The organism is Streptomyces sp. NPDC002490, from assembly GCF_040296045.1.
Lineage (GTDB): Bacteria > Actinomycetota > Actinomycetes > Streptomycetales > Streptomycetaceae > Streptomyces.
In genome coordinates this window covers 56,382-111,193 of record NZ_JBEOWM010000023.1, presented here as the reverse complement: position 1 = coordinate 111,193, position 54,812 = coordinate 56,382, and the positions used below count along the sequence as shown (strand labels likewise).

Sequence of the window (54,812 nt, the reverse complement as noted above, 5' to 3'; positions counted from 1 at the left end):
GGCCCGGAACACCGCCGCCCGCCCGGGGCGGTCGTGACCAGCGGGGACGTCGGTGGGGCCGGGCCGGCCGGGCCGGGCGGGCACCCGGCGCACCGGGTGGCGGAGGGGCCGACGCACGACGGGGGAAACGGCCGTGCGGGCCCTTGCGCGCCACCGGTGAACGGATTTGGGGGAACGGCGGGCGAGCGTGTAATGTCTTCCTCGCTCGCCCCAATAGCTCAGTCGGCAGAGCGTCTCCATGGTAAGGAGAAGGTCAACGGTTCGATTCCGTTTTGGGGCTCTGGTGTGTGAGGTCTCCCGCTCTCGGGCGGGGGGCTGCAACGCATCACAGCGGTGTAGCTCAGTCGGTAGAGCAAGCGGCTCATAATCGCTGTGTCACCGGTTCAAGTCCGGTCACCGCTACTGATAGTAGCCGATTGCGGGGTCGGTCCTTCGATCGGCTACTCTTTCTTGCGTTAATACCATTCCATCCGTTCGTCAAGGAGCACTCACGTGGCTGCCACCGACGTCCGCCCGAAGATCACGCTGGCCTGCGTGGAGTGCAAGGAGCGGAACTACATCACCAAGAAGAACCGGCGTAACAACCCGGACCGACTGGAGATGAAGAAGCACTGCCCGCGTTGCAACGCGCACACCGCGCACCGCGAAACGCGATAATTCAGGCTCGTACGCGAGGCCGTCCCCACGTTCCGGGGGCGGCCTCGCGTCGTTGTTCCGCAGTACTCCAGCACGTACGTCCGCGCGTGGCCGTGTGACGGAAGACCAGGAGGTGCCGCGCCCATGGCGCTCGATCAGTCCTTCGTGGGGCGGAGCTACCCGCCCACCGAGCCGTACGAGGTGGCCCGCGAGAAGATCCGGGAGTTCGCCGAGGCCGTCGGCGACGCCAACCCGGTGTACACCGACCCCGAGGCCGCGAAGGCGCTGGGGCACCCGGACGTGATCGCCCCGCCGACCTTCGTCTTCGCGATCACCTTCAAGGCCGCGGGCGAGGTCATCGCCGATCCGCAGCTGGGCCTCGACTACAGCCGGGTCGTCCACGGGGACCAGCGGTTCGCCTACCGCCGTCCGGTCCGGGCGGGCGACCGGTTGACGGTCACCAGCACCATCGAGGGCGTCAAGTCCATGGCCGGCAACGACATCCTGGACGTCCGGGGCGAGGTCCACGACGAGAGCGGCGAGCACGTGGTGACCGCCTGGACCAAGCTGGTGGCCCGCGCGGCCGAGGAGGCGTGACGATGACGACGCAGAACACGAGGGTGCCCTCCTACGACGAGGTCGAGGTGGGCACCGAGCTCCCCGCGGCCACCTTCCCGGTGACCCGCGCCGCACTGGTGCGGTACGCGGGCGCCTCCGGCGACTTCAACCCGATCCACTGGAACGAGCGCTTCGCCAAGGAGGTCGGGCTGCCGGACGTGATCGCGCACGGCATGTTCACCATGGCCGAGGCGATCCGGGTGGTCACCGACTGGACCGGCGACCCCGGCACCGTGGTCGAGTACGGCGTCCGCTTCACCAAGCCGGTCGTCGTCCCCGACGACGACGAGGGCGCCACCATCGAGGTCAGCGCGAAGATCGGCGCCAAGCTGGACGAGCGCCGGGTCCGGGTGGACCTCACGGCCACCGCCGCTGGGCAGAAGGTGCTCGGCATGTCCCGTGCGGTCGTGCAACTGGGCTGAGCCCCCGAGGGCACCCGTGGGCCGCCGTCCCGAGCCGGGCCGGCGGCCCACTGCCGTCCGTCGGCCCGGGCCGACGTCCGGGGAAGCCCCTCCCCGCTCACCGCCGCGCGGGACCGGGCGGAGAACGCGGCCCGAGCACCGGACCACGGGGCCGGTCGGGCTCCCGGCCCGCCCCGTAGTCTTGTCGGGTGCGCCAGACCCACGATGCCCCGCTCGCCCCGCTGACCACCTTCCGGCTCGGCGGGCCCGCCGCCACGCTGATCACCGCGACCACGGACGCCGAGGTCGTCGACGCGGTCCGGGCCGCGGACGACTCGGGCACCCCGCTGCTGCTCGTCGGCGGCGGCAGCAACCTGGTGATCGGGGACGCGGGCTTCGCGGGCACCGTCCTGCGGGTGGGGACCCGGGGGTTCCACCTCGACGGCACCCGGCTGGAGCTCGCCGCGGGCGAGGTCTGGACGGACGCGGTGGCCCGGGTGGTGGACGCCGGGCTCGCCGGGATCGAGTGCCTCGCCGGCATCCCCGGCTCCGCGGGCGCCACCCCGATCCAGAACGTCGGCGCGTACGGCCAGGAGGTGGCCTCCGTCATCGAGGAGGTCGTCGCCTACGACCGCCGGGCCCGGGAGACCGTCACCCTCAGCGGTGCGGAGTGCGCCTTCTCCTACCGGCACAGCCGCTTCAAGGACGACCCCGACCGGTACGTGGTCCTGCGGGTCCGGTTCGCCCTGGAGGACGCGGGCGGGCTGTCGGCGCCGATCCGGTACGCCGAGACTGCCCGGGTGCTGGGCGTCGGGGCGGGCGACCGGGTGCCGCTGGAGCGGGCCCGCGAGACCGTCCTCAAGCTGCGTGCGGGCAAGGGCATGGTGCTGGATCCCGAGGACCACGACACCTGGTCCGCCGGGTCCTTCTTCACCAACCCGATCCTCACCGACGCCGCCTTCGCCGCCTTCCGGGAGCGGGTCGCCGCCCGCCTCGGCCCGGACGCCGCCCCGCCCGCCTACCCGGCGGGGGAGGGGCGGACCAAGACCTCGGCCGCCTGGCTGATCGACCGCGCCGGCTTCGCCAAGGGGTACGGCACCGGGCCCGCCCGGATCTCCGGCAAGCACACCCTGGCCCTCACCAACCGGGGCGCGGCCACCACGGAGGACCTGCTGGCGCTGGCCCGCGAGGTGGTGGCCGGGGTGCGGGAGGCGTTCGGCGTCACCCTGGTCAACGAGCCCGTGATGGTGGGCGTCCGCCTCTGACCGGCGCCCGGACTCAGACCCTCGGGCGGTCCGTCCGGTAGAGGTGGTGCAGCGGGTCGTCCTGCGGGTGGTCCGGCTCCAGCGGGCCGCTGCCCACCCGGCGCAGGCCCGCGCGCTCCAGGGCCCGCCAGGAGCGGCGGTTGGCAGCGACCACCGGGACGATCACGCAGGAGGCGTCCCGGTCGGCGGCCCACAGCTCGGCGAGGGCCGCGGCGATCATCCGGGGGCCGAGCCCCTGCCCGGTGCGTTCGGCCGGGCCGATCAGGTAGTCGACGGTGTGGGCGCCCGCGGGCACCTCGACCAGGGCGGCGAGGGCGTCCCGGTAGTCGGGGTAGTCGGCGAGGCGCACCCGCTGCACCAGACCCACCGGTTCGCCGTCCAGGAGGGCGAGCAGGTCGCGCGAGGGCTCCTCGCCGCGGGCCGCCGGACCGAAGTCCCGGGCCACCGCCGCGGGCGAGGGGTCGTGGTGCCACCAGCGCGCCACGTGCGGTCGGGCGAGCCGGTCGCCCAGCAACGGGAAGTCGGCTTCGGCCAGCCGACGGAACGCGATCATCCGGCCCCTCCGCCGTGGTTCAGTCCGCCACGCCCACCGCCTGCCGGACCGTCCCGCGGTCGTCGATCATGGCCAGCATGGCATGCGCCACGTCCGCCCGGTTGAGGGTCCGGCCGGACTTCGGCCTCCCGCCGACCACGGTGCGGTACCGGCCGGTGCCCGGGCCGTCCAGCAGCCGGGGCGGGCGGACGGCGGTCCAGTCGGCCCTGCTCCCGGCCAGGGCCGCCTCCATCGCCCGCATGTCGGCGTAGGCCGCCCGGAAGACCACGTTCACCACGGCTTCCATGAGCCGGTCGACCAGCGGTTCGCCCGGCGGGGTGGGGGCCAGCGGGGAGGCGCTGACCACCAGCAGCCGCCGGACGTCCTCGGCGGCCATCGCCGCCAGCACCGCCCGGGTGAGCCGGGCGGTCACCCCGGGGTCCTTGCGGTCGCGCGGGCCGAGCGCGGAGAGCACCGCGTCCCGCCCGGCGACCGCGGCCCGCACCTGCTCGGGGGCGGTGAGGTCGGTGCCGAGCACCTCCAGGGTGCCGGGGTCCCCGGGCGCCGCCGTCACCGTGAGCCGGGCCGGGTCCCGCACCACCGCGGTCACCTCGTGGCCGGCGGCCAGGCCCTGTCGGACGATCTCCCGGCCGACCCCGCCGGTCGCGCCGAACACCGTGATCCTCATCAGCCCCTCCAAGGTGGGTAAGTATTCACTCACCCCTAGAGTGGGTACTCCCGCACCCACCCGTCAAGCGGAGCCCCCCCGTGCCCAACGACCGAACGGTCCCCGACCGACCGCCCGCCCGCACCCGCATCCTGGACGCCGCGCACGAACTGATGCGGACCGTCGGCATCGGCCGCGCCACCACCAAGGAGATCGCCCGCACCGCCGACTGCTCCGAGGCGGCCCTCTACAAGTACTTCACCAACAAGGAGGAGGTGTTCGTCACCGTCCTCGAAGAGCGGCTGCCACCGCTCGGCCCGCTGATGGAACGACTGGTCGGCGACCCGGGGACCGGTGAGGTCGAGGACAACCTCACCGAGATCGCCCGACTCGCCGCCCTCTTCTACGAGCAGAGCTTCCCGATCGGCGTCTCCCTCTTCGCCGAGATGCGGCTCAAACGGCGCCACGACGACGCCCTGCGGCAGATCGGTGCCGGACCCCACCTGCTCATCGACGGACTCGCCGAGTACCTCCGCGCCGAACAGCGGGCCGGCCGCGTCCACCCGGACGCCGACCCCCACTCCGCCGCGGCCCTCCTCATGGGCGCCTGCTGCCAGCGCGCCTTCGTCTACGACGCCACGGAGTCCGGCACGCCCCCGCAGTCCCTGGACGAATTCGCCCGGTCCGCCGCCCGCACCCTGCTCGCCGGACTCCGCTGAGCCCGACCGGGGCCCGGGTCAGGACACCGGAGCGGCCGGCGGCGCGGTCAGCCAGGCGTCGACGCCGCCCAGCAGGCGCTCCCGCTCCTCGCGGGGCGCCGCCGAGGCCCTGATCGACTGCCGGGCCAGCTCCGCCAGCTCCGGATCGGAGAACCCGTGCACGGTCCGGGCGACCTCGTACTGCTCGGTGAGCCGCGCCCCGAACAACAGCGGGTCGTCGGCGCCCAGCGCCAGCGGCACCCCCGCGTCGAACATGGTCCGCAACGGTACGTCCGCCGCCTTGTCGTACACCCCGAGCGCCACGTTCGAGGTCGGGCAGACCTCGCAGGTCACCCCCCGGTCGGCGAGCCGCTTCAACAGCCGGGGGTCCTCCGCCGCCCGCACCCCGTGGCCCACCCGGTCCGCGTGCAGGTCGTCCAGGCAGTCCCGGACCGAGGCCGGACCGGTCAGCTCCCCGCCGTGCGGCGCGGACAGCAGGCCGCCCTCGCGGGCGATGGCGAACGCCCGGTCGAAGTCCCTGGCCATGCCCCGCCGCTCGTCGTTGGAGAGCCCGAAGCCGACGACGCCCCGGTCCGCGTAGCGCACCGCGAGCCGGGCCAGGGTGCGGGCGTCCAGGGGGTGCTTCATCCGGTTGGCGGCGACCAGCACCCGCATCCCGAGCCCGGTGTCCCGCGCGGCGGTGTCCACCGCGTCCAGGATGATCTCCAGCGCGGGGATCAGCCCGCCCAGCCGGGGCGCGTACGAGGTCGGGTCGACCTGGATCTCCAGCCAGCCGGAGCCCGCGCGCAGGTCCTCCTCGGCGGCCTCCCGCACCAGCCGCTGGATGTCCTCCGGATCGCGCAGGCAGGACCGGGCCATGTCGTACAGCCGCTGGAAGCGGAACCAGCCGCGCTCGTCCGTGGCGCGCAGCACCGGGGGTTCGGCCCCGGTCAGCGCGGGGGGCAGGTGCACCCCGTGCTTGTCCGCCAGTTCCAACAGGGTGGCGGGCCGCATCGAGCCCGTGAAGTGCAGATGCAGATGCGCCTTCGGCAGGGTGCCGAGGTCTCGAACGTGCTCCATCCCAGGATCCTGCCGCACCGGACGCCCCGCCGGTACCGGCTTTCCCCGTTCGGGTCCTTGCCCGAACGAAGGAGCGGGCTCCCACCAGGGGGAGCCCGCTCCGATGTGACGCACGTGACGTGTGCGCAGCAGAGTGGCCAGCGTGACCGGGAGCACCCCGTAACGTTACGGGGTGCCCCAGTTTCAGTCGGTGGCCTCCGCCAGCAGCTTCTGGATGCGGGACACGCCCTCGGCCAGGTCCTCGTCGCCGAGCGCGTACGACAGCCGCAGGTAGCCCGGGGTGCCGAAGGCCTCGCCGGGCACCACCGCCACCTCGACCTCGTCCAGGATCAGCGCGGCCAGCTCCACGCTGCTGGTCGGCCGCTGGCCCCGGATCTCCTTGCCGAGCAGCGCCTTCACCGACGGGTACACGTAGAAGGCGCCCTCCGGCTCCGGGCAGACCACGCCGTCGATCTCGTTCAGCATCCGCACGATCGTCCGCCGGCGCCGGTCGAACGCCTCCCGCATCTCGGCCACCGCCGTCAGGTCGCCGGAGACCGCGGCGAGCGCGGCGGCCTGGGCGACGTTGGAGACGTTGGAGGTGGCGTGCGACTGGAGGTTGGTCGCGGCCTTGACCACGTCCTTCGGACCGATCAGCCAGCCCACCCGCCAGCCGGTCATGGCGTACGTCTTGGCGACGCCGTTGACCACGATGCACTTGTCGCGCAGCTCCGGCACCACGGTGGGCAGCGAGGTGAACACGGCGTCGCCGTAGACTAGGTGCTCGTAGATCTCGTCGGTGAGCACCCACAGCCCGTGCTCGACGGCCCAGCGGCCGATCGCCTCGGTGTCCTCGGCGCTGTAGACGGCGCCGGTCGGGTTGGAGGGCGAGACGAACAGCAGGACCTTGGTCCGCTCGGTGCGCGCGGCCTCCAGCTGCTCGACGGTCACCCGGTAGCCGCTGGTCTCGTCGGTGACCACGTCGACCGGGACGCCGCCGGCGAGCCGGATCGACTCCGGGTAGGTGGTCCAGTACGGCGCCGGGACGATGACCTCGTCGCCCGGGTCGAGGATCGCGGCGAACGCCTCGTAGATCGCCTGCTTGCCGCCGTTGGTCACCAGGACCTGCGCGGCCTCGACCTCGTAGCCGGAGTCGCGGAGCGTCTTCGCGGCGATGGCGGCCTTCAGCTCCGGGAGCCCACCGGCGGGGGTGTAGCGGTGGAACTTCGGGTTCTTGCACGCCTCGACGGCGGCTTCGACGATGTAGTCGGGCGTCGGGAAGTCGGGCTCGCCGGCGCCGAAGCCGATCACCGGACGCCCGGCGGCCTTGAGGGCCTTGGCCTTGGCGTCGACGGCGAGGGTCGCGGACTCGGAGATCGCACCGATCCGGGCGGAGACCCGGCGTTCGGTCGGGGAGGTTGCAGCGCTCATGCGCCCCATGGTTCCAGACCCGGAGCCGGCCCGGTACGCGGGTTTCACCCACTGGGCAGCGGGCCCGGGAACGCCGCTGCGGGCGCCCTCGACGGCCCCCGCGGCGGCCGCTGTTCGACGTCGGCGCGCAGAACACGTACACTCTCTCCTCGTTGGCCGACACCGGCCGCACCCGTCGATCGCACACCCCGCGGTCGCCCGGATGCGGTACGTTGGGGCGAACCAAAGGGTCGTAGCTCAATTGGTAGAGCACTGGTCTCCAAAACCAGCGGTTGGGGGTTCAAGTCCCTCCGGCCCTGCAAGTCCCACCTCCCCTTCCGGATGTGTGGATGTGTGGCACGTACGTACGCAATGCACCGCCGTGCGGCTCAACCGGGCGCGGCACGGCCGACCCGGGAATCAGGTGAGGAAGAGTGACGGACGCCGTGGGCTCCATCGACATGCCTGATGCTCAGGACGACGACGCTCCGGATTCGGAGAAGAAGGCGCGCAAGGGCGGGAAGCGCGGCAAGAAGGGTCCCTTCGGCCGCCTCGCCCTGTTCTACCGCCAGATCGTCGCGGAACTGCGCAAGGTCGTCTGGCCGACGCGCTCGCAGCTCACCACCTACACGATCGTCGTGATCATCTTCGTGGTCATCATGATCGGTATCGTGAGCGTGCTGGACCTCGGCCTCGACCGAGTCGCGAAGTACGTCTTCGGCTGATGCCGGAAGCACAGCCCTCAGCGAAGGACGCCGACCTCGGCGTCCCTTTCGCGTTGTTCCACCCCTCTGTAACCAGGAAGAAGCAGCCACCGTGTCTGACCCGAACCTGAACGACGCCGTCGAGTCCGATGAGGTCGCTGCGGAGTCCGTGAAGTCCGCCGAGGCCGGCGGGTCCACCGAGGACGAGCGTGACGTCGTCGAGGGCGTCGACGTCGACGAGGCCCGGGCCGAGGACGACACCGAGGTCGACGGAACGGTCGAGGCCGAGGACGAGGCGGACGGGACCGACCAGGACGCCGAGGCCGAGGCCGCGGATGACGCCGAGGCCGACGCCGTGGAGGAGCCCGAGCCGGTGGACCCGGTCGCCGCCCTCCGCGAGGAGCTGCGCACCCTGCCCGGCGAGTGGTACGTGATCCACACCTACGCGGGCTACGAGAAGCGCGTGAAGGCCAACCTGGAGCAGCGCGCCGTCTCGCTGAACGTCGAGGAGTTCATCTACCAGGCCGAAGTGCCCGAGGAAGAGATCGTCCAGATCAAGAACGGCGAGCGCAAGAACGTCCGCCAGAACAAGCTCCCCGGTTACGTCCTGGTCCGCATGGACCTCACCAACGAGTCCTGGGGCGTCGTCCGCAACACCCCGGGCGTCACCGGCTTCGTCGGCAACGCCTACGACCCGTACCCGCTGACCCTGGACGAGATCGTCAAGATGCTCGCCCCGGAGGCCGAGGCCAAGGCCGCCCGCGAGGCCGCCGACGCCGAGGGCCGCCCGGTGCCGCAGCGCAAGGTCGAGGTCCAGGTGCTGGACTTCGAGGTCGGCGACTCGGTCACCGTCACGGACGGCCCGTTCGCCACCCTCCAGGCCACGATCAACGAGATCAACGCCGACTCGAAGAAGGTCAAGGGCCTGGTCGAGATCTTCGGTCGCGAGACCCCGGTCGAGCTGAGCTTCGACCAGATCCAGAAGAACTGACGCCGCCGGGCCGGTCGACCTCCGGGCCGCCCGGCCCCGCAGACGACTTCCGACCAGGTCAGAACGGTCCCCGCGACCGTTCTGACCTGTCGGTTTTTCTCCGCACCGCGCTACCCGTTATCGTTGTGCGGTATGCCTCCATCCGGATGATCGGCTGGAGCGCTCACACCTCTCACTAGGACCCGGAGAGAGCAATGCCTCCCAAGAAGAAGAAGGTCACGGGGCTGATCAAGCTCCAGATCCAGGCCGGTGCCGCCAACCCGGCTCCGCCGGTCGGCCCCGCGCTGGGTCAGCACGGCGTCAACATCATGGAGTTCTGCAAGGCCTACAACGCCGCGACCGAGTCGCAGCGCGGTTGGGTCATCCCGGTGGAGATCACGGTCTACGAGGACCGTTCCTTCACCTTCATCACCAAGACCCCGCCGGCCGCGAAGATGATCCTCAAGGCCGCGGGCGTGGAGAAGGGCTCCGGCGAGCCGCACAAGACCAAGGTCGCCAAGATCACCCAGGCGCAGGTCCGCGAGATCGCCACCACCAAGATGCCCGACCTCAACGCCAACGACCTGGACGCCGCCGCGAAGATCATCGCGGGCACCGCCCGGTCCATGGGTGTCACGGTCGAGGACTGACCTCCCGTAGCCGCTCGGGCCCCGCGCCCGGACGGATGCGAACCCGTACGACCTTCCAGAAAGTGGCAGGGCCCGCGCCGGCCCGCACCACGACTCCGTTCCCGTCCGGCGGTTCGACCGCCCGACGACACTCTGTACAGGAGCAGAAGTGAAGCGCAGCAAGTCCCTCCGCGCCGCTGACGCCAAGATCGACCGGGACCGGCTCTACGCCCCGCTCGAAGCCGTGCGTCTCGCCAAGGAGACCTCGACGTCCAAGTTCGACGGCACCGTCGAGGTCGCCTTCCGGCTCGGTGTCGACCCCCGCAAGGCGGACCAGATGGTCCGTGGCACCGTGAACCTCCCGCACGGCACCGGCAAGACCGCCCGGGTCCTGGTCTTCGCGACCGGTGAGCGTGCCGAGGCCGCGCGTGCCGCGGGCGCCGACATCGTCGGCTCCGACGAACTGATCGACGAGATCTCCAAGGGCCAGCGGCTCAACGAGTTCGACGCCGTCGTCGCCACCCCGGACCTCATGGGCAAGGTCGGTCGTCTCGGCCGCGTCCTCGGCCCGCGTGGTCTGATGCCGAACCCGAAGACCGGCACCGTGACCCCGGACGTGGCCAAGGCCGTGACCGAGATCAAGGGCGGCAAGATCGAGTTCCGCGTCGACAAGCACTCGAACCTCCACTTCATCATCGGCAAGGTGTCCTTCGACGACACCAAGCTGGTGGAGAACTACGGCGCCGCGCTGGAGGAGATCCTCCGTCTGAAGCCGTCCGCCGCCAAGGGTCGCTACATCAAGAAGGCCGCCATCACCACCACGGTCGGCCCCAGCGTTCCCGTGGACGCCAACCGCACCCGCAACCTCCTCGTCGAGGAGGACCCGGCCGCCGTCTGAGCGACCGGGCACGCGACCGCGTGACCGCAGGGCCCCGTACCGTCCGGTTCTCCGGCGGCACGGGGCCCTGCGCCGTTCCTCGGGCGTTCGGCCCCGCCTGCGCTAGCGTGCCCACCAGCGGCACCCACACGGGGGAACGGGGGCGGGGACCATGCGGCGCAACACGCGACGGACCGGCTACGGGCGGACGCGCGCCACCGGGACGTTCCGCGCCCCGGCGCGCCGGGTCGGCCGGCGCCACACCTGGCTCTCGTGGGGGGCGCTCTCGCTGGCCCCGCTGCTGCTGGGCGTCGGCGGCGGCTTCCTCGCCCTGTCCGCCTGCACCGACGGGGGCGCCCCGGCGACCCGCCCCGCGGCCACCGCCTCCCCGGCGCCCCGGGAAGTGCTCCGGGCACTGCGCACCGCCGCGGAACGCACCCGGGCCGCGGGGTCCGCACGGGTCAGTGCGGTCATGGCGCTGGACGGCACGGTGTCCACCGAGACCACCGGGGTGCTCGGCTGGTCGGACGGACTGCACGGCACCCTCGCCATCCGCTACACGGGCGGCACCCTCACCGAGACCCTGCAGGAGTGGGGCGCGGACGCCACCGAGGCGCGGTACGTGGACGGCGCCTACTACGCGCGGATGGGCGACGCCTTCGCCGCCCGCACCGGCGGTCGGCACTGGATACGGCACGACGCCGCCCGCGGGGCCTCCGCCGCCGACGTGAGTCCGGGCGGCTCGATGGAACTCCTGCTGCTCGCCCCGGACGTCCGGGAAGCCGGGCGTGCGGTGGTCCGCGGGGTCGCGACCACCCGCTATGCGGGGACCGTCCGCCCGGCGGAGCTGCCCACCCGGGGGCCGGCCGCCGAGCGGGCGGAGGCGGTGCGCGAACGCCTGCGGGCCGCGGGGATCACGGAGGAGCGGATCGAGGTGTGGGTGGACTCCGCGGGCCGACTGGTGAAGCGCACGGAGCGCAGCCGCACCGCGGCCGGCGTGCTGCGCAGCACCGCGCACTACCGCGACTTCGGGGCGCGGGTGACGGCCCGCCCCGCCCCCGACCCCGCGGACACCGTGGAGTACGAGGCGCTGGTGCACGGCGCCCGCTGACGGCGGACGCACCCCCGCCGGGGACGATTTGCCTGGCGCGCACCCGGTCCCGTACGCTTCCCGAGAAGCCAAAGACCGCTGGTTGTTTGCCGCGTGCCCGTCCGGGTCGCGGTGGCCGAAGGTTCGCTGAACTGCGAACGACCCGCGCAGGTGACGTGGAACTGCTCCTGGACGGGTATCCCGTATCCGTTCGGTAGAGCTACGCCCCGTGCCCTGCGCCGGGGCGTTTTGTTTTCCTCAGTCCTCCTTCGGGTCCGCGCGGTCCGAATCACCCGGAAGGAGGCCGAGGCTCATGGCGAGGCCCGACAAGGCTGACGCGGTTGCCGAGCTGACGGACAAGTTCCGCAGCTCGAACGCCGCCGTGCTGACCGAGTACCGCGGTCTCACCGTGGCACAGCTCAAGCAGCTGCGCCGTTCGCTCGGTGAGAACGCCCAGTACGCCGTGGTGAAGAACACGCTGACCAAGATCGCTGCCAATGAGGCCGGGATCTCGACGCTCGACGACCTGTTCAACGGTCCGACGGCGGTCGCCTTCGTCACCGGTGACCCGGTGGAGTCGGCGAAGGGTCTTCGTGACTTCGCCAAGGACAACCCGAATCTCATCATCAAGGGCGGTGTCCTTGACGGCAAGGCGCTGTCCGCCGATGAGATCAAGAAGCTTGCGGACCTTGAGTCCCGCGAGGTTCTGCTCGCCAAGCTGGCGGGTGCCATGAAGGGCAAGCAGTCCCAGGCTGCCGCGCTCTTCCAGGCGCTTCCCTCGAAGTTCGTCCGCACCGCGGAGGCGCTTCGTGCCAAGAAGGCCGAGGGCGAGCAGGGCGGTGCCGAGTAACTCGGCTCGCACTTTGACCGCCGCCGCCTGACGCATCCGCGTCGGTGCGGGGACGGTCGCCGCGGGCCCGACGTACGCCCGCCTGACATGTACATCCGGCACCTGCCGAATTAGTGGAAGGATCGCCCATCATGGCGAAGCTCAGCCAGGAAGACCTGCTCGCGCAGTTCGACGAGATGACCCTCATCGAGCTCTCCGAGTTCGTGAAGGCGTTCGAGGAGCGTTTCGACGTCACCGCCGCCGCCCCGGTCGCCGTTGCCGCTGGTGCCCCCGGCGCCCCGGCCGCCGAGGCCGCCGAGGAGCAGGACGAGTTCGACGTCATCCTCACCGGCGCCGGCGAGAAGAAGATCCAGGTCATCAAGGTCGTGCGCGAGCTGACCTCCCTGGGTCTGAAGGAGGCCAAGGACCTCGTCGACGGCACCCCGAAGCCCGTCCTGGAGAAGGTCGCCAAGGACGCCGCCGAGAAGGCCGCCGAGTCCCTCAAGGCCGCCGGCGCCTCCGTCGAGGTCAAGTGACCCCACGGGAGTCCAGCGGACTCCCGCACGAGTGCGGCGCCCCCGCGGCGCCCCTCGTCCGCCTCTCGCTGTAACGCGGAGGCCCCCAACGGCGATCACCCAAGTGGGTGGTCGCCGTTCGGCGTTCCGTCCCTCGTCCGAAGGGCTGCTTGCGCAGTGCGTGACGACGAGTATGGTGATCTTCGTTGTGCGCGCGGTAGCCCTGGTGACGGTCCGCCCGGCAACGGCGGTCAGTGACGTTCGCGGCACCCGGTTCGCACGAGGGGGCCTTGACGAACCGCACGCAGCGCGCAATTCTCAGGACGCGTCGTCACTACGATCCGAACTCCGAGGCATGGATCGGCGGCGAAGAGGGCAGTATCGATGTGCGTCGAGGACGTGACGGACGGCAGGCGTGGGAGAGCACAGAGGGTGTCAGTAAACCCGCACTGGACATCAGTGGGCCTTGTGGCTACACTGACCCTTTGCGCTGCCTGTTAGCTGCCTCCTGCCCGTCACCAGGGGCATGCCCATGCTTGAGCACCGAGTCGAAAACCGTCCCTGACCTGGGATTTCGTGTGGACGTCTCGTCGTGTCCAGGCGGGGGACCGGTACGCGCGTAGTGAGTCCGAGCCCTCGGAAGGACCCCTCTTGGCCGCCTCGCGCACTGCCTCGACCGCGAATACGAACAACGGCGCCAGCACCGCCCCGCTGCGCATCTCCTTTGCAAAGATCAAGGAGCCCCTTGAGGTTCCGAACCTTCTTGCGCTGCAAACCGAGAGCTTTGACTGGCTGCTCGGCAACGACGCGTGGAAGGCTCGTGTCGAGGCGGCTCTGGACAGCGGACAGGACGTCCCCACCAAGTCCGGTCTGGAGGAGATCTTCGAGGAGATCTCCCCGATCGAGGACTTCTCCGGGTCGATGTCCCTGACCTTCCGCGACCACCGCTTCGAGCCGCCGAAGAACTCCATCGACGAGTGCAAGGAGCGCGACTTCACCTTCGCCGCGCCGCTCTTCGTCACCGCCGAGTTCACCAACAACGAGACCGGCGAGATCAAGTCCCAGACGGTCTTCATGGGCGACTTCCCGCTCATGACCAACAAGGGCACCTTCGTCATCAACGGCACCGAGCGCGTCGTGGTGTCGCAGCTCGTCCGTTCGCCCGGCGTCTACTTCGACTCCTCCATCGACAAGACGTCCGACAAGGACATCTTCTCCGCCAAGATCATCCCTTCCCGGGGCGCCTGGCTGGAGATGGAGATCGACAAGCGCGACATGGTCGGCGTCCGCATCGACCGCAAGCGCAAGCAGTCCGTCACCGTCCTCCTGAAGGCGCTCGGCTGGACCACCGAGCAGATCCTGGAGGAGTTCGGCGAGTACGAGTCCATGCGCGCCACCCTGGAGAAGGACCACACCCAGGGCCAGGACGACGCGCTGCTGGACATCTACCGCAAGCTGCGTCCGGGCGAGCCCCCCACGCGCGAGGCCGCCCAGACCCTGCTGGAGAACCTCTACTTCAACCCGAAGCGCTACGACCTCGCGAAGGTCGGCCGCTACAAGGTCAACAAGAAGCTCGGCGCCGACGAGCCGCTCGACGCCGGCGTGCTCACCACCGACGACGTCATCGCGACCATCAAGTACCTGGTCAAGTTGCACGCCGGGGAGACCGAGACGGTCGGCGAGTCCGGCCGCACGATCGTCGTCGAGACCGACGACATCGACCACTTCGGCAACCGTCGCCTGCGCAACGTCGGCGAGCTGATCCAGAACCAGGTCCGTACGGGTCTCGCCCGCATGGAGCGCGTCGTGCGCGAGCGCATGACCACCCAGGACGTCGAGGCGATCACGCCGCAGACCCTGATCAACATCCGGCCGGTCGTCGCCTCCATCAAGGAGTTCTTCGGCACCAGCCAGCTGTCCCAGTTCATGGACCAGAACAACCCGCTGTCGGGGCTCACCCACAAGCGCCGCCTCTCGGCGCTCGGCCCGGGTGGCCTCTCCCGCGAGCGGGCCGGCTTCGAGGTCCGTGACGTGCACCCCTCGCACTACGGCCGCATGTGCCCGATCGAGACCCCCGAAGGCCCGAACATCGGTCTGATCGGCTCGCTCGCCTCCTACGGCCGCGTCAACGCCTTCGGCTTCGTGGAGACCCCGTACCGCAAGGTCGTCGACGGCCAGGTCACCGACGAGGTCGACTACCTGACCGCCGACGAGGAGGACCGCTTCGTCATCGCGCAGGCCAACGCCCGGCTCACCGACGAACTCCGGTTCGCCGAGAACCGCGTGCTGGTCCGCCGCCGCGGCGGCGAGGTCGACTACGTGCCCGGCACCGACGTCGACTACATGGACGTCTCCCCGCGCCAGATGGTGTCCGTCGCCACCGCGATGATCCCCTTCCTGGAGCACGACGACGCCAACCGCGCGCTCATGGGCGCCAACATGATGCGCCAGGCCGTGCCGCTCATCAAGGCGGAGGCCCCGCTCGTCGGCACCGGCATGGAGTACCGCTGCGCCACCGACGCCGGCGACGTCATCAAGGCCGCGAAGGACGGTGTCGTCCAGGAGGTCTCCGCCGACTACGTCACCGTCACCAACGACGACGGCACGTACACCACGTACCGGGTCGCGAAGTTCTCGCGCTCCAACCAGGGCACCTCGGTCAACCAGAAGGTCATCGTGGCCGAGGGCGACCGGGTCATCGAGGGCCAGGTCCTCGCCGACGGTCCCGCCACCGAGAACGGCGAGATGGCGCTCGGCAAGAACCTGCTCGTCGCGTTCATGCCGTGGGAGGGCCACAACTACGAGGACGCGATCATCCTGTCGCAGCGCCTCGTCCAGGACGACGTCCTCTCCTCGATCCACATCGAGGAGCACGAGGTCGACGCCCGTGACACCAAGCTCGGCCCCGAGGAGATCACCCGGGACATCCCGAACGTCTCCGAAGAGGTCCTCGCCGACCTCGACGAGCGCGGCATCATCCGCATCGGCGCCGAGGTCATCGGCGGCGACATCCTCGTCGGCAAGGTCACGCCCAAGGGCGAGACCGAGCTGACCCCCGAGGAGCGCCTGCTCCGCGCGATCTTCGGCGAGAAGGCCCGTGAGGTCCGCGACACCTCGCTGAAGGTGCCGCACGGCGAGACCGGCAAGGTCATCGGCGTCCGCGTCTTCGACCGCGAGGAGGGCGACGAGCTGCCGCCCGGCGTCAACCAGCTGGTCCGGGTGTACGTCGCCCAGAAGCGGAAGATCACGGACGGCGACAAGCTCGCCGGACGCCACGGCAACAAGGGCGTCATCTCCAAGATCCTCCCGATCGAGGACATGCCGTTCATGGAGGACGGCACCCCCGTCGACATCATCCTCAACCCGCTCGGCGTCCCGTCCCGGATGAACCCGGGACAGGTCCTGGAGATCCACCTCGGCTGGCTCGCCAGCCAGGGCTGGGACGTCTCCGGCCTCGCCGACGACTGGGCGCAGCGCCTCCAGGCCATCGAGGCCGACCAGGTCGCCCCGCGCACCAACGTCGCCACCCCCGTCTTCGACGGCGCCCGCGAGGACGAGCTCGCCGGCCTGCTGAAGCACACCATCCCCAACCGCGACGGCGACCGCATGGTCCTCCCGTCCGGCAAGGCGCAGCTGTACGACGGTCGCTCCGGCGAGCCGTTCCCGGACCCGATCTCCGTCGGGTACATGTACATCCTCAAGCTGCACCACCTGGTCGACGACAAGCTGCACGCCCGGTCGACCGGTCCGTACTCGATGATCACCCAGCAGCCGCTGGGTGGTAAGGCCCAGTTCGGTGGCCAGCGCTTCGGTGAGATGGAGGTGTGGGCGCTGGAGGCTTACGGCGCCGCCTACGCCCTCCAGGAGCTGCTGACCATCAAGTCCGACGACGTCACCGGCCGCGTGAAGGTCTACGAGGCCATCGTCAAGGGCGAGAACATCCCCGAGCCCGGCATCCCCGAGTCCTTCAAGGTGCTCATCAAGGAGATGCAGTCCCTGTGCCTCAACGTGGAGGTGCTGTCCTCGGACGGCATGTCCATCGAGATGCGCGACACCGACGAGGACGTCTTCCGCGCGGCGGAGGAACTCGGCATCGACCTGTCCCGGCGCGAGCCGAGCAGCGTCGAAGAGGTCTGACGGGTCCGGCCGGGACCGCCCCAGGGCGGTCCCGGCCGCAGCCCCGGACCCCGTACAGACCACAAGACACAACCCTGAGAGGGATTGACGCATAGTGCTCGACGTCAACTTCTTCGACGAGCTTCGGATCGGCCTGGCCACCGCGGACGACATCCGCCAGTGGAGCCACGGCGAGGTCAAGAAGCCCGAAACGATCAACTACCGCACCCTGAAGCCCGAGAAGGACGGACTCTTCTGCGAGAAGATCTTCGGTCCGACCCGGGACTGGGAGTGCTACTGCGGCAAGTACAAGCGCGTCCGCTTCAAGGGCATCATCTGTGAGCGCTGTGGCGTCGAGGTCACCCGCGCCAAGGTGCGCCGCGAGCGGATGGGCCACATCGAGCTGGCCGCCCCCGTCACCCACATCTGGTACTTCAAGGGCGTTCCCTCGCGCCTGGGCTACCTGCTGGACCTCGCGCCGAAGGACCTGGAGAAGGTCATCTACTTCGCCGCGTACATGATCACGTACGTGGACGACGAGCGCCGCACCCGCGACCTCCCGTCGCTGGAGGCCCACGTCTCCGTCGAGCGCCAGCAGATCGAGAACCGGCGCGACGCCGACCTCGAAGCCCGCGCCAAGAAGCTGGAGACCGACCTCGCCGAGCTGGAGGCCGAGGGCGCCAAGGCCGACGTGCGCCGCAAGGTCCGCGAGGGCGCCGAGCGCGAGATGAAGCAGCTCCGCGACCGCGCCCAGCGCGAGATCGACCGCCTCGACGAGGTGTGGACCCGCTTCAAGAACCTCAAGGTCCAGGACCTGGAGGGCGACGAGCTCCTCTACCGCGAGCTGCGCGACCGCTTCGGCACCTACTTCGACGGCTCGATGGGCGCCGCCGCGCTCCAGAAGCGCCTGGAGTCCTTCGACCTGGAGGAGGAGGCCGAGCGCCTCCGCGAGATCATCCGCACCGGCAAGGGCCAGAAGAAGACCCGTGCCCTCAAGCGGCTCAAGGTCGTCTCCGCCTTCCTCCAGACCAGCAACAGCCCCAAGGGCATGGTGCTGGACTGCGTCCCGGTCATCCCGCCGGACCTGCGTCCGATGGTGCAGCTGGACGGTGGCCGCTTCGCGACCTCCGACCTGAACGACCTGTACCGCCGGGTCATCAACCGGAACAACCGCCTGAAGCGCCTGCTCGACCTCGGTGCCCCCGAGATCATCGTGAACAACGAGAAGCGGATGCTCCAGGAGGCCGTCGACGCGCTGTTCGACAACGGCCGCCGCGGCCGTCCGGTCACCGGCCCGGGCAACCGCCCGCTGAAGTCGCTCTCCGACATGCTCAAGGGCAAGCAGGGCCGCTTCCGTCAGAACCTGCTCGGCAAGCGCGTCGACTACTCGGCCCGTTCCGTGATCGTCGTCGGCCCCCAGCTGAAGCTGCACCAGTGCGGCCTGCCCAAGGCCATGGCGCTGGAGCTCTTCAAGCCGTTCGTGATGAAGCGCCTGGTGGACCTGAACCACGCGCAGAACATCAAGTCGGCCAAGCGCATGGTCGAGCGCGGTCGCACCGTGGTGTACGACGTCCTCGAAGAGGTCATCGCCGAGCACCCGGTGCTGCTGAACCGCGCCCCGACCCTGCACCGTCTGGGCATCCAGGCGTTCGAGCCGCAGCTCGTCGAGGGCAAGGCCATCCAGATCCACCCGCTCGTCTGCACCGCGTTCAACGCGGACTTCGACGGTGACCAGATGGCCGTCCACCTGCCGCTCTCCGCGGAGGCGCAGGCCGAGGCCCGCATCCTGATGCTGTCCTCGAACAACATCCTCAAGCCCGCCGACGGCCGCCCGGTCACGATGCCGACCCAGGACATGGTCCTCGGTCTGTTCTTCCTGACCACCGACGGCGAGATGCGCGACGTCAAGGGCGAGGAGCGTTCCTTCGCCTCCGTCGCCGAGGCCATCATGGCCTTCGACGCGGGCGAGCTGTCCCTCCAGTCCCGGGTGGACATCCGCTTCCCGGTGGGCACCATCCCGCCGCGCGGCTGGACCCCGCCCGTCGAGGAGGCCGGCCCCGACGGCTTCGGCGGCGAGTGGCAGCAGGGCGACACCTTCCGACTGCGGACCACCCTGGGCCGTGCGCTCTTCAACGAGCTGCTGCCCGAGGACTACCCGTTCGTCGACTACGAGGTGGGCAAGAAGCAGCTCTCCGAGATCGTCAACGACCTCGCCGAGCGCTACCCCAAGGTCATCGTGGGCGCGACCCTCGACAACCTGAAGGCGTCCGGCTTCTACTGGGCGACCCGCTCCGGCGTCACCGTCGCCATCTCCGACGTGGTCGTGCCCGAGGCGAAGAAGGCCCTGGTCGCCGAGTACGAGTCGCGGGACGAGAAGGTCCAGAAGCAGTACGAGCGCGGTCTGATCACCAAGGAAGAGCGCACTCAGGAGCTCATCAAGATCTGGACCGAGGCGACCAACAAGGTCGCCGAGGCGATGAACGACAACTTCCCGAAGACGAACCCGATCTTCATGATGGTGAACTCGGGCGCGCGCGGAAACATGATGCAGATGCGTCAGATCGCCGGTATGCGCGGTCTGGTGTCGAACGCCAAGAACGAGACCATCCCGCGGCCCATCAAGGCGTCGTTCCGCGAGGGCCTGTCCGTGCTGGAGTACTTCATCTCCACCCACGGCGCCCGCAAGGGTCTGGCGGACACCGCGCTGCGGACCGCCGACTCGGGTTACCTCACCCGTCGTCTGGTGGACGTCTCCCAGGACGTCATCATCCGCGAGGAGGACTGCGGCACCGAGCGCGGCCTCAAGCTGCGGATCGCCAACCACGGTGCGGACGGCGTGCTGCGCAAGGCCGAGGACGTCGAGACCAGCGTCTACGCCCGCATGCTGGCCGAGGACGTCGTCATCGACGGCAAGGTCATCGCGCCGGCCAACGTCGACCTCGGCGACGTGCTGATCGACCAGCTCGTGCACCACGGGGTCGAGGAGGTCAAGACCCGCTCGATCCTGACCTGCGAGTCCGCCGTCGGCACCTGCGCCATGTGCTACGGCCGTTCGCTGGCCACCGGCAAGCTGGTCGACATCGGCGAGGCGGTCGGCATCATCGCCGCCCAGTCCATCGGTGAGCCCGGCACCCAGCTGACGATGCGGACCTTCCACACCGGTGGTGTGGCCGGTGACGACATCACCCAGGGTCTGCCGCGTGTCGTCGAGCTCTTCGAGGCCCGTACGCCCAAGGGCGTCGCCCCCATCTCGGAGGCGGCCGGTCGGGTCCGGATCGAGGAGACCGAGAAGACCAAGAAGATCGTCGTCACCCCGGACGACGGCAGCGAAGAGACGGCCTACCCGATCTCGAAGCGCGCCAAGCTCATGGTCCGCGAGGGCGACCACGTCGAGGTGGGCGAGAAGCTCACCTACGGTGCGACCAACCCGCACGACGTGCTGCGCATCCTCGGCCAGCGGGCCGTGCAGGTCCACCTGGTCGGCGAGGTCCAGAAGGTCTACAACTCGCAGGGCGTGTCGATCCACGACAAGCACATCGAGATCATCATCCGGCAGATGCTGCGCCGCGTGACGATCATCGAGTCCGGTGACGCCGAGCTGCTGCCCGGCGAGCTGGTGGAGCGGTCGAAGTTCGAGACCGAGAACCGCCGCGTGGTCCAGGAGGGCGGTCACCCGGCCTCCGGTCGTCCGCAGCTCATGGGCATCACCAAGGCCTCGCTGGCCACCGAGTCGTGGCTGTCGGCGGCCTCCTTCCAGGAGACGACCAGGGTCCTCACGGACGCGGCGATCAACGCCAAGTCCGACTCCCTGATCGGCCTCAAGGAGAACGTCATCATCGGCAAGCTCATCCCGGCCGGTACGGGTCTGGCCCGTTACCGCAACATCCGGGTGGAGCCCACCGAGGAGGCGAAGGCCGCGATGTACTCGGCCGTCGGCTACGACGACATCGACTACTCGCCGTTCGGCACCGGGTCGGGTCAGGCCGTCCCGCTGGAGGACTACGACTACGGTCCGTACAACCAGTAACCGTGCCGTGCGTCCGCGTGCGCACGTCGAGCCGGAGGGCGGACACCCGTGGGGTGTCCGCCCTCCGGGCGTTCCTGCTGGTGGCAGCGGTGCGGCCGGGGCGGGTGCGAGGTTCGCAAACGACCGGACCAATATCATTTTGACCACGGTGTGGACGGTCGGTACGCTCATACCTTGTGCCTGGGGTGTGCCCTGGCCCCCGTGCGTGTCCTCAACCGTACGGGTGGTCGTAGGAGGCCACCGCAATCCGTGCTCTCCCGTCCGTTGGGCGGAACCGCGGCATTCGACACACCCGACCGCGTGGGTCGGTGACGTTCCAGGTTAGCTTCATGATCGGCACACAGAAACCGGAGAAGTAGTGCCTACGATCCAGCAGCTGGTCCGCAAGGGCCGGCAGGACAAGGTCGAGAAGAACAAGACGCCCGCACTGGACGGCTCGCCCCAGCGCCGCGGCGTCTGCACGCGTGTGTTCACGACCACCCCGAAGAAGCCGAACTCGGCCCTGCGGAAGGTCGCGCGTGTGCGTCTGACCTCCGGTATCGAGGTCACGGCCTACATCCCGGGTGAGGGACACAACCTGCAGGAGCACTCCATCGTGCTCGTGCGTGGTGGCCGTGTGAAGGACCTGCCGGGTGTTCGTTACAAGATCATCCGTGGTTCCCTGGACACCCAGGGCGTCAAGAACCGCAAGCAGGCCCGCAGCCGCTACGGCGCCAAGAAGGAGAAGTAAGAATGCCTCGTAAGGGCCCCGCCCCGAAGCGCCCGGTCATCATCGACCCGGTCTACGGTTCTCCTCTGGTGACCTCCCTCATCAACAAGGTGCTGCTGAACGGCAAGCGCTCCACCGCCGAGCGCATCGTGTACGGCGCCATGGAGGGCCTGCGCGACAAGACCGGCAACGACCCGGTCATCACGCTGAAGCGCGCGCTGGAGAACATCAAGCCGACCCTTGAGGTCAAGTCCCGCCGCGTCGGTGGCGCCACCTACCAGGTGCCGATCGAGGTCAAGCCCGGTCGTGCCAACACCCTGGCGCTGCGCTGGCTGGTCGGTTACTCGCGTGCGCGTCGCGAGAAGACGATGACCGAGCGTCTCCTCAACGAGCTCCTCGACGCCTCGAACGGCCTCGGTGCCGCGGTGAAGAAGCGCGAGGACACGCACAAGATGGCCGAGTCCAACAAGGCCTTCGCGCACTACCGCTGGTAGTCGCTTCCCCCATCGAGAACCGAGAGAAGACTGAGCCTTATGGCTACCACTTCGCTTGACCTGGCCAGGGTGCGCAACATCGGCATCATGGCTCACATCGACGCGGGCAAGACGACGACCACCGAGCGCATCCTGTACTACACCGGTGTGTCGTACAAGATCGGTGAGGTCCACGACGGTGCAGCCACCATGGACTGGATGGAGCAGGAGCAGGAGCGTGGCATCACGATCACCTCTGCTGCCACCACCTGTCACTGGCAGCTGGAGGACGTCGACCACACCATCAACATCATCGACACCCCCGGCCACGTCGACTTCACCGTCGAGGTGGAGCGCTCGCTGCGCGTCCTCGACGGTGCCGTGACGGTGTTCGACGGTGTCGCCGGTGTCGAGCCCCAGTCCGAGACCGTGTGGCGTCAGGCGGACCGCTACGGCGTTCCGCGCATCTGCTTCGTCAACAAGCTCGACCGCACGGGTGCCGAGTTCCACCGCTGCGTCGACATGATCGTGGACCGCCTCGGCGCCACCCCGATCGTCATGCAGCTCCCGATCGGTGCCGAGGCCGACTTCCGCGGCCTCGTGGACCTGGTCCGCATGAAGGCGCTCGTGTGGTCCGCCGAGACCGCGCTCGGCGAGGCGTACGACGTCGTCGACATCCCGGAGACGCACACCGAGGCCGCCGACGAGTGGCGCGCCAAGCTCCTGGAGACCGTCGCCGAGAACGACGAGGCCATGATGGAGCTGTACCTGGAGGGCGAGGAGCCCTCCGAGGAGCAGCTGTACGCGGCCATCCGTCGCATCACCATCGGCTCCGGCAAGGGCGACGGCACCACCATCACCCCCGTGTTCTGCGGGACCGCGTTCAAGAACAAGGGCGTGCAGCCCCTGCTCGACGCGGTGGTGCGCTACCTGCCGTCCCCGCTGGACATCGAGGCCATCGAGGGCCAGTCGGTGTCCAACCCGGACGAGGTCATCCGGCGCAAGCCGTCCGAGGACGAGCCGCTGGCCGCTCTCGCGTTCAAGATCGCGAGCGACCCGCACCTCGGCAAGCTGACCTTCGTCCGCGTGTACTCCGGTCGCATGGAGTCGGGTTCTCAGGTGCAGAACTCGGTGAAGGGCCGCAAGGAGCGCATCGGCAAGATCTACCGGATGCACGCCAACAAGCGTGAGGAGATCGACTCGGTGGGTGCCGGCGACATCGTCGCCGTCATGGGTCTGAAGCAGACCACCACCGGTGAGACCCTCGCCGACCCGGCGAACCCGGTCATCCTGGAGTCGATGGACTTCCCGGCCCCGGTCATCGAGGTCGCCATCGAGCCCAAGTCCAAGGGTGACCAGGAGAAGCTGGGCGTCGCCATCCAGCGTCTTGCCGAGGAGGACCCGTCCTTCCGCGTCAAGACCAACGAGGAGACCGGCCAGACCATCATCGCCGGCATGGGCGAACTGCACCTCGACGTGCTGGTCGACCGCATGCGCCGCGAGTTCAAGGTCGAGGCCAACGTCGGCAAGCCGCAGGTGGCCTACCGCGAGACGCTGCGCAAGGCGGTCGAGCGGCTCGACTACACCCACAAGAAGCAGACCGGTGGTTCCGGTCAGTTCGCGAAGGTGCAGATCGCGCTGGAGCCGCTTGAGGGCGACGGCTACGAGTTCGTCAACAAGGTCACCGGCGGTCGTGTCCCGCGGGAGTACATCCCGTCCGTGGACGCGGGTTGCCAGGAGGCCATGGACTTCGGCGTGCTCGCCGGCTACCCGCTCACGGGTGTCCGGGTCATCCTCCTCGACGGTGCCTACCACGAGGTCGACTCCTCCGAGATGGCCTTCAAGATCGCCGGTTCGATGGCCTTCAAGGAGGCCGCCCGCAAGGCCAGCCCGGCCCTGCTGGAGCCGATGATGAAGGTCGAGGTGACGACGCCCGAGGACTACATGGGTGACGTCATCGGTGACATCAACTCCCGTCGCGGTCAGATCCAGTCCATGGAAGACCGTCACGGTGCCAAGCTCGTCACGGGCCTGGTCCCGCTGTCGGAGATGTTCGGCTACGTCGGCGACCTCCGCAGCAAGACGTCGGGTCGCGCGAGCTACTCGATGCAGTTCGACTCCTACGCCGAGGTTCCGCGGAACGTCGCCGAGGAGATCATCGCGAAGGCCAAGGGCGAGTAGCTCGACCGAGCGCACGCTTTAGGCTTGACTCCGGAGCCACCGGGGTGCCCGCCACAGCCATGGCGGGTGCCCCCCGGCCCCGGGCTTTCCAGCAAAGATCACCTGGCGCCGATGAAGTAAGGCGTACAGAACCACTCCCAGGAGGACCCCAGTGGCGAAGGCGAAGTTCGAGCGGACTAAGCCGCACGTCAACATCGGCACCATCGGTCACATCGACCACGGTAAGACGACCCTCACGGCCGCCATTACCAAGGTGCTGCACGACGCGTACCCGGACCTGAACGAGGCTTCGGCCTTCGACCAGATCGACAAGGCGCCGGAAGAGCGTCAGCGCGGTATCACCATCTCCATCGCGCACGTCGAGTACCAGACCGAGACGCGCCACTACGCGCACGTCGACTGCCCCGGTCACGCGGACTACATCAAGAACATGATCACGGGTGCCGCGCAGATGGACGGCGCCATCCTCGTGGTCGCCGCCACCGACGGCCCGATGCCGCAGACCAAGGAGCACGTGCTCCTGGCCCGCCAGGTCGGCGTTCCGTACATCGTCGTCGCCCTGAACAAGGCCGACATGGTGGACGACGAGGAGATCCTGGAGCTCGTCGAGCTCGAGGTCCGCGAGCTGCTCTCCGAGTACGAGTTCCCGGGCGACGACCTGCCGGTCGTCAAGGTCTCCGCGCTCAAGGCGCTGGAGGGCGACAAGGAGTGGGGCCAGACCGTCCTCGACCTGATGAAGGCCGTCGACGAGTCCATCCCGCAGCCCGAGCGTGACGTCGACAAGCCGTTCCTCATGCCCATCGAGGACGTCTTCACGATCACCGGTCGTGGCACCGTCGTCACCGGTCGTATCGAGCGCGGCATCCTCAAGGTCAACGAGACCGTCGACATCGTCGGCATCAAGACCGAGAAGACCACCACCACGGTCACCGGCATCGAGATGTTCCGCAAGCTGCTCGACGAGGGCCAGGCCGGTGAGAACGTCGGTCTGCTGCTCCGCGGCATCAAGCGCGAGGACGTCGAGCGCGGCCAGGTCATCATCAAGCCGGGCTCGGTCACCCCGCACACCGAGTTCGAGGCGCAGGCGTACATCCTGTCGAAGGACGAGGGTGGTCGCCACACCCCGTTCTTCAACAACTACCGCCCGCAGTTCTACTTCCGTACGACGGACGTGACCGGCGTCGTGACCCTCCCCGAGGGCACCGAGATGGTCATGCCGGGCGACAACACCCAGATGACGGTGGAGCTCATCCAGCCCGTCGCCATGGAAGAGGGCCTGAAGTTCGCCATCCGCGAGGGTGGCCGGACCGTCGGCGCCGGCCAGGTCACCAAGATCAACAAGTGACCTGACGCGCGTCAGCGCAAGCTCGGAGGGCCCGTACGACCCGTGTGGTCGTACGGGCCCTTCGGATTTCCCGGGGCGGGTCAGCGACCCGCCGCCGCGTGCCCCCGGCCGGGGCCGCCGGGCAGCGCGAGCAGTGCGACCGCCCCGAGCGCGACCACGCCCGCGGCGACGGTCAACGCCAGGGAGAAGCCTCCCGCCGCCTCCGTCCCGTGCCCTCGTGCGGCCAGCGGCACCAGGACCGCCAGTCCCACCGCGCCCCCGATCTGCTGGACCGAGTTCAGCACTGCCGAGCCGATCCCGGCGTCCTCCCCGGTGGTGCCGGTGAGCGCGGCGACCGTCAGCGCGGGCAGGCTCAGCCCGCACCCCAGGGCGGTGACGAGCATCCCCGGCAGCACCCCGGACACGTACCCGTTACCCGCCGCCACCCCCGAGAGCGTCAGCAGCCCCGCCGCCGTCACCAGCAGCGACCCGGTCAGCGCGGTGCGCATCCCGAACCGGGCCACCGCCCGCCGGGAGAGCCACAATCCGGTGAGGATCGCGGCCCCGTACGGCAGGTACGCGAGCCCGGCGGTCAGCGGCCGGTAGCCGAGTACGGTCTGCACCTGCAGCATCAGCAGGAACGCCATCGCGTACAGCGCGGCGGACAACAGCAGGCTCGCTCCGTTGGCCACGAGCCGGAACCGGGACGCCAGGTACGACGACGGCAGCAGCGGTTGCGCGGTCCGATGCTCCCACCACCCGAACCCGGCGGCCAGCGCCCCGGCCAGGGCCAGCGCCGGCACCGCCGTCCGGTCCGTCCACCCCGCCTCCCCGGCCCGCAGCAGACCGTAGACCAGGGCCACCACCGCCCCGGTGCCGAGGACCGCGCCCGGCACGTCGAGCCGGGGCGGTCGGTCGGCCCGGCTCTCCCGGACCAGTCGGGGCAGCAGCGTCACCGCCACCAGGACCACCGGCAGGTTGACCAGGAAGACCCAGCGCCAGGACGCCAACCCGGTCAGCGCCCCGGAGACCACCACGCCCAGAGTGCCGCCGAGCCCCGCGACCGCGCCCCAGATCCCGAACGCCCGCGCGCGTTCGCCGGGCTCCGGGTACAGGAGGGCGACCATCGCCAGCGCGGCCGGGCTCGCCATGGCGGCCCCCGCGCCCTGCGCGAACCGGCCGGTCACCAGCTGCCACGGCTCCCGGGCCAGCCCGCACAGCAGGCTCGCCGCCCCGAAGAGGGCCACCCCGGTGAGGAACACCCGACGGCGGCCGAGGAGGTCGGAGAGTCGCCCGCACAGCAGGAGCAGTCCGCCGAAGGCGAGGAAGTAGGCGTTGACGACCCAGACCAGTCCGGCCGTGCCGAAGGCGAGGTCCTCCCGGATGCTGGGCAGCGCCACGCTCACCACGGTGTCGTCCAGGACGAGCATGAACTGCACCAGGCAGAGGACGGCGAGCGCGGCGCCGCGGGGTGCGGAGGTCCGGCCCGGGGCGGCGGGGCCGGACGGACCGCCGGGGTCACCGGGCCGGGAACGCGGTGGACGGGGGGCGGAAACGGAGTGGTCGTCGGGCATACGGCGACGCTACGTACGCGCCCTCGTTGGCTGCGAGAGGCTATGGGGCCAGGTGATAGCGGCTTGGGGCCATACCCTGGAGGGGTGGATCAGAAGCCCCGGAACCGCACGCCGCAGGAGACGTTCACCGCCGTCCCGGACGCCGTCGGCGCCCTCGTCGTGGGGAGCTTCCCGCTGGCGCCGGGGCAGTGGTTCGTCCCGCACCGGCACCCCGAGCACCACCAGTTGGCGTGGGCGCGTCGCGGGGTGCTGGGGGTCGGCGTGGGCGACGCCTCCTGGGTGCTGCCGCGCACCCGGGCGCTGTGGCTGCCGGCGGGGATCGAGCACCGGACCGGCGCCTCGCGCGACGCGGTGCTCCACGGCCTCTACTTCGCGGTGGACCGCTGCCCGCTGGACTGGCCGGAGCCCACTCCCGTCGCGGTGGACGGACTCCTGGCCCGGCTGTTGACCTACCTGGCCCGCGACGACCTGACCGACGGCGCCCGGCTGCGGGGCGAGGCCGTGGTCTGGGACCTGCTGCGTCCGCTGCCCACCGTCCCCATCGAGGTGCCGACTCCGAAGGACGACCGGGTCCGGGCGGTGGCGGAGGCGCTGTTGGCCGATCCGGCCGACCCGCGCGGTCTGGAAGCCCACGCGAGGGCCGTGGGGGCGAGCCGCCGCACCCTGACCCGGCTCTTCGCCCGGGACACGGGCATGACCTTCGACCGCTGGCGGACCCAGGCACGGCTGTGCGCGGCGCTGCCCCTGCTGGCAGAGGGCCAGCCGGTCGCCCGGGTCGCCCGGGCCGTCGGGTACGCGACCCCGAGCGCCTTCCTCGCGGCCTTCCGGCGGACCGTGGGGACCTCACCGGGGCGGTACCTGCACGGGGCGGAGGAGGACGACCCGAACGGGTGAGCGGCGACGGGCGGGGGCGGCCGAGAGGTCCTTCGCGGAGGCGGACCGGTCCGCGAAGGACGGCGGCGAGTCGGGGTGCCTACGCCTCGGTGCCCCCGCTGTCGGGCGCCTCTGCCGGGGAAGCGTCGTCCGTGAACAGGTCGTCCACCGTGGTGGCGGTGAGGGCCTTGGCGAGCCAGGCGGTGAGGGTCTCGGCGTCGGTGGTGCCGGTGATGCGTTCGCGGGCCTCGTCGCTGACGGTCAGACCGCGCATCTCCAGGACGTCCACGAGCGCTTCGGCCCGGCCTTCACCCTTGCCCTTGAGGTAGGTCTCCTCGATGATCGTGCCCCGGCCGGGGAAGTAGGTGGCGACGCTCATCATGTTCCTCCAGGTTTCGCGAGCCGGGGTGTCTCCCAGGCCGAGTTCCAGCAGTTCACGGAAGTAGAGGGCGGTCTCGACCTCGACCTGGCCGAGCGCCCTGGCCAATGCGTCCAGTATCGGGGTGATGTCCCGGTGCTCGCCATGAGTCATCGCGGAGAACGTGGCGAGCGCGAGGTTCCTGCTGGCCTCGGCCACGTCGGTGATGACCGGGATGTTGTCCGGGCCGAGGACGAGGGGATGCGTGCTCAGGGCCGTCCAGCCCTCGATGCCGGTCCGGAACGGACCGGTGGCCCACTTCGCCGTGGCGCGGTCGTGGCAGACGACGAGGAGGAGCACCGGCAGCTTGTGCTTGGCTTGGAGGAAGGCCAGGTAGTAGGCCCAACTCGCAGCCTTCTCCGGGTCCCGGCGGCGCTGGGCCTCGATGGCGAGGAGGAAACGGGTGCCGTCCGAGGACTCGACCCGTAGAACGCTGTCGACTCTGCGTTCCACGGGTCGGATCTCGGTGGCGTCGCCGGTCAGGGCTTCGACGGCGACCTTGCTCGACAGGGGGACCCCGAGGACGCGGAACACCGGAACGAGTAGCTCGGGGCGTTCCTGGAAGATCCGGTGCGCGGCCTCGTGAGAGGAAGTGACCATGGGGCCAGAGCGTAAGGAGCGGAGTTCACCGTGGGTGATGATTCGATGATCGTTCAGTGATTCGAGTGAATGTGATCATCTGGTTGACGTCACCGGCTCCGGCCTCGCCGCGGGAGCCCCTTCGACGAGCGGCTCGCGGCCTGCGTACCCGCACGGCCCGGCTCCCGTCCGGAGGCGTCCGGTGCGTACGACGGGTGCCGGAGCCCGGTACGGGACGGACCCGCACCGGGCTCCGGCCGGGGCTCAGCCCCGGTGCCGCCACCAGAAGGAGCCGGGGTCGAAGTGCCGGGTCACCCCGAGTCGGCGCCACAACGGGGCCAGGACCGTGCGGAGTTCGGGGTCTGCGTGGACGAAGGCGTTCGGCAGGAGGACGTCGAACCGCTGCGGTGCGGCGGTGAGGAGCGCCGCCAACAGGTACTGCTCGTTGTACAGCCGCCACCGCCAGGCGCTCGGGTAGTCGCCGGGCAGCATGATGTCGTGGACCTGGACCAGCACCCCGGGCTTGATGCGGGGCAGCAGCTCGGAGAAGAACACCAGGACGTCCGAGCCCATGTGGAGCCGGTGGGAGCCGTCGAGGAAGAGGACGTCACCGGGCTCCAGCTCCGCGAAGACCGCGTGGTCGGCGTCTTGGAGCGGCACTCGGACGACCTCGTCGCAGAGGGCGTCGATCTGCGCCCGTGGTTGCGGGTCGATCGAGGTGATCCGGGTCGACAGGCCCAGGTCGGTGATCGCCCGGCGGACGAACTTGGTGGAGTTGCCGGAGCCGATCTCCAGGTACCGGGCGGGCCGGTGTTCGGCGAGCATCCCGTAGAGGCCGACCGCGTCCAGCGGGGACAGCCAGCTGTTGCCCCAGTACGGGGTGGACCCCCGCTCCAGCCCCTCCACCGGTATGCGGGCCAGGAGGTCGGCGTGGTCGAGGAACCCGGCCAGCCGCTTCGCGTACGCCTCGCGCCCCTCCTCCAACAGCTCCCGCACGGGCGCCGACTCCGGTCGCGGTCGGGGGGTGACCAGGTGGTCCAGGAACACCGGCTTCACGAACCCGGTGGCCCACAGGGCGAGGCCGTGGGCGAGGGGCCGGTGCTCCAGCCGGTCCAGCCCGCGTTGGAGCACGGGGAACCGTTCGAGCAGGGTGGGGGAGGGCTCGCGGACGGCGGTCGGAGTCTGTGCGCGCAAGGGAGAGTTGCCTTTCGGACGATGGCGGCCGGCAAGGACGTGCTCTGGGTCGTACGCGTGCGGTGGTCGATCGGGACCGGATGATCCTTTCCCCGGACCGATCATGGGTATCCCCGGTGTTGACGTTCGCGGCGCAGCCGCTCCCCGCTCCGGGCCTCGGCGCCGGGCCGGGGCGAGCAGGCCCGTGGTGTCCGTGGCGTCGTTCGACGTCCCCGGCGGGTCGGTCGCCCGGATCCGGGTGGGTCCGCGAGCCGGAGGGGCTGCGGCCGTGGGAGCGGGTGCCCCCGCGGGGCTGGTGTGGGCGCCTGGGGCGTGGGGTACCCTCTTCGGCTCGATTGGCCAGGGTCGTACCCCGTGTGGCAGACTGTTCGGGTTGCTCGGTTGAGTATCGATGCTGCGCGCCTCCCGCCGGGAGGACCGGAAGCGAGTCCCACAGTACTCGTCGCCCTAACTGCCGTAAGGCAGCGCTGGGGCGGACGTACGGGAATCTTCCGGGAAGTGTCAGCGGGGTGCCGACCAGGCGCCCGGTGGGTGGTTTCATCCCCGGCCCGCGGTCCCGTGACCGCGTTCCCCTCGTAGGGAAGTCCCCCCAAGGGACATCCCTGTCAGCGGGACCGCGACACGCCCGACCGCGTGGGTCGGCGGAGGGAACCGGGAACGGCTCCCCGGGTTCCAAGAGCGTTTCCAAGAGACAGGACTACGAAGTAGCCATGGCGGGACAGAAGATCCGCATCCGGCTCAAGGCCTACGACCACGAGGTCATCGACTCCTCGGCGAAGAAGATCGTCGAGACGGTGACCCGCACTGGTGCGTCGGTCGCGGGCCCGGTGCCGCTGCCCACTGAGAAGAACGTGTACTGCGTCATCAAGTCGCCGCACAAGTACAAGGACTCGCGCGAGCACTTCGAGATGCGCACGCACAAGCGCCTGATCGACATCCTCGACCCGACGCCCAAGACCGTTGACTCTCTGATGCGACTCGACCTGCCGGCCGGTGTCGACATCGAGATCAAGCTCTGAGGGGTCGGTGTAACGAGATGACCAAGCAGATCAAGGGCATCCTGGGCGAGAAGCTCGGCATGACCCAGGTCTGGGACGAGAACAACCGTGTCGTCCCCGTGACCGTGGTCAAGGCCGGACCCTGCATCGTCACCCAGGTCCGTACGAATGACGCCGACGGCTACGAGTCGGTCCAGATCGCCTTCGGCGAGATCGACCCGCGCAAGGTGAACAAGCCCCTCAAGGGCCACTTCGCCAAGGCCGACGTCACCCCGCGCCGCCACCTCGTCGAGATCCGTACCGCTGACGCCAGCGAGTACGCCCTCGGCCAGGAGCTCACCGCCGAGACCTTCGAGGCGGGCGTCAAGGTCGACGTCACCGGCAAGAGCAAGGGCAAGGGCTTCGCCGGTGTCATGAAGCGCCACAACTTCCGTGGCCTCGGCGCCGGGCACGGCACCCAGCGCAAGCACCGCTCGCCGGGCTCCATCGGTGGCTGCGCCACCCCGGGCCGCGTGTTCAAGGGCCTGCGCATGGCGGGCCGCATGGGCAACGAGCGGGTCACCACCCAGAACCTGACCGTCCACGCCGTTGACGCGGAGAAGGGTCTGCTGCTCATCAAGGGCGCGGTTCCCGGTCCGAACGGCGGCCTCGTCCTGGTCCGTACCGCGGCCAAGGGGGCCTGAGGTAACCGATGAGCACCATTGACATCCTTTCGCCTGCTGGCGACAAGGCCGGGACCGTCGAACTCCCCGCGGAGATCTTCGACGCGAAGGTCAGCATCCCGCTGATCCACCAGGTCGTCGTCGCGCAGCTGGCCGCGGCCCGTCAGGGCACGCACAAGACCAAGACCCGCGGCGAGGTCCGCGGCGGTGGGCGCAAGCCGTACCGCCAGAAGGGCACCGGCCGCGCCCGTCAGGGTTCGACCCGCGCTCCGCAGTTCGCCGGTGGTGGCGTCGTGCACGGTCCCGTGCCGCGCGACTACTCGCAGCGGACCCCCAAGAAGATGAAGGCCGCCGCCCTGCGCGGTGCCCTCACCGACCGGGCCCGCAGCAACCGCATCCACGTCGTCACCGGCGTGATCGAGGGCGCGAACCCGTCCACCAAGGCCGCCCGGACGCTGTTCGGCAAGATCAGCGAGCGCAAGAACCTGCTCCTGGTCGTCGACCGCGCCGACGAGGCCGCGTGGCTCTCCGCCCGCAACCTGCCCCAGGTGCACATCCTGGAGCCGGGCCAGCTGAACACGTACGACGTGATCCGCTCCGAGGACGTGGTCTTCACCCAGGCCGCCTTCGAGTCCTTCGTGTCCGGCCCCGCCACGGCCACTGAGACCGAAGGGAGTGACGCCTGATGGCCACGCGTCACCCGAGCATTGCCTCCAAGGCGGCCAAGGCCGCCAAGGCCGCGCGCGTCGCCAAGGCGAAGCGCCACGAGGCCGAGGGCAAGAACACCGTCGAGACCCCGCTGAGTAAGTCCTTCACGGACCCCCGTGACGTGCTGCTCAAGCCGGTCGTCTCCGAGAAGAGCTACGCGCTGCTCGACGAGAACAAGTACACGTTCGTCGTCGACCCGCGGGCCAACAAGACCCAGATCAAGCAGGCCGTCCAGGCGGTCTTCGAGGTCAAGGTCACCGGGGTCAACACGATCAACCGCCAGGGCAAGCGCAAGCGCACCCGCACCGGTTTCGGCAAGCGCGCCAACACGAAGCGCGCCATCGTGACCCTCGCCGAGGGCGACCGTATCGACATCTTCGGCCAGGCCTCCTAACGGAGCGCCCTGGTCCGATATCGGACGAGGACTGAGAAATGGGTATCCGCAAGTACAAGCCGACGACTCCGGGCCGTCGTGGCTCCAGCGTCGCCGACTTCGTCGAGATCACGCGGTCCACGCCGGAGAAGTCGCTGGTCCGCCCCCTGCACAGCAAGGGCGGCCGTAACAACGCCGGTCGTGTGACCGTTCGCCACCAGGGTGGCGGACACAAGCGCGCCTACCGCGTGATCGACTTCCGTCGGCACGACAAGGACGGCGTGCCGGCGAAGGTCGCGCACATCGAGTACGACCCCAACCGCACCGCGCGCATCGCGCTGCTGCACTACGCGGACGGCGAGAAGCGCTACATCCTCGCCCCGCGCAACCTGCAGCAGGGCGACCGCGTCGAGAACGGTCCCGGGGCCGACATCAAGCCGGGCAACAACCTCGCCCTGCGCAACATCCCGGTCGGTACCACGATCCACGCGATCGAGCTCCGTCCGGGCGGCGGCGCCAAGTTCGCCCGCTCCGCGGGCGCCTCGGTGCAGCTGCTGGCCAAGGAGGGCGCCATGGCGCACCTCCGCATGCCCTCCGGCGAGATCCGCCTGGTCGACGTGCGCTGCCGCGCCACCGTCGGCGAGGTCGGCAACGCCGAGCAGTCGAACATCAACTGGGGCAAGGCCGGCCGCAAGCGCTGGCTGGGCGTTCGCCCGACCGTTCGCGGTGTGGCGATGAACCCGGTCGACCACCCGCACGGTGGTGGTGAGGGCAAGACCTCCGGTGGTCGCCACCCGGTCTCCCCGTGGGGTCAGAAGGAGGGTCGTACTCGTTCGCCCAAGAAGGCGTCGAACAAGTACATCGTCCGCCGCCGCAAGACGAACAAGAAGCGCTAGGAGCGGGTTTAGATGCCGCGGAGTCTCAAGAAGGGGCCCTTCGTCGACGACCACCTGATCAAGAAGGTGGACGTCCAGAACGAAGCAGGCACCAAGAACGTCATCAAGACCTGGTCCCGCCGCTCGATGATCGTCCCGGCCATGCTCGGCCACACGATCGCGGTGCACAACGGCAAGACCCACATCCCGGTGTTCGTCACCGAGTCGATGGTCGGCCACAAGCTCGGCGAGTTCTCGCCGACGCGCACCTTCCGGGGTCACGTCAAGGACGACCGGAAGTCGAAGCGCCGCTAACAGCGGGGTGAACGACCATGACGAACGTGTCAGACACTGAAGGGACAACCATGGAAGCCAGGGCCCAGGCGCGGTACATCCGCGTCACGCCCATGAAGGCCCGCCGCGTGGTGGACCTGATCCGTGGCATGGACGCCACGGAGGCTCAGGCGGTCCTGCGTTTCGCCCCGCAGGCCGCGAGCGTGCCGGTCGGCAAGGTGCTGGACAGCGCCATCGCCAACGCCGCGCACAACTACGACCACACGGACGCCTCTTCGCTCTTCGTGAGCGAGGCGTTCGTCGACGAGGGCCCGACCCTGAAGCGGTTCCGTCCGCGCGCCCAGGGCCGCGCCTACCGGATCCGCAAGCGGACCAGCCACATCACCGTGGTCGTCAGCAGCAAGGAAGGAACCCGGTAATGGGCCAGAAGGTTAACCCGCATGGGTTCCGGCTCGGTATCACCACGGACTTCAAGTCCCGCTGGTACGCCGACAAGCTGTACAAGGACTACGTCAAGGAAGACGTCGCCATCCGTCGGATGATGACGTCCGGCATGGAGCGCGCCGGCATCTCCAAGGTGGAGATCGAGCGCACCCGTGACCGCGTCCGCGTGGACATCCACACCGCGCGTCCGGGCATCGTCATCGGCCGCCGCGGCGCCGAGGCCGACCGCATCCGCGGTGACCTGGAGAAGCTGACCGGCAAGCAGGTCCAGCTGAACATCCTTGAGGTCAAGAACCCGGAGACGGACGCTCAGCTGGTGGCCCAGGCCGTCGCCGAGCAGCTGTCCTCCCGCGTCTCCTTCCGCCGTGCCATGCGCAAGAGCATGCAGTCGGCGATGAAGGCCGGCGCCAAGGGCATCAAGATCCAGTGCGGTGGCCGTCTCGGCGGCGCCGAGATGTCCCGCTCGGAGTTCTACCGCGAGGGCCGGGTGCCCCTGCACACGCTCCGTGCCAACGTGGACTACGGCTTCTTCGAGGCCAAGACCACCTTCGGCCGCATCGGCGTCAAGGTGTGGATCTACAAGGGCGACGTCAAGAACATCGCCGAGGTCCGCGCCGAGAACGCCGCCGCCCGTGCCGGCAACCGTCCGGCCCGTGGTGGCGCCGACCGTCCCGCCGGCCGTGGTGGCCGCGGTGGCGAGCGCGGTGGCCGTGGCCGTCGGCCGCAGCAGCAGTCCGCCGGCGCCGAGGCCCCCAAGGCCGAGGCTCCCGCCGAGACCGCCGCTCCGGCCGCTGAGTCCGCGTCGACTACTAGTGGCGGAACGGAGAGCTGACCCATGCTGATCCCCCGTAGGGTCAAGCACCGCAAGCAGCACCACCCCAAGCGGCGTGGTCAGGCCAAGGGCGGCACGACCGTCGCGTTCGGCGAGTACGGCATCCAGGCCCTCACGCCGGCGTACGTGACGAACCGTCAGATCGAGGCCGCTCGTATCGCGATGACCCGTCACATCAAGCGTGGCGGCAAGGTCTGGATCAACATCTACCCGGACCGTCCGCTCACGAAGAAGCCCGCCGAGACCCGCATGGGTTCCGGTAAGGGTTCGCCGGAGTGGTGGGTCGCGAACGTCCACCCGGGCCGGGTGATGTTCGAGCTGTCCTACCCGAACGAGAAGATTGCGCGTGAGGCGCTTACCCGCGCTGCTCACAAGCTTCCGATGAAGTGCCGCATTGTCCGGCGCGAGGCAGGTGAAGCGTGATGTCGGCCGGTACCAAGGCGTCCGAGCTGCGCGAGCTGGGCAACGAGGAGCTCCTCAACAAGCTCCGCGAGGCCAAGGAAGAGCTGTTCAACCTCCGCTTCCAGGCGGCGACGGGCCAGCTTGAGAACCACGGTCGGCTCAAGGCCGTCCGCAAGGACATCGCCCGGATCTACACCCTCATGCGTGAGCGTGAGCTCGGCATCGAGACGGTGGAGAACGCCTGATGAGCGAGAAGAACGTGACTGAAGAGACCGCCGCCCGCGGCTTCCGCAAGACCCGCGAGGGTCTTGTCGTCAGCGACAAGATGGACAAGACCGTCGTCGTCGCCGTCGAGGACCGCGTCAAGCACGCCCTGTACGGCAAGGTCATCCGCCGTACCAACAAGCTCAAGGCGCACGACGAGCAGAACGCCGCGGGCGTCGGCGACCGCGTCCTCCTGATGGAGACCCGGCCGCTGTCCGCGACGAAGCGCTGGCGCATCGTCGAGATCCTCGAGAAGGCCAAGTAATCAGCTCGAAGGGGTAACCCTTCGAGTCCCGTTCCGCCAGGCTCCGGGGGCCGCTGCAAGCGGCCCCCGGGGAACCGGCAGACAAACAGGAGATAGACGTGATCCAGCAGGAGTCGCGACTGCGCGTCGCCGACAACACGGGCGCGAAGGAGATCCTTTGCATCCGTGTTCTCGGTGGCTCCGGTCGTCGCTACGCGGGCATCGGTGACGTCATCGTCGCCACCGTCAAGGACGCGATCCCCGGTGGCAACGTGAAGAAGGGTGACGTCGTCAAGGCCGTCATCGTTCGCACCGTCAAGGAGCGCCGCCGTCCCGACGGCTCGTACATCCGCTTCGACGAGAACGCCGCCGTCATTCTGAAGAACGACGGCGACCCCCGCGGCACCCGTATCTTCGGCCCGGTCGGCCGTGAGCTGCGCGAGAAGAAGTTCATGAAGATCATCTCGCTCGCGCCGGAGGTGCTGTAAGCATGAAGATCAAGAAGGGCGACCTGGTACAGGTCATCACCGGCAAGGACAAGGGCAAGCAGGGCAAGGTCATCGCGGCCTTCCCCCGCGAGGACCGCGTCCTGGTCGAGGGTGTCAACCGGGTCAAGAAGCACACCAAGGCCGGTCCGACGGCGCGCGGCTCGCAGGCCGGCGGCATCGTGACCACCGAGGCGCCGATCCACGTGAGCAACGTCCAGCTCGTCGTGGAGAAGGACGGCAAGAAGGTCGTCACCCGCGTCGGTTACCGCTTCGACGACGAGGGCAACAAGATCCGCGTTGCCAAGCGGACGGGTGAGGACATCTGATGACGACCACCATTCCGCGCCTCAAGACGAAGTACCGCGAGGAGATCATCGGCAAGCTGCGTGAGGAGTTCTCGCACGAGAACATCATGCAGGTGCCGGGCCTCGTCAAGATCGTGGTCAACATGGGTGTGGGCGACGCCGCCCGCGACTCCAAGCTGATCGAGGGCGCCATCAAGGACCTCACCACGATCACGGGTCAGAAGCCCGCCGTCACCAAGGCCCGCAAGTCCATCGCGCAGTTCAAGCTGCGTGAGGGCCAGCCGATCGGCGCCCACGTCACCCTCCGCGGTGACCGCATGTGGGAGTTCCTGGACCGCACCCTGTCGCTCGCGCTGCCGCGCATCCGCGACTTCCGCGGCCTGTCGCCGAAGCAGTTCGACGGCCGTGGCAACTACACCTTCGGTCTCACGGAGCAGGTCATGTTCCACGAGATCGACCAGGACAAGATCGACCGCGTCCGGGGTATGGACATCACCGTGGTGACCACGGCGACCAACGACGCTGAGGGCCGTGCGCTCCTTCGTCACCTCGGCTTCCCCTTCAAGGAGGCGTGAGCGAGATGGCGAAGAAGGCTCTGATTGCCAAGGCCGCCCGCAAGCCCAAGTTCGGTGTGCGCGCGTACACCCGCTGCCAGCGCTGCGGTCGTCCGCACTCCGTCTACCGCAAGTTCGGCCTGTGCCGCGTGTGCCTCCGTGAGATGGCTCACCGCGGCGAGCTGCCGGGCGTGACCAAGAGCAGCTGGTAGTTCCCCCTTTCGGGAACCACCGGACGCTCTCGGTAGGCATCGGTTCGGTAGGGGCCCGACCCTCCATGGCTTAGGCTGGGAGGGTTGGGCGTCTGCCGCCCGTCAAGCACGCGGGCCCGCGCGGCCCGCTGACAACGCTTACTACGCCGTAGGTCCCCGCGCCGCACCCGTCCCGCCCCTGTGTGGGGAGAGGGATGGCGCATACAGGAAACCCCGGCGAGAGAGGCCGAAGGCCAATTCATGACCATGACTGATCCGATCGCAGACATGCTGACGCGTCTGCGGAACGCGAACTCGGCGTACCACGACTCCGTGGGCATGCCGCACAGCAAGATCAAGTCGCACATCGCGGAGATCCTCCAGCAGGAGGGCTTCATCACGGGCTGGAAGGTCGAGGACGCCGAGGTCGGCAAGAACCTCGTCCTGGAGCTGAAGTTCGGCCCCAACCGTGAGCGCTCCATCGCGGGCATCAAGCGGATCTCCAAGCCCGGTCTCCGGGTGTACGCGAAGTCCACCAACCTGCCGAAGGTGCTCGGCGGCCTGGGCGTGGCCATCATCTCCACGTCGCACGGGCTCCTCACCGACAAGCAGGCCGGCAAGAAGGGCGTGGGTGGGGAAGTCCTCGCCTACGTCTGGTAGCGGAAGGGAACGGAGGAAACAGCTATGTCGCGCATTGGCAAGCTCCCCATCACGGTTCCCGCCGGCGTGGACGTCACCATCGACGGCCGTACGGTCCAGGTGAAGGGCCCCAAGGGCTCCCTGACCCACACGATCGTGGCCCCGATCGCGATCGAGAAGGGCGAGAACGGCACCCTCCAGGTGACCCGCCCCAACGACGAGCGGCAGAACAAGGCCCTGCACGGCCTGTCCCGCACGCTGGTGGCGAACATGATCACCGGCGTGACCGAGGGTTACGTGAAGAAGCTCGAGATCAGCGGTGTCGGCTACCGCGTCCAGGCGAAGGGCTCCAACCTGGAGTTCGCGCTGGGCTACAGCCACCCGATCACGGTCGAGGCGCCCGAGGGCATCGCCTTCAAGGTGGAGTCCCCGACCCGTCTCTCGGTCGAGGGCATCGACAAGCAGAAGGTCGGCGAGGTCGCGGCCAACATCCGCAAGCTTCGCAAGCCCGACCCGTACAAGGCCAAGGGCGTCAAGTACGAGGGCGAAGTCATCCGCCGCAAGGTCGGAAAGGCGGGTAAGTAAGCCATGGCATACGGCACGAAGATCGCCAAGGGCGACGCGTACAAGCGCGCCGCCATCAAGCGCCGCCACATCCGGATCCGCAAGAAGGTCTCCGGTACGGCCGAGCGTCCCCGTCTGGTCGTGACGCGTTCGAACCGTCACATCGTCGCCCAGGTCATCGACGACCTCAAGGGTCACACCCTTGCGTCCGCGTCGACCCTGGACACCAGCATCCGCGGTGGCGAGGGCGACAAGTCGGCGCAGGCCAAGCAGGTCGGCGCCCTGGTCGCCGAGCGTGCGAAGGCCGCCGGTGTCGAGACCGTCGTGTTCGACCGCGGTGGCAACCAGTACGCCGGGCGCATCGCCGCCCTGGCCGACGCCGCCCGCGAGGCCGGGCTCAAGTTCTAAGCCGGCTCGTAGCTAGCGGAAACAGAGAGAGGTAATTCCCATGGCTGGACCCCAGCGCCGCGGTGGCGGTGCCGGTGGCGGCGAGCGGCGGGACCGGAAGGGCCGTGACGGCGGCGCAGCTGCCGCCGAGAAGACCGCGTACGTTGAGCGCGTCGTCGCGATCAACCGCGTCGCCAAGGTTGTGAAGGGTGGTCGTCGCTTCAGCTTCACCGCGTTGGTCGTGGTGGGCGACGGTGACGGCACCGTGGGTGTCGGATACGGCAAGGCCAAGGAGGTGCCGGCCGCCATCGCCAAGGGCGTTGAGGAGGCCAAGAAGCACTTCTTCAAGGTCCCCCGCATCCAGGGCACCATCCCCCACCCGATCCAGGGCGAGAAGGCTGCGGGCGTCGTCCTGCTCAAGCCGGCTTCCCCCGGTACGGGTGTGATCGCCGGTGGTCCGGTGCGCGCCGTCCTGGAGTGCGCCGGCGTCCACGACATCCTGTCGAAGTCGCTCGGCTCCGACAACGCGATCAACATCGTGCACGCGACCGTGGCGGCCCTGAAGGGCCTCCAGCGTCCCGAGGAGATCGCGGCCCGCCGCGGTCTGCCCCTTGAGGACGTGGCCCCCGCGGCCCTGCTCCGTGCGCGTGCCGGGGCGGGTGCGTAATGGCTCGCCTCAAGATCACGCAGACGAAGTCGTACATCGGCAGCAAGCAGAACCACCGTGACACCCTGCGTTCGCTCGGGCTCAAGCGCCTGAACGACGTGGTCGTCAAGGAGGACCGTCCCGAGTTCCGCGGCATGGTGCACACCGTCCGCCACCTCGTGACGGTCGAGGAGGTCGACTAATCATGGCGGAGCAGAACCCGCTGCGGGTGCACAACCTCCGTCCCGCCCCCGGTGCCAAGACCGCGAAGACCCGTGTCGGTCGTGGTGAGGCGTCGAAGGGTAAGACGGCCGGTCGTGGCACCAAGGGCACCAAGGCCCGTTACCAGGTTCCGGAGCGCTTCGAGGGTGGGCAGATGCCCCTCCACATGCGTCTCCCGAAGCTCAAGGGCTTCAAGAACCCCTTCCGGACCGAGTACCAGGTCGTGAACCTGGACAAGCTCGCCGCCCTCTACCCCGAGGGTGGGGAGGTCACCGTTGCCGACCTGGTCGCCAAGGGTGCCGTCCGCAAGAACAGCCTCGTCAAGGTCCTCGGACAGGGTGAGGTCTCCGTGGCGCTGACGGTGACGGTCGATGCCGTCTCCGGCTCCGCCAAGGAGAAGATCACCGCTGCCGGCGGTACCGTCACCGAGCTCGTCTGAGTCACGGTGAACTGAGCGATCCCACCGGGGATACCCCACAAAAGGGGTATCCCCGGTTGGTCGTTCCACGGGGCATACGCGCGCCGGTAAGGTGGCGAGCGTTGTTGTCTAGCTGTAACTCCACTCCTTTGTCGAAACCTCAAGACCGTCACCTCTGACGCACGTGCGCGGGGGTCGCAGGAGGCACCGTGCTCAGCGCGTTCTCCCGGGCGTTCAAGACGCCCGACCTGCGCAAGAAGCTGCTGTTCACTCTCGGCATCATCGTGATCTACCGGATCGGCACGCATGTGCCGATTCCCGGCGTCAACTACGAGAATGTCCAGTTCTGTGTGGACCAGGCGAAGTCGAGCCAGGGTCTGTTCGGTCTGGTCAACATGCTCAGTGGTGGCGCGCTGCTCCAGATCACGGTCTTCGCGCTCGGCATCATGCCGTACATCACGGCGAGCATCATTCTCCAGCTGCTGACGGTGGTCATCCCCCGACTGGAAGCCCTCAAGAAGGAGGGCCAGTCCGGCACCGCGAAGATCACCCAGTACACCCGGTACCTGACCATGGCGCTGGCCATCCTCCAGGGCACCGCCCTGGCCGCCACCGCCCGCACCGGCACCCTGTTCCAGGGCTGTGCGCGCGCCGGCGAGATCGTGCCGGACCAGTCGATCTTCGCCACCATCACGATGGTCATCGTGATGACGACCGGTGCGGCCGTCGTGATGTGGCTCGGCGAGCTGATCACCGACCGCGGCATCGGCAACGGAATGTCGATCCTGATGTTCATCTCGATCGCCGCGACCTTCCCCGCCTCGCTCTGGGCGATCAAGGAAGAGGGCAAGCTGGCCGACGGCTGGATCGAATTCGGCATCGTCATCCTGGTCGGCCTGGTGATGGTCGCCCTCGTGGTCTTCGTCGAGCAGGCCCAGCGCCGCATTCCGGTCCAGTACGCGAAGCGGATGATCGGTCGCCGTTCCTACGGCGGCACCTCCACCTACATTCCGCTGAAGGTCAACCAGGCGGGTGTGATCCCGGTCATCTTCGCCTCGTCACTGCTGTACATCCCGGCACTCGTGGCACAGTTCGCGGGCGGCACTTCCGGCTGGAAGACCTGGATCGAGCGCAACCTGACGGACATGGACTCGCCGTTCTACATCAGCACGTACTTCCTGCTGATCGTCTTCTTCGCGTTCTTCTACGTGGCGATCTCGTTTAACCCCGAGGAAGTCGCGGACAACATGAAGAAGTATGGTGGGTTCATCCCGGGCATCCGGGCTGGCCGACCGACGGCTGAGTACCTGAGTTACGTGCTCAACCGGATCACCTGGCCGGGTTCGCTGTATCTGGGGCTGATCGCTCTGGTGCCAACAATGGCGTTGGCGGGTTTCGGAGCCAACCAGAACTTCCCGTTCGGTGGCACCAGCATCCTCATCATCGTCGGCGTTGGTCTGGAGACGGTGAAGCAGATCGAGAGCCAGCTCCAGCAGCGCAATTACGAAGGGTTCCTCCGCTGATGCGAATCGTCCTCGTCGGGCCGCCCGGTGCGGGCAAGGGTACGCAGGCCGCGTTCCTCGCCAAGAACCTGTCGATCCCGCACATCTCCACGGGCGACCTCTTCCGTGCCAACATCAGTCAGGGCACGGAGCTCGGCAAGCAGGCCAAGGCGTACATGGACGCCGGGAACCTGGTGCCGGACGAGGTCACCATCGGGATGGCCAAGGACCGCATGGAACAGCCGGACGCCGAGGGCGGGTTCCTGCTCGACGGGTTCCCCCGCAACGTCTCGCAGGCCGAGTCGCTGGACGAGACGCTCGCCGCCGAGTCCATGAAGCTGGACGCGGTGCTCGACCTCGAGGTCCCCGAGGACGAGGTGGTCAAGCGGATCGCCGGCCGGCGCATCTGCCGCAAGGACTCCAGCCACGTGTTCCACGTGGTGTACAAGCAGCCCGCGGTGGAAGGCGTCTGCGACGTCTGCGGCGGGGAGCTGTACCAGCGCGAGGACGACAGCGAGACCACCGTGCGCAAGCGGCTGGAGGTCTACCACACGCAGACCGAGCCGATCATCGACTACTACCGGGAGCAGGGGCTGGTCGTGACCATCTCCGCGCTCGGCAAGGTCGACGAGGTGACCGCGCGGGCGATGGCCGCGCTGAAGCGCGACGACGCGTAGCACCCGGCGTCACCGCCACACCCACTCCGTCCGGGCCCCGGCCCGGGACCGGGGCCCCGCGCCCCGCTCCCGGCCCGGGGCCCGTTCGCGCTTTCCCGGGGCCGGGCCCCGGGTGCCCGGGGGCGGTGGGGGCGCGGGGAACGGGGCGAGCGGCCCCCGCCCAGGGAATATCGTGGGGGTGGACCGTCAACCGTTGCAGAAAGGCCCCTGCCGTCATGGTGCAGATCAAGACCCCCGACCAGATCGCCAAGATGAGGGCGGCGGGGCTGGTCGTGGCCGCGGTGCACGCGGCCACGCGTGAGGCCGCGGTGCCCGGGGCGACGACCAGGGACCTGGACCAGGTCGCCCGGAAGGTCCTCGCCGAGCACGGGGCGACGTCGAACTTCCTGGGGTACGGGGGCTTTCCCGCGACCATCTGCACCTCGGTGAACGAGGTGGTGGTGCACGGCATCCCCAGCGACGAGGTGGTCCTCAAGGACGGGGACGTGATCTCGGTGGACGCGGGCGCGGTGGTGGACGGCTGGCACGGCGACGCCGCGTTCACCGCGTTCGTGGGCTCGGGGCACGCGCCGGAGCTGGTGGAGCTGTCCCGGGTGACCGAGGAGTCGATGTGGGCGGGCATCGCCGCGATGAAGGCGGGGAACCGGCTGGTGGACGTCTCCCGGGCGATCGAGACCTACATCCGCCGGCAGCCGAAGGTCGGCGGCGGGAAGTACGGGATCGTCCAGGACTACGGCGGGCACGGCATCGGCACCGAGATGCACATGGAGCCGCACCTGCTGAACTACGTGGAGCGGCGCCGCGGCAAGGGGCCGAAGCTGGTGCCCGGGTTCTGTCTGGCGATCGAGCCGATGGTGTCGCTGGGCACCCCGAAGACGGCGGTGCTGGAGGACGACTGGACCGTGGTCAGCACGGACGGCAGCTGGTCCTCGCACTGGGAGCACTCGGTGGCGCTGACGGAGGAGGGCCCGCTGGTGCTCACCGCCCCGGACTGCGGTCGGGCGCGGCTCGCCGAGTACGGGGTCACGGCCGCCCCGGACCCGCTGGGCTGAGCCCCGGACCGCGCTGACGTGCGGGTCCGTCGTGGCGGCGGGGGCGTGTCGGGTCGCTTAAGGATCTCGCGGATGGGGCATCATTCCTCGATTCGTGTTTCCTGGTGCGCTGACGTAGACTGACTCGTCGGCTCTCGTGTACCCGTGTGTCCTCATGTGGACGGGCGGGGTTGAGCGTGGGCCGGCCAAGGTAGTCGATTCGAAGGGCGAAGCGTGGCCAAGAAGCAAGGTGCCATCGAGATCGAGGGCACTGTCGTCGAGTCTCTTCCGAACGCCATGTTCAAGGTCGAGCTCCAGAACGGCCACCAGGTCCTGGCACACATCAGCGGCAAGATGCGCATGCACTACATCCGCATCCTCCCTGACGACCGGGTCGTGGTGGAGCTGTCTCCGTACGACCTGACGCGTGGCCGGATCGTCTACCGCTACAAGTAGATCTTGCCCGCGCCCCGGGGTCGGACCGCACGGTCCGCGTCCGGGGTCGATGGCACTGACCCGGAGAACCTCACAACCATGAAGGTCAAGCCGAGCGTCAAGAAGATCTGCGACAAGTGCAGGGTGATCCGCCGTCACGGTCGGGTCATGGTCATCTGCGACAACCCGCGCCACAAGCAGCGCCAGGGCTGACGCACGACCGCACCTTCTGCACCCGCAGAACTCACGCGACGCAGCACGACGTGTACATACGCAGGACCCGGGCCGGCAACGGTCCGACACCCCCGGTCGGAGGCCGGGGACCCGCTCCGTACCACCCGCAAGGGTCGGCGGAGGGGAATCGTCCTGCGGAAGACCTCCGAAGAATCAAACTGGAGCCATTGAATGGCACGCGTTTCCGGTGTTGACATCCCGCGCGAAAAGCGCGTGGAGGTCGCCCTCACCTACGTGTTCGGCATCGGCCGGACCCTTTCCCAGCAGACGCTGGCCGAGACCGGTGTGAACCCGAACACCCGCGTTCGCGACCTCTCCGAGGAGGAGCTGGTCAAGATCCGCGAGTACGTGGACAACAACCTCAAGACCGAGGGTGACCTCCGTCGCGAGATCCAGGCGGACATCCGCCGCAAGGTCGAGATCGGCTGCTACCAGGGTCTGCGCCACCGCCGCGGCCTGCCCGTCCACGGACAGCGCACCAGCACCAACGCCCGCACCCGCAAGGGCCCGCGTCGCGCCATCGCCGGTAAGAAGAAGCCGGGCAAGAAGTAGTCCGCAGCGGACGCTAGTCAGCGGTCTTCGCTGTAGGACCGACCACCTCCCGTAGGAGAAGCAGATGCCCCCCAAGGGTCGTCAGGGTGCCGCCAAGAAGGTGCGCCGCAAGGAAAAGAAGAACGTCGCTCACGGCCACGCGCACATCAAGAGCACGTTCAACAACACGATCGTCTCGATCACGGACCCCACGGGCAACGTGATCTCCTGGGCCTCCGCCGGCCACGTCGGCTTCAAGGGCTCCCGCAAGTCGACCCCGTTCGCCGCGCAGATGGCCGCCGAGTCGGCCGCGCGCCGCGCGCAGGAGCACGGCATGCGCAAGGTCGACGTCTTCGTCAAGGGTCCCGGCTCCGGCCGTGAGACCGCGATCCGTTCGCTCCAGGCCACCGGCCTGGAGGTCGGCTCGATCCAGGACGTCACCCCCACCCCGCACAACGGCTGCCGCCCGCCCAAGCGGAGGCGTGTCTGACCCCAGGTGCGTCACGCACCCGTGGTCGATGCGGTGTCTCGGGCGACATGCTCCCTTCTCGGGGCATGTCGCCCGTACCCTTGTTCCACGCACCACCCGTCGGACGTCAAATAGCGGGCGTCCACGACCGAAGGATCTGATCCACACATGCTGATCGCTCAGCGTCCCTCGTTGACCGAAGAGGTCGTCGACGAGTTCCGTTCCCGGTTCGTGATCGAGCCGCTGGAGCCGGGCTTCGGCTACACCCTCGGCAACTCCCTGCGCCGTACGCTCCTCTCCTCGATCCCGGGTGCGGCGGTCACGTCGATCCGCGTCGACGGCGTCCTGCACGAGTTCACCACCGTGCCGGGCGTCAAGGAGGACGTCACCGACCAGATCCTCAACATCAAGCAGCTGGTCGTCTCCTCGGAGCACGACGAGCCGGTCGTGATGTACCTGCGCAAGCAGGGCCCCGGCCTGGTCACCGCCGCCGACATCGCGCCGCCGGCCGGTGTCGAGGTGCACAACCCCGACCTGGTCCTCGCCACCCTCAACGGCAAGGGCAAGCTGGAGATGGAGCTGACCGTCGAGCGCGGTCGCGGCTACGTCTCCGCCGTGCAGAACAAGCAGGTCGGCCAGGAGATCGGCCGCATCCCGGTCGACTCGATCTACTCGCCGGTCCTCAAGGTCACCTACAAGGTCGAGGCGACCCGAGTCGAGCAGCGCACCGACTTCGACAAGCTGATCGTCGACGTCGAGACCAAGCAGGCCATGCGCCCGCGCGACGCCATGGCGTCGGCCGGCAAGACCCTGGTCGAGCTCTTCGGCCTGGCCCGCGAGCTGAACATCGACGCCGAGGGCATCGACATGGGCCCGTCCCCCACGGACGCCGCCCTCGCCGCCGACCTGGCGCTGCCGATCGAGGAGCTGGAACTCACCGTCCGCTCCTACAACTGCCTCAAGCGCGAGGGCATCCACTCCGTGGGCGAGCTCGTCGCCCGCTCGGAGGCGGACCTCCTGGACATCCGCAACTTCGGTGCGAAGTCCATCGACGAGGTCAAGGCGAAGCTGGCCGGCATGGGCCTGGCCCTCAAGGACAGCCCGCCCGGATTCGACCCGACCGCCGCCGCCGACGCCTTCGGCGCCGACGACGACGCGGACGCCGGTTTCGTCGAGACCGAGCAGTACTAGTCGCCGCCCGGTGGGGCGCCGGTCCGTCCGGTGCCCCACCGGTGGGCGACCCCTGACCTTCCGCGGGGCGTCCGCCCCGCGGGAACTGTCACCGGTACCTGACACGGCCGGTGCAGCACACAAGGAGAAACACCATGCCGAAGCCCGCCAAGGGTGCCCGTCTGGGCGGCAGCGCCGCGCACGAGAAGCTGCTGCTGGCGAACCTCGCCAAGTCGCTCTTCGAGCACGGGCGCATCACCACCACCGAGGCCAAGGCCCGCCGTCTGCGGCCCTACGCCGAGCGTCTGGTCACCAAGGCGAAGAAGGGCGACCTTCACAACCGCCGTCAGGTGCTCCAGGTCATCACCGACAAGAGCGTCGTGCACACGCTCTTCACGGAGATCGGCCCGCGCTACGAGAACCGCCCGGGTGGCTACACCCGCATCACCAAGATCGGCAACCGTCGCGGCGACAACGCGCCGATGGCGGTCATCGAGCTGGTCGAGGCCCTGACCGTGGCCCAGCAGGCCACCGGTGAGGCCGAGGCGGCCACCAAGCGCGCCGTCAAGGAAGACGCCCTCAAGAAGGAGGCCGCCGAGGCCCCCGTCACCGAGGCCGTCGAGGACGCCAAGCCCGCCGATGGCGAGTCCAAGGACGCCTGACGCCTTCGCGCCGTGCAGAAGCGGGTCCGCCCCTCCGGGGGCGGGCCCGCTTCCGTCTGCCGGGGCGGGACCGCGGGTCGTCGTTGGTTGGGAGGATGGAACTGTGAGTGACGAGGTGGAGCCCGGGCACGTCCGGGTGCGGCTGGACCTGTCGTACGACGGGACGGAGTTCTCCGGCTGGGCCAAGCAGGCCCGGGGGCAGCGCACCGTGCAGGCCGTGGTGGAGGACGCGCTGCGGACCGTGACCCGGTCCGGCGGGGCGTCCTACGAGCTGACCGTGGCCGGACGCACCGACGCCGGGGTGCACGCCCGCGGCCAGGTGGCGCACGTGGACCTGCCGGCCGGGGTGTGGGAGGAGCACCGGGAGAAGCTGTTGAAGCGGCTCGCGGGGCGGCTCCCCAAGGACGTGCGGGTGTGGCGGGCCGAGGAGGCGCCGGCCGGGTTCAACGCCCGGTTCTCGGCGATCTGGCGCCGGTACGCGTACCGGGTCACCGACCACCCGGGCGGGGTCGACCCGCTGCTGCGCGGGCACGTGCTGTGGCACGACTGGCCGCTGGACGTCGAGGCCATGAACGAGGCCGCGCGCGGGCTGGTCGGGGAGCACGACTTCGCCGCGTACTGCAAGAAGCGGGAGGGCGCCACCACCATCCGCACCCTCCAGGAGCTGTGGCTGGAGCGGGGGAGCGACGGCGTCGTCACCGCCACGGTCCGGGCCGACGCGTTCTGCCACAACATGGTGCGCTCGCTGATCGGGGCGCTGCTGTTCGTCGGCGACGGGCACCGCGGCCCCGAGTGGCCCGCGAAGGTGCTGGCCGCCGGGGTGCGCGACTCCGCGGTGCACGTGGTGCGCCCGCACGGGCTGACCCTGGAGGAGGTCGCCTACCCCGCGGACGAACTGCTGGCCGCACGGAGCCGTGAGGCCCGCAACCGGCGCACCCTGCCCGGCACCGCCGGCGCGGGGTGCTGCTGACCGGGCGCCGGCGCCCGGCTCACAGGGGCTGCTCGGCGGCGGCCGCCGCCTGCGCCTCGCCGCGCCGGATGATCTGCCGGAAGGCGAACTCGGCGAGGTCGTCGCCGGTGCGGTAGACCGGACGGTCCTGGGGGGTGACGTTCTTGCCGCTGGTGTGGCCGGCGACGGTGAAGTAGGCGTAGCGGCCGTAGGAGTTCGCGGTGGTGCGGCAGACCGTGGTGTTGCAGAAGCCGGAGACGCCCGCGCCGCTGAGGGAGAGCAGGTTGCCCTTGTCCGTCTGGTCCTTGGCCCGGGTCGCCTGCGCCTCGGTGTCGAACAGGGCCACGCCGACGGTGACCGCGATGCCGTCCTTGCCGTAGGTGGCGCGCATCAGCCGGGTGCAGCCGTTGCGGGTGAGGACCTCGCCGAGGTCCCCGCGGGTCACCCCGGCGCACGCGGTGGTGGAGCCGGTGGCGCCCCGGCGGTACACGGTGCCGCCGAGGGTCACCTCGGGGCCGGGGAAGAGGCTCTCGGCGCTGATCGGGGCCTTGTCCTTGGCCGCGCTGGAGACGAAGTCCTTCGGGTTCGGCGGGGGCGGCGGCGTGGTCGCCGCGAAGGAGGGGGCCGGCCCGCCGGACTCGCTGGCGTACCCGGAGGGGGCCGTGGCGCTGGGGGCGGCGGCCGGGGAGTCCTCGCCGGTGGTGACGATCGCCACGGCGACCGCGGCGCCCACCGCGACGGTGGCCAGGGCGGCGCCGAGGACCACCAGCAACCGCTTGCGGCGGTTGTCGGTGGCGGAGGCGTCCGCCATGGCGGCCCAGTCCGGGGTGCCCGGTGCGTTCGCCAACCCCTGGTGCTGCCCGTGCTGCCCGTGCTGGCCCTGGTGCGCGCCGTCCCACGGACCCTGCGGTCCCCCGGGGCCGTGCGCGGGTCCCCCCTGCCCGAAGCTCATGGGCGGCAGTGTACTGAGGGGGCCGCCGGGGTGACTCCCCGTACCGGGGGAGTGCGGGCGGCGGGGGTTCCCGCGCGGTGTCGGGCACTCGTTTTGACCCGTCCGGGCGGTGCTGGGTATCCTGCTGGTTCGTTGTGTGTATTGGCTTGCTCATTCTCACGTGAGGGGCCCTTACACCGGTCCACCGGGCCGATGACCAGCGGCAAGCACTCGGTTTGCGTCACTGATGTGCGGCTAGGGCTGTCGTGATCGTCTTGGGTGGCCCTGTCAGGACCCATTCACTGAAGAAGCGAAGGCTACGAACCGTGCGTACGTACAGCCCCAAGCCCGGCGATGTCACCCGCCAGTGGCACGTCATCGATGCCCGGGACGTCGTCCTGGGCCGTCTGGCGTCGACCGCCGCCACCCTTCTGCGGGGCAAGCACAAGCCGATCTACGCCCCCCACGTTGACACCGGTGACTTCGTCATCATCATCAACGCGGACAAGGTGCACCTGTCCGGCAACAAGAAGACCCAGAAGATGGCGTACCGCCACTCCGGTTACCCGGGTGGTCTGCGCTCCGTCCGTTACGACGAGCTGCTCGCCAAGAACCCCGAGAAGGCCGTCGAGAAGGCCGTCAAGGGCATGCTGCCCAAGAACACCCTCGGCCGTCAGATGCTCTCGAAGCTGAAGGTCTACTCGGGCGACCAGCACCCGCACGCTGCGCAGCAGCCGGTGCCGTTCGAGTTCACCCAGGTCGCGCAGTAAGTCCGGCCACACCCCCTAAGACCGAAAAGAATCTGAGGAGAATCGTGGCCGAGACCACCGTTGAGCAGCCTCTGGACGACGCAGAGGCCGTCGACATCGAGCAGTACACCACCGAGACGGAGCTCCCCCTGGAGGGCGAGTACACGTCCGAGAGCCTGGCGTCGCACTTCGGCGACCCGCAGCCCGCCGCGGGCCTGGGCCGTCGCAAGAACGCCATCGCCCGCGTCCGGATCGTTCCGGGCACCGGCAAGTGGAAGATCAACGGTCGCACCCTTGAGGACTACTTCCCGAACAAGGTGCACCAGCAGGAAGTCAACGAGCCGTTCAAGGTGCTGGAGCTGGACGGTCGCTACGACGTCGTCGCCCGCATCGCCGGTGGCGGTGTCTCCGGTCAGGCCGGCGCCCTGCGCCTCGGCGTGGCCCGCGCCCTGAACGAGGCCGACGTGGACAACAACCGCGGCGCGCTGAAGAAGGCCGGCTTCCTCCGCCGCGACGACCGTGCGGTCGAGCGCAAGAAGGCCGGTCTGAAGAAGGCCCGCAAGGCTCCGCAGTACAGCAAGCGCTAGTCCCCCGCGGACCAGCCCGCTCGCACCACCCGTTCGCCCCGGCGGCACGCCCCTGTGCAGCCGGGGCGTTCGTGTGAGGGCGGTGCGGGGCGTATACAGGTGTCGAGAACACCGGGCCGATAACCGTACCGGCGGCCGGGTGTGTTCGGATGTGCGTACGCGCTCGCCCGGTCCGTCCGGCGGCGGTGACGGGGTGCGCGTGGTCATGGGGTGCGGAGCGCTGGGGCTCCGCACCCGTTTCACAGCTTCGGGGTGCCTCGTGATGGGGTGCGCGAATGTTCGGAGGACACCAGTGGGACGACTCTTCGGCACGGACGGCGTGCGCGGTGTCGCCAACGCGGATCTGACGGCCGAGCTGGCGCTCGGCCTCTCCGTCGCGGCGGCGCACGTGCTCGGCGAGGCGGGCAGTTTCGAGGGCCATCGCCCGGTCGCGGTGGTCGGCCGGGACCCGCGGGCGTCCGGGGAGTTCCTGGAGGCCGCGGTGGTCGCGGGCCTCGCCAGCGCCGGCGTCGACGTGCTGCGGGTCGGGGTGCTGCCCACGCCGGCCGTGGCGTACCTGACGGGCGCGCTCGGCGCGGACCTCGGCGTGATGCTCTCCGCCAGCCACAACGCCATGCCGGACAACGGCATCAAGTTCTTCGCCCGCGGCGGGCACAAGCTCGCCGACGAGCTGGAGGACCGCATCGAGGCCCAGTACGCGGCCGGTGCCGACTGGCAGCGGCCCACCGGGGCCGGCGTCGGCCGGGTCCGGGACTACGACGAGGGCTTCGACCAGTACGTGGCCCATCTGATCGGGGTGCTGCCCAACCGGTTGGACGGGCTGAAGGTCGTCCTGGACGAGGCGCACGGCGCCGCCGCCCGGGTCTCCCCGGAGGCGTTCGCCCGGGCCGGTGCCGAGGTCGTCACCATCGGTGCCGAACCCGACGGGCTCAACATCAACGACGGCTGCGGCTCCACCCACCTGGAGCAGCTGAAGGCCGCCGTGGTCCAGCACGGCGCGCACCTCGGCATCGCCCACGACGGCGACGCCGACCGCTGCCTGGCCGTCGACCACACGGGGGCCGAGGTGGACGGGGACCAGATCCTCGCCGTCCTCGCGCTGGCGCTGCGGGAGCGGGGGGCGCTGCGCTCCGACACCGTCGTCGCCACCGTGATGTCCAACCTGGGCTTCAAGCTGGCCATGGAGCGCGAGGGGCTGGCGTTCGTGCAGACCGGGGTGGGCGACCGCTACGTCCTGGAGGCGATGAAGGAGCACGGCTACGCGCTCGGCGGCGAACAGTCCGGGCACGTGATCATCCTCGACCACGCCACCACCGGGGACGGCACCCTGACCGGGCTGATGCTCGCCGCCCGGGTCGCCGACACCGGCCGCAGCCTCGCCGAACTGACCTCCGTGATGGAGCGGTTGCCGCAGGTCCTGGTCAACGTGCCGGACGTGGACAAGTCCCGGGTCGCCACCTCCGCCGAGCTGGCCGCCGCGGTCGTCGAGGCCGAGCGGGAGCTGGGCGAGACGGGCCGGGTGCTGCTGCGCTCCTCGGGCACCGAGCCGCTGGTGCGGGTGATGGTCGAGGCCGCCGACATCGACCAGGCCCGCTCGGTGGCCGGACGACTCGCGGACGCCGTCAAGTCCTCCTTGGGGTGAATCTCAGCCGCCGGAGCGACGACTTCCGGCGGCTTTTCCCCGCCCCCACCGCTTTGCGGTCCCCGCTGTCAACCCTGCCCCCTCCGTTCCCTTCTTTCCCTGCGAAGAACGAGAAGGGAACGAGGAGGCACGGGTGAACACGCGGAGTTGGAGAACCACGGCGATCGCCACCGGCGTCGTCGGTGCGCTGCTGGGAGCGATACCGGTGCAGGCGACGGCGGCCCCCGGCCCGGCGCCCCGGGCCGATCTGCGGGCGGACGTCGACCGCGACGGCCGGGTGGACGTGCGGGGCGCGTCCGACGTGGCGGGCGAGGACACCTGGACCCGCGGGCGCGGTGCGGTGGTCCTGCCGAACGTCGACGACGACGGCCGCCGCTGCACGATGACCGACGCCCGGGGCCGGCCGCTCTCCGACGCCTTGCTGGCCCGCTGTCACGACGCCGCGGACACCGTGCTGAACGGTGCCCGCGACGCCGAGGACCTGGCGCGGCTGCGGTCGGTGCCGCTGCCCTCGCTCGCCGACGGGGCGCACGGCACGGCCCGGGTGCAGGGCGAGGCCGCGAAGGCCCGGATCTTCGTGAAGCGGGCCGGCGGTTGGAAGCACCTGAAGCCCACCACCCGGCTCACCGCCGCCGAGCTGCGCCGCGGGGTGGAGCTCGGCGTCGAGGCCACCGACGTGGTGCGCGACGCGGCCCGTTGGGACGGCACGGTCCGGGTCCGGCTGACCGTCACCGAGGGCACCGCCACCACCCGGGACGACGTCACCCTGCGCACCGCGCCGGTGCTGACCCACCACCACCTCCAGCGGGCCAAGGAGGTGCTGGTCAGCAAGGTGTCCCGGGACCCGGACTACCCGGAGTGGTCCGAGGACCAGCACCGCTTCGTCCGGGGCCTGGAGCGCGAGGTCAAGGCGGCCGGGATCACCAAGCCGGTGCGCAAGTTGGCCACCAACGACGTGTGGGCGCAGGACTTCGTGGAGCCCGGCTACGTCAGCATGACCGGCGCGGACGGCCGGCCGCACGCCCTGCGGGTCATGATCCGCTCGGCCCAGGACCGCCCGGGCGGGCGGCAGTTGTACGCGAAGCTGCGCGGCCCGGACATCGGCGTGGTCCAGTTGGCGGGGCCCCACCCGTCCGACGAGTCGCAGACCCTCAACTCCATGGGCAACCTGGAGACCATCCCCCCCTACGCACACGGCGGGAAGTCGTACCCGGCCGGGCGGATCATCATGGGGGAGCGGGTCGGGGAGGGCATGCGCCCCGCGAAGTCGATGTCCACCTTCCTGGCCTCGCAGGGCGCGCAGTCGCCGCTGCTGCTGGACACCTCCTGGCTGGAGGTGGGCCACGTCGACGAGTTCGTCCAGTTCCTGCCCGCGGACACCCCGCGCGGCTGGCGCCTGGGACTCGCCGATCCGTCCGCCGGCCTCCAGCTGTTGAAGGACGCGCAGGCCGCGGGGAACGGCGGCAAGCGGATGTTCTCGGCGCCCGACAAGTTCGGCATCACGGTGCCGCGCACCACGATCGCCCAGAAGCTGGCCGACCCGACGTTCCTCGCCGACAACCAGCGGGCCGCCGACAAGATCGAGGCCAATCTGCGCGTCCTCCAGCGCGAGACGGGCCTCACCGACGCCGAGGTCGTGCGGGTGCCGGCGCTGTTCGCCCAGTACGAGATGCCGACCGGCCTCGCCCGGTCCGGGCGACTCGGCCGGCTGAACGCCGACGCCTGGTCCACGGTGCGGCCCGGGCTCGCCGACGCCGCCGAGCGCTCGGCGGCACCCGTCCCGACGGCGCCGCGCACCATCGCCTACGTGCCGGGCGCCGTCAACGGGATCGTGCTCAGCGACTCGCGGTACCTGGCGCCCAAGCAGTGGGGCCCGGTGATCGGCGGCAAGGACGTCTTCGGCGAGGCGGTGCGGAAGGCGTACGCCCGCGCCGGGTTCACCACCGCCTACCTGGATGACTACTACTCGTACCACCTCGGCGGCGGTGAGGTGCACTGCGGGACGAACGTCCTGCGGGACACCTCCCGCCCGTGGTGGCGCTCGTAGCCGGTGGCGGTACCGGAGTGCGCGGGGTCCCGACCGGGGCCCCGCGCACCCGTCAGCGGGCGGTCTTCGGCGCGGGGCCGTGGCGGCGGCCCCAGAACCACTTCTGGGCGATCAGGGTGAGCGTCCCGGCGAGGACGATCCCGCCGAGGTTGGCGAGGAGTTGCAGGGTCGACCCGGTGGTCTGGGCGTAGTCGCGGTAGCTGAAGGCGACGGCCGCGTTGGCGGCGGCGGGCACCGTGGTGACGGAGATGGCCACCCCGATCAGCGCCCCCGACTTGGCCGAGGTCAGCGAGAGGGTGCCGGCGACCCCGGCGAGGA

The 54,812-nt window shown here is 69.6% G+C and carries 63 protein-coding genes and 3 tRNA genes (1 of these 66 only partly in view); 57 read left to right on the top strand and 9 right to left on the bottom strand.

Going from position 1 to position 54,812, the window contains the following annotated elements; translation table 11 throughout:
• Positions 1-207: 207 nt before the first annotated feature.
• From ABT092_RS17200 to ABT092_RS17175, 6 genes are all read left to right on the top strand, one after another.
• Positions 208-280, top strand: a tRNA-Thr gene (locus ABT092_RS17200).
• A 49-nt stretch (positions 281-329) separates the two neighbouring features.
• A tRNA-Met gene (locus ABT092_RS17195) sits at positions 330-402 on the top strand.
• Between the two features lie 90 nt (positions 403-492).
• Complete coding sequence (gene rpmG / locus ABT092_RS17190) at positions 493-657, top strand: 50S ribosomal protein L33 (RefSeq protein WP_003948671.1); 165 nt, start codon at positions 493-495, stop codon at positions 655-657.
• Positions 658-780: 123 nt separating this feature from the next.
• A complete protein-coding gene (locus ABT092_RS17185; RefSeq protein WP_351244565.1) occupies positions 781-1,233 on the top strand; it encodes an FAS1-like dehydratase domain-containing protein in 453 nt (150 codons plus the stop codon).
• A gap of 2 nt (positions 1,234-1,235) precedes the next feature.
• Complete coding sequence (locus ABT092_RS17180) at positions 1,236-1,676, top strand: MaoC family dehydratase (RefSeq protein WP_351244563.1); 441 nt, start codon at positions 1,236-1,238, stop codon at positions 1,674-1,676.
• Between the two features lie 188 nt (positions 1,677-1,864).
• The gene (locus tag ABT092_RS17175; protein ID WP_351244561.1) at positions 1,865-2,920 is read left to right on the top strand and encodes a UDP-N-acetylmuramate dehydrogenase; all 1,056 of its coding nucleotides are present in this window, start codon (positions 1,865-1,867) and stop codon (positions 2,918-2,920) included.
• Positions 2,921-2,933: 13 nt separating this feature from the next.
• Here the strand turns inward: ABT092_RS17175 and ABT092_RS17170 are convergent, their stop codons facing one another.
• Together ABT092_RS17170 and ABT092_RS17165 are read right to left on the bottom strand one after the other, a co-directional pair.
• Entirely contained in the window at positions 2,934-3,473 is a 540-nt protein-coding gene (locus ABT092_RS17170; RefSeq protein WP_351244559.1) for a GNAT family N-acetyltransferase, read from the bottom strand.
• A gap of 19 nt (positions 3,474-3,492) precedes the next feature.
• Complete coding sequence (locus ABT092_RS17165; protein WP_351244575.1) at positions 3,493-4,140, bottom strand: NAD(P)-dependent oxidoreductase; 648 nt, start codon at positions 4,138-4,140, stop codon at positions 3,493-3,495.
• An 80-nt stretch (positions 4,141-4,220) separates the two neighbouring features.
• Between ABT092_RS17165 and ABT092_RS17160 the strand changes: the two genes are divergently transcribed.
• The gene (locus ABT092_RS17160; RefSeq protein ID WP_351244557.1) at positions 4,221-4,838 is read left to right on the top strand and encodes a TetR/AcrR family transcriptional regulator; all 618 of its coding nucleotides are present in this window, start codon (positions 4,221-4,223) and stop codon (positions 4,836-4,838) included.
• Between the two features lie 18 nt (positions 4,839-4,856).
• On the opposite strand, the gene ABT092_RS17155 is transcribed toward ABT092_RS17160, so the two are convergent.
• Entirely contained in the window at positions 4,857-5,897 is a 1,041-nt protein-coding gene (locus ABT092_RS17155) for an adenosine deaminase (RefSeq protein ID WP_351244555.1), read from the bottom strand.
• A gap of 183 nt (positions 5,898-6,080) precedes the next feature.
• Positions 6,081-7,307 (bottom strand): pyridoxal phosphate-dependent aminotransferase, encoded by a 1,227-nt coding sequence (locus ABT092_RS17150; RefSeq protein ID WP_351244553.1) that lies wholly within the window; start codon positions 7,305-7,307, stop codon positions 6,081-6,083.
• A 226-nt stretch (positions 7,308-7,533) separates the two neighbouring features.
• Between ABT092_RS17150 and ABT092_RS17145 the strand changes: the two genes are divergently transcribed.
• The 14 genes from ABT092_RS17145 (at position 7,534) to tuf (ending at position 25,751) form a co-directional block, all read left to right on the top strand.
• Positions 7,534-7,606, top strand: a tRNA-Trp gene (locus tag ABT092_RS17145).
• Between the two features lie 114 nt (positions 7,607-7,720).
• Positions 7,721-8,011, top strand: coding sequence for a preprotein translocase subunit SecE (gene secE, locus ABT092_RS17140; protein WP_351244551.1), 291 nt, complete (start codon positions 7,721-7,723; stop codon positions 8,009-8,011).
• A gap of 91 nt (positions 8,012-8,102) precedes the next feature.
• Complete coding sequence (nusG, locus tag ABT092_RS17135) at positions 8,103-8,981, top strand: transcription termination/antitermination protein NusG (RefSeq protein ID WP_351244549.1); 879 nt, start codon at positions 8,103-8,105, stop codon at positions 8,979-8,981.
• Between the two features lie 194 nt (positions 8,982-9,175).
• Complete coding sequence (gene rplK, locus ABT092_RS17130) at positions 9,176-9,610, top strand: 50S ribosomal protein L11 (RefSeq protein WP_351244547.1); 435 nt, start codon at positions 9,176-9,178, stop codon at positions 9,608-9,610.
• A 148-nt stretch (positions 9,611-9,758) separates the two neighbouring features.
• A complete protein-coding gene (gene rplA, locus ABT092_RS17125; protein ID WP_351244545.1) occupies positions 9,759-10,487 on the top strand; it encodes a 50S ribosomal protein L1 in 729 nt (242 codons plus the stop codon).
• Positions 10,488-10,638: 151 nt separating this feature from the next.
• A complete protein-coding gene (locus ABT092_RS17120; RefSeq protein WP_351244543.1) occupies positions 10,639-11,577 on the top strand; it encodes an SCO4651 family lipoprotein in 939 nt (312 codons plus the stop codon).
• Positions 11,578-11,869: 292 nt separating this feature from the next.
• Positions 11,870-12,406, top strand: coding sequence for a 50S ribosomal protein L10 (rplJ, locus tag ABT092_RS17115; protein WP_351244541.1), 537 nt, complete (start codon positions 11,870-11,872; stop codon positions 12,404-12,406).
• A 131-nt stretch (positions 12,407-12,537) separates the two neighbouring features.
• The gene (gene rplL, locus ABT092_RS17110) at positions 12,538-12,921 is read left to right on the top strand and encodes a 50S ribosomal protein L7/L12 (protein ID WP_351244539.1); all 384 of its coding nucleotides are present in this window, start codon (positions 12,538-12,540) and stop codon (positions 12,919-12,921) included.
• A 630-nt stretch (positions 12,922-13,551) separates the two neighbouring features.
• Positions 13,552-17,037, top strand: coding sequence for a DNA-directed RNA polymerase subunit beta (gene rpoB / locus ABT092_RS17105; protein WP_351244537.1), 3,486 nt, complete (start codon positions 13,552-13,554; stop codon positions 17,035-17,037).
• 94 nt (positions 17,038-17,131) lie between these two features.
• Entirely contained in the window at positions 17,132-21,043 is a 3,912-nt protein-coding gene (locus ABT092_RS17100; RefSeq protein WP_351244535.1) for a DNA-directed RNA polymerase subunit beta', read from the top strand.
• A gap of 358 nt (positions 21,044-21,401) precedes the next feature.
• Positions 21,402-21,773: a 30S ribosomal protein S12 gene (gene rpsL / locus ABT092_RS17095; protein WP_007823146.1), complete on the top strand. Its 372-nt coding sequence runs from the start codon at positions 21,402-21,404 to the stop codon at positions 21,771-21,773.
• 2 nt (positions 21,774-21,775) lie between these two features.
• Positions 21,776-22,246: a 30S ribosomal protein S7 gene (rpsG, locus tag ABT092_RS17090; protein WP_073792897.1), complete on the top strand. Its 471-nt coding sequence runs from the start codon at positions 21,776-21,778 to the stop codon at positions 22,244-22,246.
• A 39-nt stretch (positions 22,247-22,285) separates the two neighbouring features.
• Positions 22,286-24,406: an elongation factor G gene (gene fusA, locus ABT092_RS17085; protein WP_351244532.1), complete on the top strand. Its 2,121-nt coding sequence runs from the start codon at positions 22,286-22,288 to the stop codon at positions 24,404-24,406.
• Between the two features lie 151 nt (positions 24,407-24,557).
• Positions 24,558-25,751: an elongation factor Tu gene (gene tuf / locus ABT092_RS17080; RefSeq protein WP_351244530.1), complete on the top strand. Its 1,194-nt coding sequence runs from the start codon at positions 24,558-24,560 to the stop codon at positions 25,749-25,751.
• An 80-nt stretch (positions 25,752-25,831) separates the two neighbouring features.
• On the opposite strand, the gene ABT092_RS17075 is transcribed toward tuf, so the two are convergent.
• Positions 25,832-27,304 (bottom strand): MFS transporter, encoded by a 1,473-nt coding sequence (locus ABT092_RS17075; protein WP_351244528.1) that lies wholly within the window; start codon positions 27,302-27,304, stop codon positions 25,832-25,834.
• Positions 27,305-27,388: 84 nt separating this feature from the next.
• Between ABT092_RS17075 and ABT092_RS17070 the strand changes: the two genes are divergently transcribed.
• Positions 27,389-28,198, top strand: a complete 810-nt coding sequence (locus ABT092_RS17070; protein WP_351244526.1) for a helix-turn-helix transcriptional regulator — start codon at positions 27,389-27,391, stop codon at positions 28,196-28,198.
• 79 nt (positions 28,199-28,277) lie between these two features.
• Here the strand turns inward: ABT092_RS17070 and ABT092_RS17065 are convergent, their stop codons facing one another.
• Positions 28,278-29,195, bottom strand: a complete 918-nt coding sequence (locus tag ABT092_RS17065; protein WP_351244524.1) for an RpnC/YadD family protein — start codon at positions 29,193-29,195, stop codon at positions 28,278-28,280.
• 243 nt (positions 29,196-29,438) lie between these two features.
• Positions 29,439-30,368 (bottom strand): class I SAM-dependent methyltransferase, encoded by a 930-nt coding sequence (locus tag ABT092_RS17060; protein WP_351244522.1) that lies wholly within the window; start codon positions 30,366-30,368, stop codon positions 29,439-29,441.
• A gap of 710 nt (positions 30,369-31,078) precedes the next feature.
• Between ABT092_RS17060 and rpsJ the strand changes: the two genes are divergently transcribed.
• The 31 genes from rpsJ (at position 31,079) to truA (ending at position 48,559) form a co-directional block, all read left to right on the top strand.
• The gene (gene rpsJ / locus ABT092_RS17055) at positions 31,079-31,387 is read left to right on the top strand and encodes a 30S ribosomal protein S10 (RefSeq protein ID WP_003948644.1); all 309 of its coding nucleotides are present in this window, start codon (positions 31,079-31,081) and stop codon (positions 31,385-31,387) included.
• A gap of 17 nt (positions 31,388-31,404) precedes the next feature.
• Complete coding sequence (gene rplC / locus ABT092_RS17050) at positions 31,405-32,049, top strand: 50S ribosomal protein L3 (RefSeq protein ID WP_351244520.1); 645 nt, start codon at positions 31,405-31,407, stop codon at positions 32,047-32,049.
• 8 nt (positions 32,050-32,057) lie between these two features.
• Positions 32,058-32,714, top strand: a complete 657-nt coding sequence (gene rplD, locus ABT092_RS17045; RefSeq protein ID WP_351244518.1) for a 50S ribosomal protein L4 — start codon at positions 32,058-32,060, stop codon at positions 32,712-32,714.
• Positions 32,714-33,130, top strand: a complete 417-nt coding sequence (gene rplW / locus ABT092_RS17040) for a 50S ribosomal protein L23 (protein WP_351244516.1) — start codon at positions 32,714-32,716, stop codon at positions 33,128-33,130. The genes rplD and rplW overlap by 1 nt, the downstream gene beginning before the upstream one ends.
• 38 nt (positions 33,131-33,168) lie before the next feature.
• A complete protein-coding gene (rplB, locus tag ABT092_RS17035; RefSeq protein ID WP_351244514.1) occupies positions 33,169-34,005 on the top strand; it encodes a 50S ribosomal protein L2 in 837 nt (278 codons plus the stop codon).
• A 12-nt stretch (positions 34,006-34,017) separates the two neighbouring features.
• A complete protein-coding gene (gene rpsS / locus ABT092_RS17030; RefSeq protein ID WP_003948639.1) occupies positions 34,018-34,299 on the top strand; it encodes a 30S ribosomal protein S19 in 282 nt (93 codons plus the stop codon).
• Between the two features lie 50 nt (positions 34,300-34,349).
• Positions 34,350-34,697 (top strand): 50S ribosomal protein L22, encoded by a 348-nt coding sequence (gene rplV, locus ABT092_RS17025; protein ID WP_351244511.1) that lies wholly within the window; start codon positions 34,350-34,352, stop codon positions 34,695-34,697.
• Positions 34,697-35,554, top strand: a complete 858-nt coding sequence (rpsC, locus tag ABT092_RS17020) for a 30S ribosomal protein S3 (RefSeq protein ID WP_351244509.1) — start codon at positions 34,697-34,699, stop codon at positions 35,552-35,554. The genes rplV and rpsC overlap by 1 nt, the downstream gene beginning before the upstream one ends.
• A 3-nt stretch (positions 35,555-35,557) precedes the next feature.
• Positions 35,558-35,977, top strand: coding sequence for a 50S ribosomal protein L16 (gene rplP, locus ABT092_RS17015; RefSeq protein ID WP_033319640.1), 420 nt, complete (start codon positions 35,558-35,560; stop codon positions 35,975-35,977).
• A complete protein-coding gene (rpmC, locus tag ABT092_RS17010; RefSeq protein ID WP_059079052.1) occupies positions 35,977-36,201 on the top strand; it encodes a 50S ribosomal protein L29 in 225 nt (74 codons plus the stop codon). Before rplP ends, rpmC begins: the two co-directional genes overlap by 1 nt.
• Positions 36,201-36,485, top strand: coding sequence for a 30S ribosomal protein S17 (rpsQ, locus tag ABT092_RS17005; protein WP_156722919.1), 285 nt, complete (start codon positions 36,201-36,203; stop codon positions 36,483-36,485). Before rpmC ends, rpsQ begins: the two co-directional genes overlap by 1 nt.
• Before the next feature lie 98 nt (positions 36,486-36,583).
• Positions 36,584-36,952, top strand: coding sequence for a 50S ribosomal protein L14 (gene rplN, locus ABT092_RS17000; RefSeq protein ID WP_003998823.1), 369 nt, complete (start codon positions 36,584-36,586; stop codon positions 36,950-36,952).
• Positions 36,953-36,954: 2 nt separating this feature from the next.
• Complete coding sequence (rplX, locus tag ABT092_RS16995) at positions 36,955-37,278, top strand: 50S ribosomal protein L24 (RefSeq protein ID WP_010036713.1); 324 nt, start codon at positions 36,955-36,957, stop codon at positions 37,276-37,278.
• The gene (rplE, locus tag ABT092_RS16990; RefSeq protein ID WP_351244573.1) at positions 37,275-37,832 is read left to right on the top strand and encodes a 50S ribosomal protein L5; all 558 of its coding nucleotides are present in this window, start codon (positions 37,275-37,277) and stop codon (positions 37,830-37,832) included. The genes rplX and rplE overlap by 4 nt, the downstream gene beginning before the upstream one ends.
• Before the next feature lie 5 nt (positions 37,833-37,837).
• A complete protein-coding gene (locus tag ABT092_RS16985) occupies positions 37,838-38,023 on the top strand; it encodes a type Z 30S ribosomal protein S14 (RefSeq protein WP_003956452.1) in 186 nt (61 codons plus the stop codon).
• Positions 38,024-38,263: 240 nt separating this feature from the next.
• Positions 38,264-38,662, top strand: coding sequence for a 30S ribosomal protein S8 (gene rpsH, locus ABT092_RS16980; protein WP_043443042.1), 399 nt, complete (start codon positions 38,264-38,266; stop codon positions 38,660-38,662).
• A 24-nt stretch (positions 38,663-38,686) separates the two neighbouring features.
• Entirely contained in the window at positions 38,687-39,226 is a 540-nt protein-coding gene (rplF, locus tag ABT092_RS16975; protein ID WP_351244505.1) for a 50S ribosomal protein L6, read from the top strand.
• Between the two features lie 3 nt (positions 39,227-39,229).
• Positions 39,230-39,613: a 50S ribosomal protein L18 gene (rplR, locus tag ABT092_RS16970; protein ID WP_351244503.1), complete on the top strand. Its 384-nt coding sequence runs from the start codon at positions 39,230-39,232 to the stop codon at positions 39,611-39,613.
• A 40-nt stretch (positions 39,614-39,653) separates the two neighbouring features.
• The gene (gene rpsE, locus ABT092_RS16965; RefSeq protein ID WP_016645168.1) at positions 39,654-40,259 is read left to right on the top strand and encodes a 30S ribosomal protein S5; all 606 of its coding nucleotides are present in this window, start codon (positions 39,654-39,656) and stop codon (positions 40,257-40,259) included.
• On the top strand, positions 40,259-40,441 hold the full coding sequence (rpmD, locus tag ABT092_RS16960) for a 50S ribosomal protein L30 (protein WP_005313525.1): 183 nt from the start codon (positions 40,259-40,261) through the stop codon (positions 40,439-40,441). Before rpsE ends, rpmD begins: the two co-directional genes overlap by 1 nt.
• A gap of 2 nt (positions 40,442-40,443) precedes the next feature.
• Positions 40,444-40,899: a 50S ribosomal protein L15 gene (gene rplO / locus ABT092_RS16955; protein WP_351244500.1), complete on the top strand. Its 456-nt coding sequence runs from the start codon at positions 40,444-40,446 to the stop codon at positions 40,897-40,899.
• A gap of 188 nt (positions 40,900-41,087) precedes the next feature.
• A complete protein-coding gene (secY, locus tag ABT092_RS16950) occupies positions 41,088-42,401 on the top strand; it encodes a preprotein translocase subunit SecY (protein WP_351244498.1) in 1,314 nt (437 codons plus the stop codon).
• Positions 42,401-43,057 carry an adenylate kinase gene (locus tag ABT092_RS16945; protein WP_351244496.1) on the top strand — a complete coding sequence of 219 codons (657 nt, stop codon included), beginning with the start codon at positions 42,401-42,403 and terminating at the stop codon, positions 43,055-43,057. The genes secY and ABT092_RS16945 overlap by 1 nt, the downstream gene beginning before the upstream one ends.
• A 215-nt stretch (positions 43,058-43,272) precedes the next feature.
• Complete coding sequence (map, locus tag ABT092_RS16940) at positions 43,273-44,109, top strand: type I methionyl aminopeptidase (RefSeq protein ID WP_351244494.1); 837 nt, start codon at positions 43,273-43,275, stop codon at positions 44,107-44,109.
• A 213-nt stretch (positions 44,110-44,322) separates the two neighbouring features.
• Complete coding sequence (gene infA, locus ABT092_RS16935) at positions 44,323-44,544, top strand: translation initiation factor IF-1 (protein ID WP_003948620.1); 222 nt, start codon at positions 44,323-44,325, stop codon at positions 44,542-44,544.
• Between the two features lie 78 nt (positions 44,545-44,622).
• The gene (gene rpmJ / locus ABT092_RS16930) at positions 44,623-44,736 is read left to right on the top strand and encodes a 50S ribosomal protein L36 (RefSeq protein ID WP_003974245.1); all 114 of its coding nucleotides are present in this window, start codon (positions 44,623-44,625) and stop codon (positions 44,734-44,736) included.
• A gap of 192 nt (positions 44,737-44,928) precedes the next feature.
• A complete protein-coding gene (gene rpsM / locus ABT092_RS16925; protein ID WP_351244492.1) occupies positions 44,929-45,309 on the top strand; it encodes a 30S ribosomal protein S13 in 381 nt (126 codons plus the stop codon).
• A 64-nt stretch (positions 45,310-45,373) separates the two neighbouring features.
• Entirely contained in the window at positions 45,374-45,778 is a 405-nt protein-coding gene (gene rpsK / locus ABT092_RS16920; RefSeq protein WP_003948617.1) for a 30S ribosomal protein S11, read from the top strand.
• 147 nt (positions 45,779-45,925) lie between these two features.
• Positions 45,926-46,948: a DNA-directed RNA polymerase subunit alpha gene (locus tag ABT092_RS16915; RefSeq protein ID WP_073792859.1), complete on the top strand. Its 1,023-nt coding sequence runs from the start codon at positions 45,926-45,928 to the stop codon at positions 46,946-46,948.
• 134 nt (positions 46,949-47,082) lie between these two features.
• Positions 47,083-47,589 (top strand): 50S ribosomal protein L17, encoded by a 507-nt coding sequence (gene rplQ / locus ABT092_RS16910; protein WP_351244490.1) that lies wholly within the window; start codon positions 47,083-47,085, stop codon positions 47,587-47,589.
• 103 nt (positions 47,590-47,692) lie between these two features.
• Positions 47,693-48,559, top strand: coding sequence for a tRNA pseudouridine(38-40) synthase TruA (gene truA, locus ABT092_RS16905; protein WP_351244488.1), 867 nt, complete (start codon positions 47,693-47,695; stop codon positions 48,557-48,559).
• 19 nt (positions 48,560-48,578) lie between these two features.
• Here truA and ABT092_RS16900 read toward each other — a convergent pair whose 3' ends face one another.
• Positions 48,579-49,490, bottom strand: a complete 912-nt coding sequence (locus ABT092_RS16900) for a hypothetical protein (RefSeq protein ID WP_351244486.1) — start codon at positions 49,488-49,490, stop codon at positions 48,579-48,581.
• 305 nt (positions 49,491-49,795) lie between these two features.
• Between ABT092_RS16900 and rplM the strand changes: the two genes are divergently transcribed.
• From rplM to ABT092_RS16880, 4 genes are all read left to right on the top strand, one after another.
• A complete protein-coding gene (rplM, locus tag ABT092_RS16895; RefSeq protein ID WP_351244484.1) occupies positions 49,796-50,239 on the top strand; it encodes a 50S ribosomal protein L13 in 444 nt (147 codons plus the stop codon).
• 44 nt (positions 50,240-50,283) lie between these two features.
• On the top strand, positions 50,284-50,805 hold the full coding sequence (gene rpsI / locus ABT092_RS16890; RefSeq protein ID WP_351244482.1) for a 30S ribosomal protein S9: 522 nt from the start codon (positions 50,284-50,286) through the stop codon (positions 50,803-50,805).
• A 292-nt stretch (positions 50,806-51,097) separates the two neighbouring features.
• On the top strand, positions 51,098-52,447 hold the full coding sequence (gene glmM, locus ABT092_RS16885; RefSeq protein WP_351244480.1) for a phosphoglucosamine mutase: 1,350 nt from the start codon (positions 51,098-51,100) through the stop codon (positions 52,445-52,447).
• 133 nt (positions 52,448-52,580) lie between these two features.
• Positions 52,581-54,494, top strand: a complete 1,914-nt coding sequence (locus ABT092_RS16880; protein ID WP_351244478.1) for a protein-arginine deiminase domain-containing protein — start codon at positions 52,581-52,583, stop codon at positions 54,492-54,494.
• A 52-nt stretch (positions 54,495-54,546) separates the two neighbouring features.
• Here the strand turns inward: ABT092_RS16880 and ABT092_RS16875 are convergent, their stop codons facing one another.
• Positions 54,547-54,812 carry the 3' portion of a DUF389 domain-containing protein gene (locus ABT092_RS16875; protein WP_351244476.1) on the bottom strand. It continues 679 nt past the right edge of the window, so 266 of the gene's 945 nt are visible here — the last part of the coding sequence; its start codon lies beyond the right edge, outside the window; its stop codon occupies positions 54,547-54,549.

Excerpts from the sequence above, each read along its gene's own strand:
- ABT092_RS16985 (WP_003956452.1), top strand. The coding sequence starts at position 37,838 with ATGGCGAAGAAGGCTCTGATTGCCAAGGCCGCCCGCAAGCCCAAGTTC.
- rplP (WP_033319640.1), top strand. The coding sequence starts at position 35,558 with ATGCTGATCCCCCGTAGGGTCAAGCACCGCAAGCAGCACCACCCCAAG.
- ABT092_RS17120 (WP_351244543.1), top strand. The coding sequence starts at position 10,639 with ATGCGGCGCAACACGCGACGGACCGGCTACGGGCGGACGCGCGCCACC.
- ABT092_RS17075 (WP_351244528.1), bottom strand. The coding sequence starts at position 27,304 with ATGCCCGACGACCACTCCGTTTCCGCCCCCCGTCCACCGCGTTCCCGG.
- rpsE (WP_016645168.1), top strand. The coding sequence starts at position 39,654 with ATGGCTGGACCCCAGCGCCGCGGTGGCGGTGCCGGTGGCGGCGAGCGG.
- rpsM (WP_351244492.1), top strand. The coding sequence starts at position 44,929 with ATGGCACGCGTTTCCGGTGTTGACATCCCGCGCGAAAAGCGCGTGGAG.
- rplK (WP_351244547.1), top strand. The coding sequence starts at position 9,176 with ATGCCTCCCAAGAAGAAGAAGGTCACGGGGCTGATCAAGCTCCAGATC.
- rpsG (WP_073792897.1), top strand. The coding sequence starts at position 21,776 with ATGCCTCGTAAGGGCCCCGCCCCGAAGCGCCCGGTCATCATCGACCCG.
- rplB (WP_351244514.1), top strand. The coding sequence starts at position 33,169 with ATGGGTATCCGCAAGTACAAGCCGACGACTCCGGGCCGTCGTGGCTCC.
- rpsS (WP_003948639.1), top strand. The coding sequence starts at position 34,018 with ATGCCGCGGAGTCTCAAGAAGGGGCCCTTCGTCGACGACCACCTGATC.
- rplC (WP_351244520.1), top strand. The coding sequence starts at position 31,405 with ATGACCAAGCAGATCAAGGGCATCCTGGGCGAGAAGCTCGGCATGACC.
- ABT092_RS17065 (WP_351244524.1), bottom strand. The coding sequence starts at position 29,195 with ATGGTCACTTCCTCTCACGAGGCCGCGCACCGGATCTTCCAGGAACGC.
- ABT092_RS17170 (WP_351244559.1), bottom strand. The coding sequence starts at position 3,473 with ATGATCGCGTTCCGTCGGCTGGCCGAAGCCGACTTCCCGTTGCTGGGC.
- rpsQ (WP_156722919.1), top strand. The coding sequence starts at position 36,201 with ATGAGCGAGAAGAACGTGACTGAAGAGACCGCCGCCCGCGGCTTCCGC.
- rpsC (WP_351244509.1), top strand. The coding sequence starts at position 34,697 with ATGGGCCAGAAGGTTAACCCGCATGGGTTCCGGCTCGGTATCACCACG.
- rpmJ (WP_003974245.1), top strand. The coding sequence starts at position 44,623 with ATGAAGGTCAAGCCGAGCGTCAAGAAGATCTGCGACAAGTGCAGGGTG.
- ABT092_RS16915 (WP_073792859.1), top strand. The coding sequence starts at position 45,926 with ATGCTGATCGCTCAGCGTCCCTCGTTGACCGAAGAGGTCGTCGACGAG.
- rplJ (WP_351244541.1), top strand. The coding sequence starts at position 11,870 with ATGGCGAGGCCCGACAAGGCTGACGCGGTTGCCGAGCTGACGGACAAG.
- rplO (WP_351244500.1), top strand. The coding sequence starts at position 40,444 with ATGGCGGAGCAGAACCCGCTGCGGGTGCACAACCTCCGTCCCGCCCCC.
- map (WP_351244494.1), top strand. The coding sequence starts at position 43,273 with ATGGTGCAGATCAAGACCCCCGACCAGATCGCCAAGATGAGGGCGGCG.
- rplR (WP_351244503.1), top strand. The coding sequence starts at position 39,230 with ATGGCATACGGCACGAAGATCGCCAAGGGCGACGCGTACAAGCGCGCC.
- rpsJ (WP_003948644.1), top strand. The coding sequence starts at position 31,079 with ATGGCGGGACAGAAGATCCGCATCCGGCTCAAGGCCTACGACCACGAG.
- rpsH (WP_043443042.1), top strand. The coding sequence starts at position 38,264 with ATGACCATGACTGATCCGATCGCAGACATGCTGACGCGTCTGCGGAAC.
- rpmD (WP_005313525.1), top strand. The coding sequence starts at position 40,259 with ATGGCTCGCCTCAAGATCACGCAGACGAAGTCGTACATCGGCAGCAAG.
- ABT092_RS17180 (WP_351244563.1), top strand. The coding sequence starts at position 1,236 with ATGACGACGCAGAACACGAGGGTGCCCTCCTACGACGAGGTCGAGGTG.
- ABT092_RS16900 (WP_351244486.1), bottom strand. The coding sequence starts at position 49,490 with ATGAGCTTCGGGCAGGGGGGACCCGCGCACGGCCCCGGGGGACCGCAG.
- rplD (WP_351244518.1), top strand. The coding sequence starts at position 32,058 with ATGAGCACCATTGACATCCTTTCGCCTGCTGGCGACAAGGCCGGGACC.
- rpsK (WP_003948617.1), top strand. The coding sequence starts at position 45,374 with ATGCCCCCCAAGGGTCGTCAGGGTGCCGCCAAGAAGGTGCGCCGCAAG.
- ABT092_RS17165 (WP_351244575.1), bottom strand. The coding sequence starts at position 4,140 with ATGAGGATCACGGTGTTCGGCGCGACCGGCGGGGTCGGCCGGGAGATC.
- ABT092_RS17150 (WP_351244553.1), bottom strand. The coding sequence starts at position 7,307 with ATGAGCGCTGCAACCTCCCCGACCGAACGCCGGGTCTCCGCCCGGATC.
- rplF (WP_351244505.1), top strand. The coding sequence starts at position 38,687 with ATGTCGCGCATTGGCAAGCTCCCCATCACGGTTCCCGCCGGCGTGGAC.
- rplQ (WP_351244490.1), top strand. The coding sequence starts at position 47,083 with ATGCCGAAGCCCGCCAAGGGTGCCCGTCTGGGCGGCAGCGCCGCGCAC.
- fusA (WP_351244532.1), top strand. The coding sequence starts at position 22,286 with ATGGCTACCACTTCGCTTGACCTGGCCAGGGTGCGCAACATCGGCATC.
- ABT092_RS17155 (WP_351244555.1), bottom strand. The coding sequence starts at position 5,897 with ATGGAGCACGTTCGAGACCTCGGCACCCTGCCGAAGGCGCATCTGCAT.
- rplV (WP_351244511.1), top strand. The coding sequence starts at position 34,350 with ATGGAAGCCAGGGCCCAGGCGCGGTACATCCGCGTCACGCCCATGAAG.
- ABT092_RS17185 (WP_351244565.1), top strand. The coding sequence starts at position 781 with ATGGCGCTCGATCAGTCCTTCGTGGGGCGGAGCTACCCGCCCACCGAG.
- rplW (WP_351244516.1), top strand. The coding sequence starts at position 32,714 with ATGGCCACGCGTCACCCGAGCATTGCCTCCAAGGCGGCCAAGGCCGCC.
- rpmC (WP_059079052.1), top strand. The coding sequence starts at position 35,977 with ATGTCGGCCGGTACCAAGGCGTCCGAGCTGCGCGAGCTGGGCAACGAG.
- rplX (WP_010036713.1), top strand. The coding sequence starts at position 36,955 with ATGAAGATCAAGAAGGGCGACCTGGTACAGGTCATCACCGGCAAGGAC.
- rplL (WP_351244539.1), top strand. The coding sequence starts at position 12,538 with ATGGCGAAGCTCAGCCAGGAAGACCTGCTCGCGCAGTTCGACGAGATG.
- ABT092_RS16945 (WP_351244496.1), top strand. The coding sequence starts at position 42,401 with ATGCGAATCGTCCTCGTCGGGCCGCCCGGTGCGGGCAAGGGTACGCAG.